Below are 57,526 nucleotides of genomic sequence, written 5' to 3' on the forward strand. Positions count from 1 at the left end.
GCCCGCGACGCGCTGCGTGGCTCGGATGCCAAGGTGTCCGAAGTGGCGTTTCGCGTGGGGTATGAAAGCTCCGCCCAGTTTTCGCGCGAATATGCACGGAAGTTCGGTCGGTCGCCGCGTCAGGACCGGGCCGCGCTGGCTGCGGAGTGACCACCGCGATGCACGGTGCGCCGGTCAGCCTCCGGTTGGATAAATGCGTTGCACCCTTTGGGTCCAAGCTGCGCCATAGTCGAACAGACCCCGGGCATCGGCGGGCGCGTGCCGTTCGGTCAGGTGAACCTGCCGGGCGGGGGCCTGCGCGCACAGCAAGGCCGCGCCCATGCTGGTGCCGGTGGCCGTGTTCGAGACAAGAACCTGTCGACCGGTTTGCACCGCCAGCATGTCGAGGAACAGGTCGTTTCGGGCAAAGGGCCCTTCGACGATGATTGGCCCCTGCGCGCCGATCAGATGCAGGCAGGTACCTGTCATCAGGGCGAGGTAAAATGACAGGGCCGCGCCCTTTTCGCCTTGGCTCATCGACGCATCGCTCCAGCCGCCATGCGCGGTGGGGAACGGCCCAGACCCCTGTTCGACTGCCGGATACAGGGCTTTGTGTGAGGTCAGGACATGGGCGATGTCGTCGCGTGTGGGCGTCGATGTCTCTGGCGTCATCCGGTTGTATTCGCGGCCACCCATGAACCGGGCAGAGGGCACGGGATGGCCCATTGCGTTGACGTTCATCAAGGTGTCGCGCGCCGGGTCCAGCGTGACCGGATCGCCATCCACGCTCATGCAGATGACCCATGTTCCGGTCGAAACCACCGAAAAGGCGCCCTCCATCCCGTGCAGATAGGGCAGAAGCGAGGCATTGCTGTCATGGATGCCGGACCGGACCCGCGTGTCGGCGGGCAAGCCGGTGACACGCGCCACCTCTGTCGTGATCTCGCCCGCCACATCGCCAGCCGCAGCGAGCGGGGCCATGGTCAGACCCAGCCGGTCCGGCAGATCGGAAAACCGCCCTTCTTGCGGCAGCCACAGGTCTGTGTGACAGCCCAGCGATGTCGGCTCGGTGGCGAAGCATCCCGTCAGCCGCCCGGACCAGTATTGCGGATAGCTGGCAACCTGCGCGGTCCGCGACCGCAGATCGGGGAAGGTTTCCACCAGCCAATGCAGCTGCGCCCCGGCGTTCAGCCCCGCAGGCAGACGGGGCGCGCCGGTTTCGTCGAAAGCCCCCCGGATCGCGGCATAGTCCCGCGCCAAGCTGTCCGGACCGTCATGTTCGTAGTCCAGTACCGGGCAGGCCAAGCCCCCCGTCTGATCGAGCAGAACGAAACAGGCGCCATGGGTGGTCACGCTGATCTCGTCCACGCCGTGTTCCGCCTGCATCCGCCGGAGCCCGTCGAGAACGAAGGCCCAGATCCCGTCGATGTCGAAATGCGGATAGGGCGGCCCCGCCACGACCCGGTTCGGGCGCGTCACGACGGCGATCTCGGTCATGCTGTCCATGTCGACCAGAGCCAGCTTGACGTTGGTCTTGCCGATATCGAGGACGGCCACCCTCATGGCATGTGGAACATGGGCAGGAGCGGATTGGTCACTGGCGCGTTGTCGGGATGGGTGTCCATGATGTCGGCCATATGCGCCCACCACCGCTGCATGATCTCGGTTCCCGGCAGGTCATCCATGCGGTGGTCGTCCGTGCGCCACAGCACCCCGAATAGGGTATGCGTGTCCGGATCGAGATGGATCGAGTAGTCCGAGACACCCGCCTCTTTCAGAAGCGCGACCAGTTCGGGCCAGATGTCGTCATGGCGGCGCTTGTATTCCTCGGCCTGACCGGGGGCGAGCCGCATGGTAAAGGCGTGTTTCTGCATCACTTCCTCCACATCTTCCACAGGCGTGGCAGGGCGATCACGCCGATCAGCATCAGGCCGATGAAGATCGACATGACGATCCCCGGCACGTTCAGCAAACCAAGGCCGAAGGTCACCAGCCCCATGACGAAGGCGGCGATGACCACGCCGGGGATGCTGCCCGCGCCGCCTAGGATCGACACGCCGCCCAGCACCACCATGGTGACCACCTCCAGTTCCCAGCCCATGCCGATGGACGGGCGCGTCGATCCCAGCCGCGAGGTCAGGCAGATCGCCGCCACGCCGGACATGAGGCCTGTCAGCAGGAACAGGATGAACTTCACCCGTGCCACGCGGATGCCAGAGAACTGCGCCGCCGTGGCGTTGTTGCCGATGGCATAGACGGTGCGGCCAAAATTGGTGCGGTGCAGCAGGACATAGTAGATGACGGCCAGCACGGCGAAGAGCACGAACTCGAATGAGATCACCCAAAACACGTAGCCTTGTCCGAAATAGGCGAAATCCGACGGGTAGTCGCGATAGGCCCCATCCCCCAACACGATGAACGAGATGCCCCGGAACAGGCTCATCGTGCCGATGGTGACGACGATGGATGGCAGGCCCAGACGGGTTACCAGCGCACCGTTGAAGGCACCGCACGCAAGGCCGGTGGCAAGACCGACCACGATCAGCCCCGGCGTGCCGACGCCCACCGATGCCGCAGCCCCCATCGCGGTCGAGGCCAGCGCGATGATCGACGCGACGCTCAGGTCGATCTCGCCCGCGATGATCAAAAGCGCCATGGCAAAGGCGATCATGGCCTTTTCGGTGAAGTTGAAGGTCGCGTCGCTGAGGTTCCAGGCGTTCAGGAAATAGGGCGAGGCCAGCGAATTGGCGATGAAGATCGCCACCGCCACGACCAGCAGGAGCAGTTCCCACGACCCCAGCAGGCGCGCGGCCGGGCTGTGCAGGCGGTCGGGGATGCGGCGCGGTGTGAGGCTTGCGTCGCTCATGCGGTGGCTCCTTCGGTCTGCTCCTGCGCGCGGCGCAGGATGATGCGGCCCTTGCGCTTGGTGTTGCGGGTGTTCAAAGTGACCGCGACGATGATCGCCGTGCCCGAAATGGCCATCTGCCAAAACGGCGAGATGTCCACGACCGGCAGGGCGTTCTTGACGATGCCAAGGAACAACGCCCCGAGAATGGTGCCAAGGATCGTGCCCGCCCCTCCGGCGATGGAGATGCCCCCGATCACGCAGGCGGCGACGACTTCCAGTTCGAAGCCCCCGGCGATGTCCACATAGGCCACCGCGTAGCGCGCCACCCAGAGATAGCCGCACAGCCCGGCCAGAGCCCCCGACAGGGTAAAGGCCCAGAATTGCGTGCGCCCGACGGAAATGCCGGTATAGACGGCGGCGTGCGGGTTGCCGCCCACCGCGTAGAAGGCGCGCCCCAGCGGCGTGCTGCGGATCATCACGATCATGACGACCGCCGCGAGGATGCCGAACCAAGCCAGCATCGGCAGCCCCAGCACCGTCGCGCGTGGAAAGCCGGTGAAGGCGGCGGACATCTCGTGCGCATTGACCCACGCCCCGTCCGAGATCAGGAAGATGGTGCCGCGATAGATCGTCATGGTGCCCAGCGTCACCACGATCGACGGGATCGCCAGCTTCCACACCAGAAGGCCGTTCACCATCCCCATCACTGCGCCCAGCGTCACGGCGATCAGCAGGATCACCACGACCGGCACTCCGGGCATGGCGGCGTTCAGCATGGCGCAGACCATACCGGTCAGCGCAAGGTTGGCCGCCACGGACAGGTCAATGCAGCGCGTCAGGATCACCACCGTCTGCCCCAATGCGAGGATCAGCAACGGTGACGTGTCCGTGAAGACCCGCGCAAGGTTGTCGGGCGCGATGAAGGCGGGAAAGCGGCTGGCGATCAGGGCGAGCAGCACCAAGATGGCCCCGGCCAGCAAGGCTTCGCGTGATTTGAACAGGCTCATGCGCTCTCTCCGATCCCCGCCGCAAAGCGGACCAGTGTTTCCGGGGTCAGGTCATCGCCCTCCAGTTCGGCGGCGATCAGCCCTTCGCGCATGACGATGACGCGGTCGGACATGCCCAGAACCTCGGGGATTTCCGAGCTGACCATGATGACCGAAAGCCCCTGCGCGGCCAGTTCGGCCATGAAGGCGTGAACGGCGGCCTTGGACCCGATATCGATGCCTTTTGTCGGCTCGTCGAGGATGATCACGCGCGGCTTGGTTGCCAGCCACTTGGCAATGACCACCTTTTGTTGGTTGCCCCCCGACAGGTTGCCGACATCCTGATCCAGCGCCGCCGCCCTCAGGTCGAGCCGTTCGGTATATTCACGCGCCAAGGCGAATTCCTCGGACAGGCGCAGGAAGCCGCTGCGCGAGGTCTGCGTCAGCGAGGGCAACGTCACGTTCTGGAAGATCGGCAGACCGATCACCGCGCCCTGCTTGCCGCGATCTTCGGGGACGTAGACGATGCCCGCCTCGACCGCCTCGGCGGGGGAGCGGATCACCTTGATCTGGCCGTCGATCTGCGTGACGCCCTTGGACGGTTTCGTGATCCCGAAAAGCGCCTGCATGACCTCGGACCGCCCTGCCCCGACAAGACCGTAAAAGCCAAGGATCTCGCCCCGCCGCAGGGTGAAATTGATGTTCTCGAACTCGGTCGGGTGGGCGTAGCCGACCACCTTCAGCACATCGTCCCCCGGCGCTTTCCGGCGCTCGGGGAAAATCTGGTTTACGTCGCGGCCGACCATCAGGCGCACAAGGTCGCCTTCGGTCACGTCAGCCATCAGCCCGGCACCGACATGGGTGCCATCGCGGAACACGGTGTAGCGGTCGGCGATGCGAAAGACCTCGTCGAACTTGTGGCTGATGAACAGGATCGCGCGGCCCTCGGCCTTAAGCCGGTCGACCAGATCGTAGAGCTCTTCGATTTCCTTGTGTGACAGCGCGGCGGTGGGTTCGTCCATCACCACGACACGCGCATCGACCGACAGCGCGCGGGCGATGGCGACCAGATGTTTCGACGCGATGCCCAGATCGCGCAGCGGCGTGTCCGGGTCCAGATCGGCATCGATCCGGGCAAGGATGTATGCGGCGCGGCTCCGCATCGCCTTCCAGTCGATCAGGCCGAACCGGCCGCGCGGCGCATGGCCGATAAAGATGTTCTCCGCCACGGTCAGTTCGTCGAACAGGACGGTTTCCTGATGGATCGCGGTGATGCCCGCAACCGATGCATCCTGCGCCGTGGCGAAAGTGACCGGCGCACCCGCCACATGTATCGTGCCGCTATCGGGCTGGTAAATTCCCGTGAGCGTCTTGACCAGCGTCGATTTGCCTGCACCGTTTTCCCCGATCAGGGCGGTGACCTGGCCCGGGAACAGCTCCAACGAGACGCCATCCAGCGCCTTCACGCCGGGGAATGTCTTTGTGATGTCCCTGAGGGCGAGAACCGGCGTGTCAGAGATGTCTGACCGCGGGCTGTCGAACTGCCGGGACTCGACGCTGAGTTGCATCGTGGCCTCCGCTGGATGTGGGAATGTCTAGGCCCCCGGCGCAAGCGGCACCGGGGGCGGCCCCGGAACACCCTGCGCCGGGACGGGAGGAAATCAGAAGATATCCTTGAAATCGTTGATGTTGCTTGCATCATAGACGAAGGGATCGGCCATCGCGCCCTCGGTGTTCTCGTCCAGCGTCAGCGTGCCCATGCGGCCCATCGGGATTTCCGCACCCGGCGCGGCCTCTGCCGCATCGGTGGCCAGTTGGTAGGCCAGCATCGTCGCCGAATAGCCAAGGTCGATCGGGTTCCAGATCGCAAAGGACTTGGACGCGCCACTTTCGATCGCGCCCGCCATTTCCGAAGGCAGGCCAAGGCCGGTCACGTTCACCTGCCCCACCTTGCCCGCATCCTCCACGGCGCGCGCCGCAGCCACGATGCCCACCGACGTCGGCGCGATGATCGCGTCGAGGTCCGGATAGGTCTGCATCAGGCCGGTGGCCTCGCGATAGGATTTGTCGGCAAGATCGTCGCCATAGACGGTGCCGACCACTTCGATCCCCTCGTAATTGCCCATCACCTTGTTCATCTCGGCTATCCAGGTGTTCTGGTTCGTCGAGGTGGTGGTGGCCGACAGCACAGCAACCTTGCCGCCCTCGGGCAGTTCGTCGGCGGCGAGCTTGATGATCATGTTGCCGATCAACGGGTTGGACGACGGGTTGAGGTGAAGCTCACGGCCCTCGGCGGCAACGCCCGAGTCCCACGAAATCACGGTGATGCCGCGCTGCATCGCCTTTTTCAGAACCGGTACCAGCGCGTCGGTGTCATTGGCAGAGACCGCGATCGCGTCGACCTGCTGCGCGATCAGCGCGTTGATGACCTCGATCTGGCCTTCGGCGGTGGTATCGGTCGGGCCGGTGTAGATCACCTCGACATTGCCCAGTTCGGCAGCCGCCTCTTCGGCGCCTTTGGCTGCGGCCTCGAAGAAGCCGATGCCCAGCGCCTTGACCACCAACGCGATGCGCACCGTGTCCTCCTGCGCCGTTGCGACGGACCCGGCCATCAAAGCGGCGGCCATGGCCGCGCCACCAAACAGTCTGCGTGTGAGTTTCATGTCTTTCCTCCCAAAAGTGAGCGCCTCAACCGGCGTTCGTTTCACGCGCGGCGCTTCCCTGCGCCACGATCACCCGGATGTCGGCCGCTTCCAGCATGGAGGCGGCGCGATCCGGTATGCCCTCGTCAGTGATGACGACGTCGATGCGGTCGAGCGGGCAAAGCACGAGGCTCGACCGGTTCTCGAATTTCGAACTGTCGGCCAGAACGATCAGCTCATCGGCCTGCCCGATCAGCTTTTCTTCGGCTTGGATCAGCAGCGGGTCGCCTTCCATCAGGCCGATGGGGCCAAGGCCATGGGCGCCCATGAACATGCGCCGGGCGTAGAAGTGCCGCGTCATGTCGTTGTCGAAGGGCGACAGGATGATGTTCTGCTCGCGATAGATCGCGCCGCCGGGCACCATCACCGTGTTCTTGGAGTGGCGCAGCAAGTGTTCGGCAATGGGAAAGCTGTTGGTCAGCACCTGCATGCGGCGATTGACCAGCGGATGCACCATCTGGAACGTCGTCGTGCCACCGTTGATGATGATCGGTTCACCATCGTTGCACAGGTTGACCGCCTCCCGGGCAATCGCCGTCTTGGCCTCGACGTTGATCGCCTGATTGACGCTGAACGGACGGCCCGCAAGCCCCGGAAACGCGGGCGGCGTCAGCGCCTCGGCCCCGCCCCGCACGCGACGAAGGCGCTTTTGCCCGTCAAGCGTGGCGATGTCGCGGCGAATGGTGGCCTCGGATGTTTCCGTCAGCGTCACCAGCTCGGCCACCGTCACGATGGGCCGCTCTTGGACTGCGGATAGAATGATCCTGTGGCGTTCCGTCTCGTGCATTGTGTCCTCCCGTATACCAAGAATGCCTGATTCACCGTCTCGGTCAATCATTTTCTTTCATTTTCGATCATACTGCGGTGCAGCATGATTGTTTATGATCGGTTTTGCTTGACTTGCCGCACGGTTGCGCTCACGCTGTTCCCGACGCAAGAGGCCGCATCCTGCGGCGTTCCAGGGAGGATGACCATGCTGACCCGCGCCGAAAATCGGCTTCAAAACCTGTGGGATGACGCCCGTGCAAAGGACATGAGCGAACCCGAGAAGCTGCTGTACCGATCCAACCTTCTGGGCTCCGACAAGCGAATCACGAACTACGGCGGCGGCAACACCTCGGCCAAGGTGATGGAGAGCGATCCGCTCACCGGCGATCAGGTCGAGGTGCTGTGGGTCAAAGGATCGGGCGGCGATGTCGGCTCGATCAAGATGGACGGCTTTGCCACGCTCTACATGGACAAGCTGCGCGCCCTGAAGGGCAAGTATCGCGGCGTCGACCACGAAGACGAGATGGTCGGCTACCTGCCGCATTGCACCTTCAACCTGAACGCCCGCGCGGCCTCCATCGACACGCCGCTGCACGCCTATGTGCCGAAAAAGCACGTCGACCACATGCATCCGGACGCGATCATCGCCATCGCGGCATCAAAGAATTCGCGCGAATTGACCGCCGAGATCTTTGGCGACGAGATCGGTTGGCTGCCGTGGAAGAAGCCCGGCTACGAACTGGGTCTGTGGCTGGAGAAATTCGCGCTCGAAAACCCTCAGGCCAAGGGGGTCGTGCTCGAAAGCCACGGCCTGTTCACATGGGATGACGACGCGAAGGCCTGCTACGAACTGACCTTGGAGATCATCCAGAAGGCGATGGACTGGTTCGAGGAAAAGACCGCCGGGGTCGCGGCCTTTGGCGGCGCGGAGCATACGTCGCTGGCACCGGAGGCGCGCCGCGCGGTTGCGGCGCGGTTGATGCCCGCGATCCGCGGCTTCGTCTCGGGCAACCAGCACATGGTCGGTCATTTCGAGGACAGCGCCACGGTTCTGGAATTCGTGAACGCCAAGGACATGCGGGCCCTCGCGGCCCTTGGCACCTCCTGCCCGGACCACTTCCTGCGCACCAAGATCCGCCCGCTGGTGATCGACTTCGACCCGGCGCAGAACGATATCGACGGCGTGCTGGCTGGCTTGGCGGACCAGATCGCCGCCTATCGCGACGATTACGCCGCCTATTACGACCGCTGCAAACATGCGGACAGCCCCGCGCTGCGCGATCCCAATGCAGTGGTCTACCTCGTGCCCGGTGTCGGCATGATCACCTTTGCCAAGGACAAGGCGACGGCGCGCATTTCGGGCGAATTCTACGTCAACGCCATCAACGTGATGCGTGGCGCCTCGTCGGTGTCGGAATATGTCGGTCTGCCCGAGCAGGAGGCCTTCGATATCGAATACTGGCTCCTCGAAGAGGCCAAGCTGCAACGCATGCCCAAGCCCAAGTCCATGGCGGGCCGCGTGGCCTTGGTCACCGGCGGCGCGGGCGGGATCGGCATGGCGACGGCGGACAGATACCTGTCCGAAGGGGCCTGCGTGATGCTGGCGGACATCGATCCTGAGACACTTGATACGGCGCTCGACAGCCTGACCCAGCGCTACGGGCGCGATGTCGTGCGCGCTGTCCAGATGAACGTGACGGATGAGACCGCCGTTTCTGCGGCCTATGCCGATCTCGCGGTGGAATACGGCGGCATCGACATCCTTGTGTCGAATGCGGGCATCGCCTCCTCGGCCCCGATCGAAGACACCACCCTCGACCTGTGGCAGAAGAACATGGACATCCTCTCGACCGGGTATTTCCTTGTCTCCCGCGAGGCGTTCAAGATGCTGCGGGTGCAGGGCTTGGGTGGCTCGGTCGTGTTCGTGGCGTCCAAGAACGGCCTCGCGGCCTCCCCCAATGCCTCGGCCTATTGCACCGCCAAAGCGTCGGAAATCCATCTGGCCCGCTGCCTCGCGCTGGAAGGGGCCGAGGCGGGCATTCGCGTCAATGTCGTGAACCCCGATGCGGTGCTGCGCGGGTCCAAGATCTGGGAGGGCGAGTGGCTGGAACAGCGCGCATCCACCTATGGCACCGACAAGGGCGGCCTCGAAGAGATGTATCGCCAGCGCTCCTTGCTGAAACGGTCGGTCCTGCCGGAGGACATCGCCGAGGCGGCCTATTTCCTCGCCTCGGACCGGTCGGCCAAGTCCACGGGCAACATCATCAATGTCGACGCCGGCAACAAGGAAGCCTTCACGCGCTGAACGGACGGTGGATCGAAAGCCGGCCTTGCCGTTGGCGGCAAAGGCGGCCTGTGATCCGCGATAGGGAGGATTTTGAATGACCTACGAACAGGCCCGCGCGGCCTTTGCCGACTGGGGCATCGACACCGAGGCCGCGCTTGCGACGCTCGCGACGATCCCGATCTCGATGCATTGCTGGCAAGGGGACGACGTGCGCGGTTTCGAGCAGGCGACGGGCACCTCGGGCGGCGGTATTCAGGCCACGGGCAACCATCCCGGCCGCGCCCGCACGCCGGATGAGTTGCGCGCCGATCTGGAATTCGCCTATTCCCTGATCCCCGGCAAGCACCGGCTGAACCTGCACGCCTTCTACCTCGATACGGACGAGAGCCCGGACCGCGACGAGATCGAGTTCCGGCACTTCACGCCGTGGCTCGAATGGGCCGCGGAACAGGGCATCAAGCTCGACTTCAACCCGACCTTCTTTGCCCATGCCAAGGCCGACGACAACCTGACCCTGTCGCACCCGGATCAGGGCATCCGGGATTTCTGGATCGAGCATGGCAGGCGATGCCGCGAGATCGCGGCGCAGATGGGCGCGGCACAGGGTGGCGAAGTCGTCAACAACATCTGGGTGCCGGACGGGTCCAAGGACAATCCGGTCGACCGAATGGGCGCGCGTCGGCGACTGGAGACATCGCTCGACGCGATGCTCGCCCCGAAGCACGACAGGGCGCATCTGCTCGACGCGGTGGAATGCAAGCTGTTTGGCATCGGCGTAGAGGCCATGACCGTGGGCAGCCACGAATTCTACTTGGGCTATGCGATCCGGAACCAGACGGCGCTCTGCCTCGATATGGGCCATTTCCACCCGACCGAGAACGTGGCCGACAAGCTGACCGCCGTGGCGCTTTCGGTGCAGGACATCCTGTTGCACGTCTCGCGTCCGATGCGCTGGGACAGCGACCACGTCATCCTGCTCGACGACAGTATTCGGGCGATGGCGCAGGAAATCGTCTTCTCCGACCTGCTGGCGCGGACGCGGATCGGTCTCGACTTCTTCGATGCCACGATCAGCCGCACGGCGGCTTGGGTCATTGGCGTGCGCAACATGCAAAAGGCGCTGCTCGAAGCGTTGCTTGCACCGCAGGACCGATTGCGCGCCGCCGAAACCGCGCTCGACTTCACCACCCGGTTCATCCTGACCGAAGAACTCAAGAGCCTGCCCTATGGTGCCATCTGGACCGAGTTCTGCGCCCGCACCGAGCGACCGACAGGCCCCGGTTTGATCGACGCGTTGAACGCCTACCAGAAAGCCGTGGCCGCGCGGGGGTGAGCGACATCCATCCGATCCGCGCGCCGTTTCAAGGCCAGGTGCCCGACCCCTCGGTCGGTAGCGTCACGCTGGCCTGAAAACCGGTTTCGGAACCGGGTCGGGGCGAGGCAAGGACAAGCGGGTGACCAAACCGGTCCGCGATGGCGGCCACGATGGCAAGGCCCAGCCCGCTGCCATCGGTGCTCGACCCCGCCCGTTCAAACCGGGTTGTCAGCCGGTCCAAGGCGTCGCGCGGCAGCACGGGGCCCTCGTTTGAGACGATGAACTGCCCGTCGGGCGTCAATGTCACCTCGACCGGCGACGTTTGTGCGCCGTGGCGCAGGGCGTTCTCGACCAGATTGCGGCACAGGATACCGAACGCGTCGGGGTCGAGGTCCGACAGGACCGGCGCATCGGGCAAGCTCAGCACGATACGATCCGGCGCGCTCATGCGCTGGATATCCTGCACCACGAGTTGCGCGACAGCGCGCAGGTCGGTGCTTTGCTCCATGCGAAGCCGCCCCCCCTCGGCCCGTGCAAGCTGCATCAGGCGTTCCGACAGGCGGGTCAGCCGTTTGAGCGTTGTCTCGATCTCTCCGGCGCGGGCCTTGGCAGCGGGGTCGGCGGTTTCGGATTGCAGGCGCTGCGCCTGCGCGATGGCCCCGGCGAGCGGCGTGCGCAATTCATGCGCGGCATTGGCGGCAAAGCTGCGCTCTGCCTCGAAGGCGGAATGCAGCCGCGCCAGAAGGCTGTTGAGCGTGGTGGCCACCGGGTCGATCTCGGCGGGCAGATCGTTCGCGGGCACCGGGGACAGATCCCGCGCATTGCGGGTCTCCAGTCTGGCGCGAAAATGGCGCAGCGGGGCGAGGTTCCTGCGCACGGCCAAGACGATGGCCGCAAGCGCGATGGGCAGGACGACCATGAGCGGCAGGCCAAGCCCCATCTGGATGCTTTGCGCCACCTCCTTGCGATGGTCCAGCGGCTCCGCGACGGTGATGCGGATCGTGTCCTGAAGCACCGCGGCGCTATAAAGCCGGTGGCTCGCGGTGTCGTGGAACCCCGGCCTGTCATAAGGCGGAAACACCGACGGGTCGGCGGCATGGGATTGCAGCAGGATGCGGCCCTGAGGATCACGCACGACATAGGTGAAGTACTCGTCATGGGCGCGGATGGCGGCGAGCCGTTGCGTCAGACCCTGCTCTTCGCGACCGACGATTTCGGTCACGGCCAAAGGCAGGATGCGTTCCGCCGTCTCGCGCAGCGCGGCGTCGAACACCTCGTCCATCTCGTGGCGCACCAGAACGGCCGTCGCCGTCGCGGCGAGAATCCAGCAGACCGCAAGGACCAGACCGACCGACAGCCCGAGCCGCGCCTGCAGGCTGCGCGGCAGCCTCATGGTTTGCCCAGCCGGTAGCCCATGCCGCGCTCGGTTTCGATCAGTTTGGACCCGAGCTTTTTGCGCAGACGGCTGACATGGACTTCGATGGTGTTGCTGTCGATCTCGGTATCGAAGGCATACAGCTTTTCTTCAAGCTGCGCCTTGGACAGAAGCTGGCCGGGCCGCGACAGGAAGGCCTCGAACAGCGCCCATTCGCGGGCGGTCAGTTGCACCGGCTTGCCATCGCGGTGGATGCTGCGGGCGGCAAGGTCGATGTCCAACGCCCCGTGGCAGATGATCGGGTTCGGATTGCCGCTGTAGCGCCGCCCGACAGACCCGATCCGTGCGGACAGTTCGGCCAGATCGAAGGGTTTGACCAGATAATCGTCCGCCCCCGCATTCAGCCCCTCGATCCGGTCCGACACCTGATCCAGCGCGGTCAGGATGATGACCGGGGTCACATCGCCCTGTTTGCGCAAGGTCTTGAGGAACGCGATCCCGCGCCCATCGGGCAGCATGAGATCCAGCAGGATCAGGTCGTAGGACGCCCCGCGCACCGCCTCGCCCGCCGCATCCAGCCGCGTCACCCAATCGACCGACTGGCCATCGGCGGCGATCTGGTCCCGCACGGCGGGGCCCAAGACGGTGTCATCCTCGATCAGCAGGATACGCATGGCGGCTCTGCTCCTATTCATACTCGCACCCCAGACATGGCCTGCCTGCCTGACGCAAAGCTGACGCCGCCGGACATTGCGCTTCAGGCTGCCGTCAGCTTGGCCCTCTATAAACTGAATATCGCTGCCCGGAACAAGGAGCTTGGCCCATGCGAAAGACATCCCTGATACTTGCCTGCCTCGCCGTTTACGCGGCCAGCCCGGCGCTGGCAGATGATGATTGCTTTGTCCCGATGGAAAACTGGCAGCCCCGGGACGCGGTTGCAGGGCTGGCCAAGGAGAAGGGCTGGACCGTGCGCCGGATCAAGATCGACGACGGCTGTTATGAAATCGATGGCCGGGATGCGGAGGGGCGGCAGATCGAGGTCACGATCCATCCCGCCACGCTCGATGTGATCGAGTTCGAATACGAGGACGAAGACGACGACCATGACGACGACAAACGAAAGGGCCGTGACGATGACTGATCGCGAAGCAGACGCCGCCCCGCAGGGGCCAAGCGACACAGCCGGTCTGGTGCGCATCTGGGACCCGCTGGTGCGCGTCTTTCACTAGAGCCTCGTCGCGGCCTTCGCGGTGGCGTGGCTAAGCGCCGAAGAACTCGATACCGTGCACGAGATCGCGGGCTACGTCGTCGCGGGGCTTGTGGCCTTCCGTCTTGTCTGGGGGCTGATCGGCCCCCGCCATGCGCGCTTTGCCCACTTCGTGAAGGGGCCGAGGGCGGTGCTTGCCTATCTCAAGGACATGACCGGCGGCAGGGAACGGCGCTATCTTGGACACAACCCGGCGGGCGGCGCGATGGTGATCGCGCTTCTGCTCACCTTGTCGGGCACGGCCTTCACCGGCTGGCTGCTGGAGGAACCCGACCGCATGGCGATGCTGCCAGAACTGCCGCAGATCGTGGCACCCGCATGGGCCGATGATGATGACGGGTACGAGGGCTACGGCCAGAACGGATATTCCGCAGAGATGCTCGGAGACGTCCACGAGACCCTTGCCAATCTGATGCTGTTGCTTGTGGCCCTGCATGTCGGTGGCGTGATCCTTGCCTCCGTCCGCCACAAAGAGAACCTCGCCCGCGCCATGGTCACCGGTGACAAGCGCGCCCCGGCACCGTCGGATATGCCATAAACCCAAGGCCGTTCGTCCCTTCGGCCTGCCTCGGCCCCGCCCAGACCGGCGGGGCCTTTTTCGTTCCTGACGACAAGCTGAAGCAGAAAGCGCCGTCGTGTCAGGAAGCCCTCAGATCGGCTCCCCAGATTGGGTTCATCAGAAAACAGGAGATGATCCCATGAAAAAGACCCTGACCATGCTGACGATTGCTGCCCTGCTGCCCGCCGGTGTCGTGCTTGCCGACGATGACGGCTGCTCTGTGCCGCGCGACCAGTGGCAGCCCCGCGAAGCCGCGCTTCAGGTGGCGCAAGACAATGGCTGGACCGTTGCGGACTTCGAAATCGACGATGGCTGCTACGAGATCGAGGGCCGCGATGCGGATGGCCGCGAGATCGAGGTCAAGCTCGACCCCGCGACGCTTCAGGTCGTCGAAATGGACTACGAGGATGACGATGACGACTACGGCACGGCTGCCGACAACCCGGCCCCGGCTGGCACCGTCGCGCCGCCGCAAAACGGGCTGTTCGGCACCGGCACGCCGCCGAAGGTCAAGGTGAACTGAGCGCCTGTGACCCCTGACCTTCCAACCAAAGGATAGACCCGATGAAATCCCTTCTCTCGACCCTCGTGCTGACCACGGCGCTGACGATGCCCGGCCTTGCCATGGCGCGGCAGGTCACCCTGACCACCAACCTCAAGACTTACGGCGGCGATGGTGCCTATCTTGCGCTCTATGTGACGGACGCCTCCGACACCTATGTCGGCAGTCTCTGGATGGCTGGCGGAAAGTCGAAATATTACAAACACCTGACCGGATGGTATCGCGCCACGGGGGGCGATACCGCGCAGGTCAACGGGATCACCGGCGCCAGCGTCGGCGCGGGCCGGTCGCTTGAGATCACGCTCGATCTGGCCGATGCCCTGTTCGATGCGGGCTACACGCTGCATATCGACGCCGCTGTCGAGGATATGCGCGACAGCCCGAACGAAGTGTCCGTGCCGCTGACCACCGACGGGGTGGGAACGCCCGTGACGGGGCGTCGCTACATCGCCGATTTTACCTACGACATGTAAGGGGATCGGGCCATGATCCGTGCACTCCATCGCTGGCCGGGTCTTCTGGCCCTTGCCCTTGTCTCGGCGCTCGCGCTCAGCGGCGCGGCGCTGTCCGTCTTTCCTGCGGCGGATCGTCTGACCGCGCCGCAGGCCGAGGCGGGCCTGACCGTCGCGCAATTGTCCGAGCGTATTCAGGCGGTCTATCCTACGGTCGAACAGATCCGGCGCGCGCCCTCGGGCCGGATCACCGCCTATTGGTTCGACAACGACACCCCCGGTGCGGCGATCATCGACCCCGCCACGGGGCAAGGCGCAGGATCGGCCGATCCCAACCCGGTCGAGCGTTGGCTGACCAATTTCCACCGCGCGCTCTTGCTGGGCGACGGGGGGCGTCTCGTGATGGCGGCGGGGGCCTTGGCGATGTTGGTCCTGTCGGTCAGCGGCGCGGCGCTGGTGGCGCGGCGGATGGGCGGCTGGCGGCATTGGTTTGCGCCGCTGCGTGGGACCGTGCCGGGCCGCCTGCATGTGGAACTTGCACGGGTCGCGGTGGTCGGTCTGGTGCTGTCCTCCGTGACCGCCCTTTGGATGGTCGCCGTCACCTTTGAAGTGATCCCGGAAAACGCCGCCATGCCGGAGTTTCCGGCAGAGGTCAGCGGCGAGACAGGCATCGCCCTTGCGGATATGGCGGTGATCGGCACCACGCCGGTGGCCGCGCTGCGCGAGTTGAGCTTTCCCTATCCCAACGATCCGACCGATGTCTTCACGCTTCGGACAGATCAGGGCACCGGGTATCTCGATCAGGGCAGCGGGGCGCTCTTGGCGTGGGCCGATCTGTCCCTGTGGGAACGGATTTCGGAAACCATCTACATGCTGCATACCGGCCAAGGGGCGGCAGCACTTGGGCTTGTGCTAGGCGTCATGGCGCTAGGCGTGCCAGCGATGGGGGCCACGGGCTTTCTCATCTGGCTGTCCGGGCGGCGCGGACGCCCCCGCATCCGGGGCAACGTGGCCGCAGGCCGGGCCGAGACCATCGTGCTGGTCGGCAGCGAAGGCGGCAGCACGTGGGGGTTTGCCGCGACGCTGCACGCCGCGCTGACGCAGGCCGGGCAAAGCGTACATGTCGCGCCGATGTCATCCTTCGATCCCGCCCGCTATGGCCACGCCGAGCGGATGATCGTGCTGGCCGCGACCTATGGCGACGGCGATGCGCCCGCCTCGGCCAAGGGGTTTCTGGATCGGCTGGACGCGCTTGACCGAGCACCGGACATCCCGCTCGCCGTGCTTGGGTTCGGGGATCGCAGCTTTCCGGCCTACTGCGCCTTTGCCAAGGCCGTCGCGGCGGCAGCACAGGCCAAAGGCTGGCCCGGCCTCATGGGCATGGACATGATCGACCGCCAATCGCCGCAGGACTTCGCGCGCTGGGGGCGTGACCTCGGGCAGGCCATGGGAATCGCGCTCGACCTGATCCATCACCCCGTCTTGCCCAAGACCGAGGCGCTGACCCTGATCGCGCGCCGCGACTATGGCGCAGAGGTGCAGGCCCCGACGGCGATCCTGCGCTTTGCGCTGCCGCGTGTTTCGCTGTGGCAACGGCTGACCGGCCAAGGCTTTGCCCGGTTCGACGCAGGCGATCTGATCGGCATCCTGCCCGAGGGCAGCCCGGTGCCGCGCCTCTATTCGCTCGCATCCGGCCGCCGCGATGGGTTTGTCGAAATCGTGGTCAAGAAGCACCCCGGCGGCCTGTGTTCGGGGCAGCTTGCGGCGCTGGAACCCGGCGACACCGTCACCGCCTATCTGCGCCGCAATCCCGGGTTTCGACCGCGCCGCGACGCCACCCCGTTGATCCTGATCGGGGCGGGCACCGGGATCGGGCCGCTGGCGGGTTTCGTGCGCGGCAACGCGCGGCAGCGGCCCATTCACCTGTTTTTCGGGATGCGCCATCCAAGCAGCGATTTCCTCTATGGCGAGGCGCTGCGCGACTGGCAGGACAAGGGTCTGCTGACCCGGCTGGTCACGGCGGTCTCGCGCGAGGCGAAGCCGCAATATGTGCAGGACGCGCTGCGCGGCGACGCCGCCCAAGTGGCCCAGCTGATCCGGGACGGGGCCCGCGTGATGGTCTGCGGCGGGCGGGACATGGCCGCTGGCGTCACCGATGCCTTGGCCGAGATACTCGCGCCCTCCGGGCTGACCCCGGCGACCCTGAAAGCAGAAGGACGGTATGTCGAAGATGTCTACTGAACGCACGCGCCACGCGCTGAACGGGGCGACCATGGGCACGCGTTGGTCTGCGCTGTATTTTGCGGCCCCGGGCCACGACCCGGAGCCGGTTCGCGCCGCGCTTCAGGCCGCCGTGGACGCGGTCGACGCCCAGATGTCGACTTGGACCGCGACCAGCAACCTGATGCGCCTGAACGCAGCCCCAGTCGGCACATGGGTCGCGGTGCCCGAACAGCTTCGCGATGTCTTGCGCCTTGGGCTGGAGATCGGGCGCGCCTCTGGCGGTGCCTTCGATGTCGGCATGGGGGACGCGGTGACTGCTTGGGGCTTTGGGCCGCAAGACGCCGCGCCGGACCGCATCCGTGAGGCAATGTCCACCGACCGTCAGCCCGCGCACACGGTGTTGGAGATCGGTGAGACCGATGTCCGCAAATCCGCGCCGCTTGCGCTTGATCTGAACGGCATCGCAAAGGGATACGGCGTGGATCGGCTGGCCGACACCCTGCGCGACCATGGGATCGAGAATGCGCTGGCGGGGATCGACGGCGAAATGCGCGCGCTCGGGCTTCGGCCCGACGGGCAAGCCTGGACCATCGCGATCGAGGCACCGGACCCGGATCGGCGCGCGGCGCAGGCCATGCTCGCGCTGGAGCAGGCCGCCGTGGCGACCTCGGGCGACTATCGCCACTGGGTCGAGGTGCAGGGCCGCCGCCTGTCGCATACGATGGACCCGAAGCGCAGGGCCCCTTTGCTTGCCTCGCCCGCCTCGGTCACCGTGGTGGCGCGTAGCTGCGCGGAGGCCGACGCATGGGCAACGGCGCTGATGGTGCTGGGGGTCGAACAGGGATCAGCGCTTGCACAGGCGCGCGGTCTGGATGCGCTGTTCCAGATGCGGGACGCCCGTGGAGAAATCCAAAGCAGGGGTGTTGGACGCCTGTTCGGTTGAAAGGCTGAAAGGGTCGGTCGGTTCACGCGTCGCCCGCAGCGCCGACCAAGGCCATTTCGGAACCGAGCCGACGCACCTCGTGGACCAAGATGTCGATATCTTCGTCCTTGGTGCGGTGGTTGCATAGTGCGACGCGCAGGCAGTGTCGGCCACGGATCGTGGTGTCAGAGAGGATGGCGATACCGCTTTCTTGAATACGCAGCATGATTTCGGTGTTGTGGGCGCGCAGATCGGCTTCACGCATGCCATCGGGCGCGTGGCGAAAACAGACGACGCTGGTTGCAGTCGGCGCCATCCGTTCCAGATCGGGCGCGGCATCGATCAGCGCCGTCAGGCGAGCGGCCTGCGCGATGTTGCGGTCGAGTATGCGTCCAAAGCGTTCGACCCCGTGATGGCGCAGCATCATCCAGACTTTGAGCGCCCGGAAACCACGCGTCGTTTCAAGACCGTAATCGTGCAGGAACTCGGTCGCCGCCAGACCGCGCGTCGCCACCTGCAGGTACTCGGCGCTTTCGGCAAAGGTCGCGCGATGGACATTGCGGTCGCGCAGCAGGGCACATCCCACGTCGAAAGGCGCGTTCAGCCCCTTGTGCAGATCGAGGGCGAGCGAGTCCGCCCGTTCGATCCCCGCCACCAGATGCCGACTGGATGGCGCGATGGAGAACAGAGCCCCGATACAGCCATCCACATGAAGCCAGAGCCCCTCGTCCCGGCACAGGTCCGCGATCTGGGGCAAGGGGTCTATCGCGCCCGTGTTGGTTGTGCCTGCGGTGGCGATCACGCAGGCGGGGCGCGCGCCGCGTTGGCGGTCGGCCTCGATCGCGCTGCGCAGCGCAGCAAGGTCCATGCGAAACGCGTTATCCGTGGCGACGCGCGTCAGCGCGCTGCCGCCAAGGCCCAACAGGTTCATCGCTTTCATGTGACAGGAATGCACCTGATCCGAGGCATAGAACCGCAGCGGCGCGGTGATGTCGGCGACGCTGCGGGTATGCAGGTCCACCCCCGCCATCGTGTTTCGCGCCGCCATCAACCCCACGATATTGGCCATCGATCCACCGTTGACCAGCGTCCCGCTGCCGCCCTCGGGAAAGCCCATCATCTGGCGCAGCCAGTCCGTGACCTGACGGTCCACTTGGTTTGCGCCGGTATCGCCCCCGCCAAGGTTTGAGCCGTCGATGGCCGCGAGAAAATCCGCCAGCGCGCCGGTCAGGCAGCCTGCCCCCATGTACCAAGCCCAGAACCGCGGATGGATATTGCCCATGGCGTGGGGGTAGAGTTTGTGCTTCACGTCGGCATAGACCGCCTCCAGCGGGGCCGGGCCTGTAGGCGGCGGGCCACGAAACCCTGCCTTCATCGCATCCGGCATCGGTTGCCAGACCGGCGCGTCGCGCAGCCCTTGCAGGCGCGAGATGGCATCGTCCACCATGACATGCGCCAATCTGCGCATGTCCTCCCAATCGCCGGGATCAAGGCTGTCTTCCGTATCGATCTGCGTATCGTGCGCCATGGTTTGCCGTCCGTTTCATTGCGCAGCGGGCCCGCCTGTTGCCGGGCGGTCCAGTTGCGACGGGTTTCAGTCAGGGGAAAGCCGTATGACCACGGTTGCGCCGAGCGGCAGGATCATCACCCCGCATGCACTTCATGCAGAGGTCGTTACGGCTTCTCCCTGTCTTGCTTCGATATTTACTCGGCGGCCATCCGGTATCCGGGCGTCGAGTCGGACAGGGCGCGTTCGTCGTCATCCATGTCCTCCGGGATATCCGCGAATAGCGGGGTCGACAGATAACGCTCGCCGGTATCGGGCAGCATGGCGAGGATCACAGCGCCCCGTTCCGCCCGTTCCGCCACCTGCATGGCAATGGCGAAACTGGACCCGCCAGAGATTCCGGTCAGGATCCCTTCTTGCGCGGCGAGCTTCTTGGCCCATGCGATCCCGTCCGCCCCGGCCACCGGGATCAACGCGTCATAGCCCCCCTTGTCCAAAGCCTCCTGCAGGACAAGCGGGATGAAGTCAGGCGTCCACCCTTGGATCGGATGCGGCTCGAACGCAGGGTGGCTGCCTGCGGGCGAGCCGTCAGCGCCACGGTCCTGCGCGACGCCGCTGGCGATCAACGCGGCATTTGCCGGTTCACTCAGAATGATCTTCGTCTCCGGACGTTCCTTGCGCAGCACACGCGACAGCCCTGCGACCGTGCCACCCGTACCGAAGCCGGTGACGACGTAATCCAGCCTGTCGTCCTTGAAGTCGTTGATGATCTCGCGCGCCGTGGTCGTTTCGTGGATGTCGGCATTGGCAGCGGTCTCGAACTGGCGGGCGAGGAACCAACCGTGCTTTTCCGCCAGTTCGGCCGCCTTGCGATACATGCCGGTGCCTTTCTCGGCGCGCGGCGTCAGCACCACCTTTGCGCCCAGCATCCGCATCAACCGCCGCCGCTCGACCGAGAAACTGTCGGCCATGGTCACGACGAGCGGATAGCCCTTCTGCGCACAGACCATGGCCAGACCGATGCCGGTATTGCCGCTGGTCGCCTCGACCACGGTTTGGCCCGGTTTCAGCGTGCCGTCGCGCTCTGCCGCCTCGATGATGTTCAGCGCCAACCGGTCCTTGATCGACGCCGCCGGGTTGAAGAACTCGGCCTTGACGTAAAGCCTGACACCCTCCGGCGCGAGGTTGTTGATGCGGATCACGGGGGTGTCGCCGACAGTGTCGAGCACGGACCCGAACAGGCGGCCCCTCCCTTGGGTCCTGCGGATGGTCTTGGCGGTCATGGCAATCTCCCTTTGTTCGGTCATTCGCTTCGCATTTCGCCATCTTGGACCCGTTTGGCGGTGAAACGCTTGATGCCGATCTGAAGATTTCATGCAGAAATGCCCAAAACTGGGCTATGCTGGATCATGGCTTGGCTTTTCGGTGATCACCGGCTCGACCCGGACCTGTTCGAACTCACCTGCAAAGGGGACGTTGTGCATGCCGAGCCACAGGTCTTGGCACTGATCATCCACCTTGTCCGAAATCGCGCCCGAATGGTCAGCAAGGACGAGATCGCCAGCACCGTCTGGCCCGACCGTGCCGTATCGGATGCCAGCATCGCCAGCCGGATCCGGTCGGCGCGGCAGGCGCTTGGCGATGATGGCTGCGCGCAGGCCGTCATCCGCACGATCCACGGCAAGGGCTTTCGGTTCGTGGCCGAGGTCAAAGAGGCCAGCCCAGCCCTGCCCCACCAAACCCGGCCTTCGGACGCCGACACCGGCGCCGACCTGTCCCGCCCCTCGGTTGCGGTCCTGCCCTTCCGACCGCTCGGCGCATCACCCGAAGTCACGATCCTCGCAGAAGCCATTCCGCACGAGATCATTCAGGGGCTTTCGCGCCTGCGCTGGATTTCGGTGATCGCACGCGGTTCGTCGTTTCGCTTCCGCGAAGGACGGGGCGATCTGGATCTGGTCGGCACGGCGCTGGGCGCAGGCTATGTCATGACCGGAGTGATCGAAAGTCTGGCCGGCACGGTCGCCGTGGTTCTCGAACTGGCCGATGCCAGCCGCGGCGAGGTGATCTGGGCCGACCGGCTGACCGCCCCCATGGACGGGATCGAGGACTTGCGGCAGCGGGTCGTCGCGCAGGTCGTGACCGCGCTCGACATGCACGTGCCGCAAAACGAGGTGCGCCTTGCATCGCAGACCGGCTCGGACCGGCTGGATGCATGGAAGACCTTTCACCTCGGATTGACCCAGCTTTACCGGTTTACACCCGACGCAAATCAGGTCGCAAAGGGGCATTTCGAGCGCGCGATCGCGCTCGACCCGCGATTTGCACGCGCGCATGCGGGCCTGTCGTTCACACGGTTCATCGACGCGTTCCTGCATCTGGGGCCCAGTGACGCGGAGGCCGCCAGTGCCGCCAGACGCCATGCCGAGCGTGGCATAGAACTGGACCCGATCGACCCGTTCACGCATTATACGATGGGCCGGTCCTACTGGCTGACCGACCAGCCCGAGATCGCCAAGGGGTGGTTCGATCGCGCCATCGAGCTGAACCCCAACTATGCCCAAGGCTTTTACGCCAGCGCCTTCACCGCGCTGATGACCGGCGACATCAAGACGGTGGATGCGGGGCTTGATGCAGCGCTATTACTCAGCCCGCTGGACCCGCTGCTCTACGGAATCCACGGCGTGCGGGCGCAGGCGATGATTCAGGTCGGAGACTTGCAGGCCGCTGCCCGGCTGGGCGACCGCGCGGCCTCCACCCCCGGCGCGCACTACCTCATCTCTATGGTGGCCGCGGTGGCCAACGGGCTGGACGGGCGCTACGAACAGGCCCATCGCTGGCGACAGGACGCGCGTCGGCGCAAACCGGATGCCTCCGCCGCCCAGTATTTTGCGGCCTTCCCGATCCGCAACGAAAAGGCCCGGCACCAGATCGCGGAAGAGCTGAAACGGCAGGGATTCTGATCGGTGATTTTGAGAGCGGTGTTGTTGAACAAGAGGACCTATCTGCGGATGACCGAAGGGGCACCAAATGCGGCAGCATCCGGTCCCATGCGATCATAGCGATGGCCGGATCGGCGTTTCATGGCGATGCCGGAGTTGCATCAGGTGGCGTCCGGCTCGCGTTCGGTATCCGACGATATCCCGTATCGGCGCATCTTGTCGTTCAGCGTGCGTCGCGGCAGCCCGAGCGTTTGCGCCGCGCGCAGCGTATTGCCCGCATGCGCATCGAGAACGGCTGAAATCTCCCGCGCCTCGAAGTCGGCGACGCGGTCCGCCAGTGTCATCGGAACCGCCTTGGGTGGGCCGCTGCCTTCGAATTCCACCAGCCCGAGGGCAAAGGCCTCTGCGCTCGATTTCAGCTCGCGGACATTGCCGCTCCAGGCTTGCCGCTTCAGTTTCTGCGCTAGCGCCCATGGCAGTTTGGGGGCCTCGCGGCCATAGCGGCGGGCGGCCAGTTGCGCGTAGTGGGCGAAGATCAGGGGGATATCCTCGCCCGCTTCGCGCAGGGTCGGAGTCGTCAGTTCCGCCGTCGCCAGCCGATAGAACAGGTCCGGGCGGAAGCCGTCGAGCAGGCGCAGGTTCGTCTTTGTCGTCGCGATCACCCGCACGTCGAGGCTCCGGGTCACGGTGTCACCCAGACGTTCGAAGCTGCGCTCCTGCAAGACCCGCAACAGCTTGGCCTGAATGGCGATTGGCATGGTTTCGACCTCGTCGAGCATCAGGGTCCCGCCCTGCGCTGCCTCCAGCTTGCCGACGCGGCCCGCCGCATCATGCGCCAGCACCCCCTCGGCATGGCCAAACAGGATCGTCTCTGCCATGGATTCCGGCACCGCCGCGCAATTCAGCGCCACGAACGGCGCCTCGGCGCGGTTGCTTGCGGCGTGGATGCCGCGGGCGGCCAGTTCCTTGCCGGTTCCCGTCTCGCCGGTGATGAGCACGTCGATATCGACCGAGGCCAGCACCGAGATGCGCTTGCGGAATTGCTGCATCGCGCGGGATCGGCCAAGGATGCTGTCCTCGGCGCGCTCGGCCAGAACCTGTTGCAGGCGCGCGACCTCGTTCCGCGTGGCCTGCGCCTCCAGCGTACGGCGGATCACGGCGAGCAGATGCGCGGAGTCATACGGTTTTTCGAGAAAGTCCTCGGCACCGGCGCGAATGGCCTCGACGGCATGGCCGACATCGCCGTGGCCGGTCAGCATAACGACCGGCACGCCCAACTTGCGCAGCCTAAGCTGCCTGAGGAAGGCCATGCCGTCCATGCCGGGCATGCGAAGATCGCTGATCACGAGATCAGGCTGGTCCGCCATCGCGTCGAGTGCATCCTGCGCCGCGCCGAACGTCTGCACATCATATCCGGAGGCGTCGATCAGATCGGCAAGGGCCGACAGGTGATCTGCATCATCGTCGACGATGAAGATGCGGGCGGTCATGCGGCTTCTGCTCCGTTCGGCGTCGCCAAGGGCACGAGGACAGTGACCTGTGTGCCCTGGCCGGGTGTGGACTCGATCGACAGCGAGCCCTGGAAATCGGACAGGATCGCCTTGCAGATCGCAAGCCCCAGCCCAAGGCTTTCGCCGCTGACCTTGGTCGAAAAGAACGGTTCGGTGACATTGGGCAGGTCGGCCTCTGAAATGCCCTTGCCCGTATCCGTGACGCAGAGCCGCGCGATCCCGTTCTCGGTGGTCAATGTGACGGTGATCTGCGCATCAGGCACACCGGCAACCGCGTCCAGCGCGTTCAACAGCAGGTTGGCCACCACCTGTTCGATCCGGACAACCCCCGCCACGACCTCGATCTTGTCCTCCGGCGGATGGAAGACCGGGATCACGCCGACGGCACGCGCCCGAGGTGCGACCAGTTCCAGCGCCGAGACAACCGGCGCGCCAAGATCGATCAGTGAGCGTTCCGCCACGTCCTTGCGGGCAAAACTCTTCAGGTGCTTGGTCGTGCGCTGCATGCGGCGGATCAATCCGCGCGCCTTGGCCAACCGGCTTGCGGTGGCGGCATCGGAGGCGTCCAGACCCAGTTCCGCCGCCGAAAGCGTCGCCTCCATCGCGGCAAGAGGTTGGCTGATCTCATGGACGATCGCCGTGGACATGCGGCCAAGCGCGGCCATCTTCTCGGTATGCACCAAGGCATCCTGCGTGGCGCGCAGGTCGATTTCCACTTGGGTCCGGGCCTCCACTTCGCGCGCCAGATCGGCGGTCCGGGCGCGAACCATGGATTCCAGCGCCTCGGCTTGCGACAGGCGCAGCGCGACGATCTGCCGGCGCTGGTCGCGGGCCTTGACCATGCCGATCAGGGCCAGCGTCGCCAGCATGGCCAGCACCGCCGCCCCGAAGGCCATGAGTTGCAACCCGCTTGTGTTCCTCGCCGCGATCACCTGCCATCCGGTCGAGGGCATCGTGGCGATGCGACCGATCCAGCCGTCGCCCGTTGCATCGCCGCCATCGGGCGGTCCGGGCAGCAGCGGCACGGCGGCGGCCAGATCCTCGCCCGCGAAGGCCCGTGTCGTGGCCAGTTGTTCCAGCACGTCGGGGCTCAAACCCGTGAGCGGACGGTATTCCCAATCGGGCCGGGCCGACAGGAACACGACGCCATGCGGATCGGCAAGGGCGACATCCGCATCCGCCGTCCGCCAGACGGTCTGCAAGGGGCGCAGGTCCATCTTGACGACCAGCACGCCGCGCGCGCCCTCCGCCTCGATCCGCGTGGCGAGGAAGTAGCCCGGCACACCGGTGGTGACACCGATGCCGTAGAATTGCCCCTTGCCTAGGGTCATGGCCTCCTTGAAATATGGGCGGAACCCGTAGTTCTGGCCGACGAAGCTGCTCGGTCGGTTCCAGTTCGACGCCGCGATCGTGTCGCCCTGCGCGTCGATCAGGAACAGGTCACCCGCCTGCGCATGGGCGGCGACCGTTTCCAGATAGATGTTGGCCTCCTGCAAGGCGCCGGTTCCGGCAAGCGCCCGGCGCACACGCGCGTCTTCGGCGGCAACAGAGGGGAGCGAGCGCAGCCGCTCCACCTCTGCCTCGACCGCGCGTTCGGTCAAAAGCAGCCTCTGGTCCAGTTGCGTGCGCGCCGCGCCAAGGACGAGATTCTGCATGAGCAGCCAAACCAGACCGCCGACAAGCCCCGCGATGAAGAAAGGCCGCACGAGGGTCATGCGCTCAGCCGCCCGCAGCGCCCTGTGCCCCGGTCAAGGCTCTGTCCCGTCGCGCCTGCACCCAGTTCATCCCCAGCAGGCCCACGACCAGCGCAAAGCCTACGCCCTCGACGATCAGGTCGGGCCAGAACAGGGCAACGACCCCCGGCAGCAGAAGCACACGCATCCAGACCGGCATCGGACCCCACAGGAAACCTTCGAGCACCGCAGCGAAAGCCACGAGCCCAAGGATCGCAAGAGCGCCACCCCACAGGACGAAAAGCACCGGCCCGCCAATGATGATCTGTTCGTTGAAAACCATGAAAAGCGGGATGAGGTAGAGACCCTTGGCGTATTTCCATGCCTGAATGCTCGTCTCCATGGGCTTCGATCCGGCGATGGCGGCACCGGCAAACCCCGCAAGTGCCACGGGCGGGGTCACGTTACTGTCCTGAGAATACCAGAACACCACCAGATGCGCGATCAAAAGCGGAATGCCGAACTGTTCGGTCAGCGCGGGACCGACAAGGATGATGAGCACGATATAGGCCGCCGTCACCGGCAGACCCATGCCCAGAACGAGGCTCGCCAGCAGGACGAGGATCAGCGCGAGGACGATGTTGCCCCCGGAAAAGGCGATCATCATGGCCGAGAACTTCAGCCCGAGACCGGTAAGACCGACGACCCCCACGATGATGCCCGCGACAGCGCAGGCCACGGAGACCGCCACCGCGTTGCGCGCACCGAGGTCGAGCGCCTCAAGCGTCAGGGCGAGACCGCGTTTGCACAGCGCGACGAACCCCGACACCGTCGGATCGGACTTGGCGAAGGTCCAGAGCGCCCGCGCCGAGGCTGCCGCGATGATCGAAAGGATCGCGTAGAACCCCACCCGCATCGGCGAATAGCCCGCGACCAGCAGCGCCACCAGCGCGACCAGCGGCAACAGGAAGTGCCAGCCTTCGGCCAGCACCTTGCGAGTGTCGGGCAGGTCCTCGGCGGCAAGGCCCGTCATCCCCTGCTTGACCGCCGCGATATGCACCAGCAGGTAGACCGTGCCGAAATACAGCACCGCCGGAAAGATCGAGATCAGGACGATATCGACGTAAGGCACGCTGGTATATTCGCTCATCAAGAAGGCACCGGCCCCCATCAAAGGCGGCATGATTTGCCCACCGGTGGAGGCCGCCGCCTCGATCCCGCCCGCCTGCGCAGGGCGATAGCCGAGCTTCTTCATCAGGGGGATGGTAAAGGCGCCGGTCGTTACGACATTGGCGATGGCCGAGCCGGAAATCGACCCCATGCCCGCGCTGGCGATCACCGCCGCCTTGGCCGGGCCACCGCGCTGCTTGCCCGCAGCGGCATAGGCGAGGTCGATGAAGAACTTGCCCGCGCCGGTCACTTCGAGAAACGCGCCGAACAGCACGAAGACAAAGACGAAGGTCGCCGCGACGCCCAGCGGAATGCCGAAGATGCCTTCGGCCCCCAGCGTCATCTGGCTGGCCAGACGCTCGATGGAATAGCCGCGATGATTGAGGATGCCGGGCATCCAATCGGCGAGAAAGGGCAGCTCTCCGCGGTTGCCCGCAAAGGCATAGACGATGAAGAACGCCCCGATCAGCGTCATGCCGAGGCCCACGGCACGGCGCGCGGCCTCCAGCACGACAAGCATGGTCACGACCCCCATGACGACGTCCTCTGTCCGGGGGAAGACCTGATTGGCGATGGTGTCGATGTTCAGCGGCACCCACGCACCCGCGCCAATGCTCAGCACGATCAGGGTGCCGTCGATGATCCATCCCGTCACGCCGCGCGCGCGATCCTTGCCGAAGGCGGGATAGATCAGGAAGCACAGCACAAGGACAAAGCCAAGGTGAATGGGTCGTTGGAAGAACAGGCCAAGCGGCTGCAAGCCTGCCGTATAGAGTTGAAACAGCGACAGCGCGATGCCGATCACCGTGATGGCACGCGCAACCGTTGTGGGTTGCACGCGCGGGACAAGGGGGTCGTCAGAGGTCGAAGTCATCGGTTCTGAATCCTTTCAAGCGCGATCCGCACCCTTTCGTGCGGCGCGACCGCCGACAGGGAGACGATGCTGTCTCCGACCTGAAGGCGGTGGTTCACGGGACCGGCACCGGGGCGCAGAATATAGGCGTTCCCCGGGACCGGCTCATCGATGTCCAGAATGAAGTAGCCGCCTTGCCCGTCCGTCACCTGTCGTCCGCGACCGGGAATATGGTCGAGGCCGGCGGCGAAATCGGGAAGATGCGCGTGGACAAGGACCATTCGGCCCGCCCGGTTCTGGTAGCAGTCGGACACCGGAAAGCCCTTGACCGAATGGTTCCACAGAACGCACCACTCGGCCCCTTCGGGGACATCCAGCCGGGCAAGTTCGGTTCCGTCTTCAAGCGTGGCCGTCAGCGCATCCGCCCCTGCCGGGACCGGCAGCAGCAGCGTCAAAAGGAGAAAAGGGAGCCGTCCGACTCCCCTTCCCCATATCGCACCGGTCATGGGCGCAGCTTGTCCGGGATGCTGGCGCCGATCTCTTCATAATAGCGGATCGCGCCGGGATGCAGCGGCACGGGGGTTGCCGACAGCGAGAACTCCACAGTCGTCTCGCGTGCAGCCGGATGGACCGCTTGCAGCTCTGCAATGTTCTCGAACATCGCCTTGGTGATGCTGTAGGCCATGTCATCCGACATCTCGGACGAGACCGTCAGCACGTTGGGAATGCCCAGCACGGTGATGTCTGCGTCGACGCCGGTATAGCTGCCGCCGGGCAGGGTTGTCCGGGCAAAGGTGCCGTCTTCGGCCACTGCCGCGTCCAGCTGTTCTTCGGTCAGAGCGATGATCACGATATCCTGCGTGGTCGCGAGGTTCATGATCGACGAGGTCGGCGCGCCCACGGACCAGAACCCCGCATCGATATCGCCGTTCGACAGCGCGTCGGCGGTTTCGTTGAAATTCAGACGCTGTTCGTCGATGTCATCATAGCTGATGCCGTTCGCCGCAAGGATCGCGTTGGTGTTCACCTCGGTGCCGGACCCTGGCGCGCCGATCGACACGCGCTTGCCGCGCAGATCGTCGAGCGAGGTGATGCCCGAGCTTTCCAGCGCCACGATGTGCACCATGTTGGCGTAAAGCGACGCGAGGCCCCGGATCATCGGCAGTTGCTGCCCGTCGAAACGGCCGGTGCCGGAATAGGCCTGCGCCACCGTATCGGCCAGCCCGATGGCAAGGTCCGCGTCGCCCGTGGCGATCAGGCCCATGTTCTCGACCGACGCGCCGGTGACTTCGGCGGTCGCGGAATAGCCGTCGATATGCGTGTTGATGATTTCGGCCAAGCCACCGCCCATCGGGTAATACACGCCGCCGGTCCCGCCGGTCGCGATGGACAGTTGCTGTTGCGACAGTGCGGGCGCCGCAAGGCCGATGGACAAGGCAACGGCTGCGCCCAGCAGGCCAAAGCTTGGGTGTTTTACGGATTTCGTCATGGTCTTCCTCCCTTATCGGGCCGATGGCCCAAGAACTCTCCCGACTCCTTTTCGAGATGGGGGAAAGCTACGGGGTCTCGCGGGGCAGATCGGCCAATTTCCGGGGCGGTCAGCGCATCTCGTCGCAACAGACCGCCAAGCCCGGGGCAGAAATTCGCCAGACCTTGCACCGTCGGTGCATGACATCGGTGGCCCGGGGCCATGGACAGAGTCATGCTTGGGCACCGAACGGGCCAATCTTTGGCGCCGCGTGACACGTCGAAGAACGGCTCGCCACGCCGCAGACCACGCGGTCGGTCATGCCAGCCCCCCAGAACAGCGCGTGATGCGGCGTCGTCTCACTGCACAGGGATACAAGATGTGCTTGTCACAACGGGCAATTGACCGCAGACATTAGGACATGACTCCCACGCCCTTAAGCCACACACCTCTCAAACAACCGGGACGTCGGTTCGCTGTTGGCGTGGCTGGCGTCGTCGGGGCGCTGTTCACAGCGTTTGCCCTTTTGTTTCCGCTTCTGGAGCGCGTTTACCTCGCGCAGCTTGCCGAAAAGGAAGCGTCGACGCTGACCTTGGCCGTCGAAGGTTTGAACGGGTCTTTGCAGAGGTTCGAAGCCCTTCCCGGGCTGATCGCCGAACGGCCTGAGGTGAACGCCGCCTTGCAGAACCAGTCGGATGACGTGCTGTTGTCTGAGGTCAACACCGAGCTGCAACGCATCGCCGACGAAGTCGGATTGTCGGATATCTTCCTGATCAATGCCGCTGGAACGACCATAGCGGCCAGCAACCATTGGAAAGAAAGGTCTTTCGTCGGGCGGAATTTTCAGTTCCGGCCCTATTTCGTTCAGGCATTGGCGGGTGAAAGAGGCCAGTTCTTTGCGCTTGGGACGACATCGGGCGAACGCGGATACTTCTTCGCCGAGGCGGTGCGGGACGGTGCCGACGTAATCGGCGTGTTGGCGGTCAAGTTCACCTTCGATGCGTTCGAAGACGCATGGCGCGCGGGCGATAACGTGGTCGCCGTCAAGGACGATGACGGCGTGGTGTTCATTTCCAACCGAAGCGAGTGGCATTTCGGGAGCTTTGCCCCCCTCACCGATCTCGCCCGCGACCGGATCGAAGCCACGCGAAGATACCCTTTGGATGCGCTGCAAGTGCTGGAAAACACGCAAACACCGTTCAATGGCGATTTGATCCGCGTGACGATCACCGGCGAAGACGGCCAGACCGACGACTTTGTCGCGCAATCCCAAGCGATCGCAGATGCGGGTTGGGTGGTTTGGCTGTTCACCCCGGCCGGACCCGCTTGGAACAGGGCCATGGGCACGATTGCGACAATTGCCCTGCTGATGACGTTGATCGGGTTGGTGGTGATCGTCGTCCTCCAGCGTCGTCTGCAATTGCAGGAACGCATCGCTGCCGCCCTGTCCATGCAACAGGAACTCGAACAGCGGGTCGCGCAGCGGACCGCAGAGTTGCAGGCCGCCAACCGCAACATCATGCAAGAGATCGAGGAACGCCGCAGTGCGGAATTGCGCCTGCGCCAAACACAAACTGAACTGGTTCAGGCGGGCAAGCTCGCCGCACTCGGGCAGATGTCTGCGGCCCTGAGCCACGAATTCAACCAGCCGCTTGCCGCCGTGAAGTCCTTTGCACGCAATTCGCTCGCATACCTTGATCGGGACGAGGCCGACAAGGCACGCCAGAATATCGGCATGATCGACACTATGGTGGATCGGCTCGTCGCGATCTCGACCCACTTGCGCAACTTTGCCCGCCGCCCGGGCGAGCGCACGGAACCCGTGCTGCTGAACGAAGCCATTTCGAGCGCCCTGGCCATCGCGGAACCCAAATTGCGCGCGGCCAATTGCGCCGTGAACTGGACCGCGCCCGACGAACAGGTTTGGGTGTTGGGCGGGCAGGTCCGCTTGCAGCAGGTCTTTGTGAACCTGCTCAGCAATGCCGTGGATGCCATGGCGGACGTGCCCGAGCCAGAGATCGAAATGTCGCTCGAACAGGAGGCGGGGCAGGTTCATGTCAGAGTGCGGGACCACGGGGCAGGCATGACCGAGGCCAACATCGCGCAGCTGTTCGATCCGTTCTACACGACCAAGGAACCCGGACAGGGCATGGGGCTTGGCCTGTCGATTTCCTACAATATCGTGCGTGACTTTGGCGGCAGTCTGTCGGGCAAGAACCATCCCGATGGCGGGGCCGTGTTTTCCGTCTCTTTGACGCAGTCCGACGCGCCCATGGCCCGAAAGGCGGCGGAATGAGTGAAACCGGCACGGTCCTTTTCATCGACGACGAAGAGCCACTGCGCATTGCAGGTCAGCAAACGCTGGAATTGGCGGATATCGAATGCCGCCCTTTTGATCGCGCGGAACCTGCGTTGGAACGGATTGATCGGGACTTTGCCGGTGTAATCGTCACGGATCTGCGGATGCCGGGGATGGGCGGCGCGGCGTTGCTGCACGCTGTCTTGCAAAAGGATGCGGAGCTTCCGATCATCCTGATCACCGGACATGGCGATGTAGAGCTTGCGGTGTCGATGATGCGCGACGGCGCATATGATTTCATCCAGAAACCGTTCGAGCCGGAACGCTTGGTCGACGCGGTTCGGCGGGCGCTCGCCATGCGCAGCCTGACGCTTGAAAACCGGCGCTTGCGGTCGCAGATGCAATCGCAGCTTACGACGCAGGACCGGTTTCGGGGCGCAAGCGAAGCCACGAAACGGTTGCGCAAGCAAATCAGCGACATTGCCGTGACGGATGCCAATGTGCTGATCGTAGGGGAAACGGGCACGGGCAAAAGCCTTGCGGCGCAGGCCCTGCACAGCGACAGCGCGCGGGCCGACAAGCCGTTCATCACCGTCAACTGCGCCGCTTTGCCGGAAGGCGGGATCGAAAGCGAATTGTTCGGCCATGAAGTCGGCGCCTTTGCCGGTGCAACGCGGGCGCGGATCGGCAAATTTGAACATGCGCGGCGCGGCACTCTGTTCCTCGATGAAATCGACAGTCTCCCCATGGCAACGCAGGGCAAATTGCTGGAAGCCGTGGAAACCGGGATAATCCATCGACTGGGGTCACATGATCCGATCCATCTGGATGTGCGGTGCGTCGCAGCCACAAAGACCGATTTGGAAAGCGCCGTCGCAGACGGCAGGTTTCGCGGTGATCTGTTGTACCGGCTGAACGTCGTCACCTTGCGCATGCCCTCTCTTGCCGCACGCCGCGAAGACGTCCCCGTGCTGTTCCTGACCTTCGTCGGGCAAATCGCGGACAGGTACGATGTGCCCGTGCCCCACGTGCCCGGGGCCACGCTGGATGCCATCGCCGCACGGGACTGGCCCGGCAATGTCCGCGAGTTGCGCAACGCCGCAGAGCGCTTCGTGCTGGGGTTGCCCGATCAGAGCGACCTTGCCGCCCCTACCTCTGGTACCTTGGCCGAACGGTTGGCAGAGCACGAACGCGCCTTGATTGCGGCCAGCCTGACGGCCCATGGCGGTCGCCTCAAGGACACGTACGAGGCTTTGGGAATCTCTCGCAAAGCGCTGTACGAAAAGATGGTGCGCTACGGTTTGGACCGCGACAGCTTCGCCAACCAGCAGGTTTGACGGACGACGACATGCGCACATGGGTCGTCAGCGACCCATGAATTCGGCGCAATGTTCCCTTGGCGACCCATCGCACGTGTGAACTTGAAAAAATCCGGAAAATCCACGCCCGACGGCGTTGGAGCAATCATGATTCCCGATCAGACCTCTGTGGACCCGTCTTCTTTGCATGGCGGGGATGCACAGGAGACATACCTTTTTGGGAGGAAAGTTCATGACTAAAGTATCCGGAATTACGTTGGCCGTTGCCGTGGCCATTGCAGGCGCGGCGCAAGCCGAAAGCCACGTCGACCGCTCCGGTTGGCCGGACAGCTTCACCGTGGGCACCGCGTCCCAGGGCGGCACGTACTTCGCATACGGCTCGGGCTGGGCGAACCTGGTTGCAGAAGAGCTGGGCATTTCCGGCGGTGGCGAAGTCACCGGTGGCCCGATGCAGAACATGGCGCTGGTCCACACCGGCGACGCCCAGTTCGGCATGACCACGATGGGCCCCGCCGCTGAATCGCTGGCCGGTACGAACCCGATCGCACCCGGCCTGCAGATGACCAACGCCTGCGCCATGTTCCCGATGTACCAGACACCGTTCTCCGTGACGGCGCTGTCCTCGTCGGGCATCACATCCATCGCGGACATCCCGGCGGGCGCCCGCATCGGGTTCGGCCCGGCTGGCTCCACCTCGGACACCTACTTCCCGCGCATGATGGAAGAGCTGGGCGTCGAGTTCGACCGTCGCAATGGCGGCTGGTCCGACCTTGGTGGTCAGCTTCAGGATGGCCTGCTGGACGTGATCGCATTCGCAGCCGGTGTTCCGGTTCCCGCCGTGTCCCAGCTCGAAGTCCAGACCGAAGTGAACATCATCGAGTTCACCGAAGACGAGCAGGCCAAGATCATGGCAGCCTTCCCGGTGTCCCAGTTCGACATCGCAGCAGAGACCTACACCACGCTTGAGGCCCCTGCCCGGTCCGTGTCGATGTGGAACTTCGCCATCGCCAACTGCGACCTGCCCGAAAGCTTCGTGAAGGCCGTGGTCGACGTCGTCATGTCCGACAACGAGCGCATGCAGGGCATCCACCGTGCGGCCCGCTCCACCCTGCCGGAGCATTGGGACAAGAACACCGTCATGAAGTGGCACCCCGGTGCGGCGGCTTGGTTCACCGAGAACGCGGGCGCCGAGATCCCGGCCGAAATGATCTACGGCAACTGATCCACGACCGGCGGCGCGCTGATATCGGCGCGCCGCCACCCATTCAGACCTGTCGGCGGCGCTCATGGAGCGCCCGATTGGTTGAAAACTCACACATTCAGCAATGTGCCACCGTCCTGTGCGGGTCGTTGTGGCAGGGAGGGGACAATGGTTCACGAGGCTACGAAAGCCGATGATGACCTGATCGCCGAGGGCGTCGACGAAGAGCCGATTGAGCCAAATCGGCGCTTGTTCGATGGCTGGCGGCTTCAGCTGATCGCGGGCATTGGCGCACTTTATGCGCTGTTTCACATGGCAGCACTCAACGGTGTCTCGATTTCGTCCTACACGGGCGTGACCATTCCGCTGCTTCCACAGTTTCCGATGGAGACGTGGAATTTCCGCATCTTCCACATCGCGGGCGCCCTCGCCTTGGGCTTCCTGATGTACAACGCGATGGTGTTCTCGGACAAGGAAGAGACCGGCACCAAGGGACCTTGGGACAAGATCTCTTATCTGCTGATGATCCCCGCCATCGCCTCGCTTGGAGTGGCCTTCTATTTCGCCTCCGTCATCGCGGGCGGCGATCTGCCCCAGATGGGTGGCCTGACGACATGGCCCGCCTTTGCGGGCACGCCGATCTACAATCAGGAGGTCTGGTATTACGGCACGCCCCTGCTTATCGCCACGTTCGGCGGCATCGTCATGGGCTGGCTGGAACGCGCCCCGCGCAACAGGTTCCGCGCCTCCGACATCCTGCTGGCAATCTGCGGCTTCGCTGTCGCGGTCTACCTGATCGCGATCTACGGCACCGCCGCCCGCAATTCCGTCGGCACGCAATTCGTGCCGATCGGTGTCGCCTTTGCCGCCACGGCAGGGTCGGCGCTGATCCTCGAATTGACCCGTCGCGTCGCGGGCCTCGCCCTCGTGATCATCACGGGCGTCTTCCTCGTCTATACCTTCACCGCGCACTTGCTGCCCGGCATTCTGGCGGTTCAGAAGGCCTATGACTGGCAGCGGTTCTTCGGCTTCGTCTACACGGATGCGGGTATCCTTGGACCGACCACGGCGGTGTCGTCGACCTATATCATCCTGTTCATCATATTCGCGGCCTTCCTTCAGGCCTCCAAAGTGGGTGACTATTTCATCAACTTCGCCTTCGCGGCGGCAGGCCGTGCGCGGGGTGGCCCGGCGAAAGTGGCGATCTTCGCCTCGGGCCTCATGGGCATGATCAACGGCACCTCGGCGGGTAACGTCGTGGCCACGGGCTCGCTTACGATCCCACTGATGAAAAAGGTCGGCTACAGGCCGCAGACCGCAGGCGCGATCGAGGCCGCCGCCTCCACCGGTGGGCAAATCATGCCGCCGATCATGGGCGCGGGTGCCTTCATCATGGCCGAAATCACAGGCATCCCCTATCAGGAAATCGCCATCGCGGCGATCATCCCCGCGATCCTGTATTTTGTTTCCGTCTACTTCATGGTCGACCTCGAAGCTGCGAAGCTGGGCATGCGCGGCATGCGCGAGGAAGAGCTGCCAAAGCTCGGCAAACTGGCCCGTCAGGTCTATCTGTTTCTGCCGATTATCATCCTCATCGTCGCTCTCTTTGCAGGGTATTCGGTCATTCGGGCCGGCACTCTGGCCACCATCGCGGCGGCCGTGATCAGCTGGATGCCGGTGCTCATGGTGCGGTTCTTCCCGGGTAGCCTGCCCGAGGCAGCCGTCTCTGGCATGGGTCCGCGTCAAATCTGGCGCGCGTTCGAACTGGCCGGTGTCATGTCGATCCAGATCATCGCGGTCTGTGCCTGTGCTGGTATCATCGTGGGCGTGATCTCGTTGACGGGTGTGGGCGCCCGCTTCTCGGCGGTGCTGCTTGATCTCGCAGGTGTCAGCCAGCTTCTGGCGATGTTCTTCGCCATGTGCATCGCCATCCTGCTGGGCATGGGGATGCCAACGACCGCCGCCTACGCGGTTGCGGCTTCCGTGGTGGCTCCGGGTCTGGTGCAGCTGGGCATCCCGCAACTGACCGCGCATTTCTTCGTGTTCTACTTTGCGGTCGTCTCGGCGATCACACCCCCTGTTGCCTTGGCCAGTTACGCAGCGGCAGGCATCTCGGGCTCGAACCCCATGTCCACCTCCGTGGCCAGCTTCAAGATCGGGATTGCGGCGTTCATCGTGCCTTTCATGTTCTTCTACAACTCGGCCTTGTTGATGGACGGCACGTGGTACGAAGTGGCCCGCGCCGGTGCGACGGCAGTCTTCGGAGTGTTCTTGTTGTCGGGCGGTGTCCAAGGCTGGTTCATGGGCCAACGTTCGGCATGGTTCATCCGTCTGGCGCTGATCGTCGCTGCGTTGTTCATGATCGAAGGTGGCCTGATCACCGACGTGATCGGCATCGGCGCCGTGGTCTCGGCCTATCTGGTGCAAAAGCTGTTCCGCCCCGATCCAAATGCGCCCATCCCGGTGCGGGGAGCAGATTAAACCAACCCAAGGGCCGCCCATTCGAGGCGGCCCTTTTTTGTGCCCGGTCTATGCATTTTTCACGCGCATAAGGCCAATCGTGAGCGGTGTGCCGGTCACATCTTGGCGTCTGACGGCAGCGATGTCGCTTTGCATGTGCCCTCCAGCGATGGCCTCCGGGGGTCTTGTCATCCATGCGTGCGGATCGATCGGCGTGTCGTGGAGTTCAGTCCTGACATCGGTCATGAACAGCACCTGAAATCTGGCGCAGCCCCAAGCCATTGATACGAATAAATCTTTTCTCTTTGCGTATCCCGAGCCTTGCTCGAATTTTATGCATTTGATGCGCCGTGGCGCCCTGAGGCGTTAGAGGAAATTTAAGTGGAAGGACCCAGACTTCACAAGCTCACAGAATGTAACTGTCAGGCTTGATATGCTCAGCTCCATCCCAATCAGAAAGAAGATTTTGTTGCCCGGACTGGCCGGGGCATTTCTGCTTATCTTGAGCCTGACGGTATTTTGGTCGGTTCGATATTCGGACAGTCTAGATGCGGCACGAAAATCAGAATTGCATTTGTTGGAAAAGTTTATCGCAACGCCACTTTCCAACGCGCTGTGGAATTTCGACACAACACTTACCGAGTCCACGTTGGACAGCCTGAACGAGTTCAGCGCCTATAATTTTGCTGTCGTATTCTCGGAAGGACAGGAGTTTTCCAGAGTGTCGCGCGACGGGAGCTGGCAGCCCGAATGGGACGAATTGGTGGAATCCGTTCATTCCGATGAAACGATCAGAAATAGCAGTCTCGGCGTCTACGAAGCGCACGAAGTTTTCTTGACACAAGGTGACGAGGTGATTGGTTCGATTGTCATCGGCACTTCGAATGAGCACATCACTCAGGCAATCCAGAGCGCCAACCTCGTCGCGGCTGCAATTGGCGGAGTCGCGATGGTTCTCTTCTCGGCGCTGTTTCTGGCCATCACTTCAACAGTCGCCCGTCCAATTGGAACCGTTGTCGACAAGATTTCCCAACTTCAGGCGGGAAACTATCAAATTGATTTGCCGGAGGCCAAGCGGAAGGACGAAATCGGGTCACTCGGACGTGCTTTGGAAAAATTCCGCGAAAGCTTGGTGACGACTGAAAAAATGCGGGCTGAAAATGAACGGCGCGCCGATGAGCAAACCAAGATGGTCGAGGCGCTGAGCACAGGCCTGTCAGCATTGTCCAAGAACGACCTGACCTTCACGCTGGAGGCCGAATTTCCGCCCAAATACGAACAATTGCGCCAAGACTTCAACGCTGCCGTCGAAACCTTGCAGGCCACTGTGACCGTTTGTATCGAGCGCTGCGGCGATATTCTGGCCGAAGTCGAAGCCGTCATGAGCGCGGCAACCGACGTTGCAAAGCGCGCGGAAACGCAGGCAGCAACGGTCATTCAAATCAACAGCTTCGTGGCAACCGTTTCCAAGGCACTCAAGGAAACCGCGGGGCTGACCAAGTTGTCCCAAGTTTTGGTTCAGGACTCTGCCGACGAATGCCGAAAGGGCAACGGCGTTGCGACGCAGGCAATCGGCTCTATGGCGGTCATTGAAAGCTCGGCAAAAGAAATCGGATCGATCACTCAGATCATTGAAGATATCGCCTACCAGACGAACCTGCTTGCCTTGAATGCCGGCGTCGAAGCGGCCAGGGCCGGTGAAGCTGGCCGTGGATTTGCCGTTGTCGCTCATGAGGTCCGTGGCCTCGCTCAACGATCGAAAGACGCCGTGGGTGACATCCAGGGCATGGTGACTGCAAGCAGCGCAGCTGTGGATGAGGGGTCTCGCCTCGTGACCGGCGCCGGCGCTGCACTGGAAACAATGGTGGAGGCTTTCGATCAACTCACCAAGAACATCGAGTCGATCACCGAAATGTCACATGAGCAGGCCTCCAGCATTTCCGATGTATCAGGTTCTTTGAACGAACTAGACGACGCAAGCCAAAGAAGCGCCGCAACATTCGAAGAAATCAACGCTTCTATCGGATCTCTGACCAGTTCGACACGGTCGCTGCTGTCAAGCCTCCAAAAGCTGCGCGTGCATAACGGAATATCCGCTCAGCGGCCAAACGAAGACGTCGAATTTCGTGTCGCGTGAGCAACCTCCCTCCATCCACCTCTGAATAGGAAGAAAAATGAAGGCCACCCTCTCGAAAATCGCTTGTGGAGCAGCACTCTCTCTTGGCTTGATGTCCGCCGCATCAGCCGAATCGATCGTTGCCTATACCGCAGTGCTTCCACCCTATACATTGGGTGCAGATCGTGAAAAGCCGGGCATATCGCATGAGTTGCTGGTCGAAATGGCCGACCGCGCCGGGATCGATATCCAGATTGAATACCTGCCTTGGGGACGGGCTCAGGAAACGGTGAAATCCACACCTGGTACGCTGCTCTTTACCGCCACTCGCAATGCGACCCGAGAAGATCAGTATGGTTGGGTTGCGCTCATGATCCAAGTGGAAGAAGTCTTTGTCACTGTTGGACCGCGCATCGAAAACATGACGGAAGCCTCTGCCTTGGCAAACGTTTTGGTCCTTGCCAACACACCCAGATCGCGCCGACTGGCGGATGCAGGTCTCAGCAACGTAAGAGATGTTACGGACGTAGAGCAGGCTGCGAAAATGCTGAACGGTGGCAGGGTGGATGCTTGGTATACGCTCAACCAACGCGCAGCCGCAGCTTTTGTCGAAGCTGGTCTTGATCCGTCGCGATTGGTGTTTGGCGCTCCGGTCAAACAGTCGAAGAATTGGCTCGCTTCAAATCCGGAATTTGATCAAGAGGTGGCAGCCAAGCTGGCACAAGCGCTGGAAGCGATGCGGTCAGACGGTACATATGATGCGATCTTGAAACGCTATTTGGGCTGACCTACCCTTGACCTGCCCCCTTCCGGTCCCGCATTCAGTACGTGAGTCTGCAGGTTGGATTTTGGTGTTCTGGTCGCCTGTCTGGCGCAAGCGCGCCGGACGCGGAGCCCTCATATGGCTCAAGCGCCCGGAGTTCTTGTCGTCGTATCTGGTGGGCGAAGGACGAGTTCGGTCGTACCGTGTCGTAGGGTCTGGACTGTCTGTGAACCGCCCAGGGTTTACTGGAGAGTTTCTGGTTCAATGATTAGACTGCCTTTTCGGCAGCGTTCAAGCGTGCGTAGAATGCCTCCTCTGCCTCGTGCGGCGTGATGTATCCGATGGCGTTGTGCAGGCGGGTGTTGTTGGACCAGTCGCCCCATTTCAGGGTTTCCCATTCGACCTGACCAACGGACTTCCAGGGGCAGAGGAACTTGATGTCCTCGATCTTGAACAGGCCGATGATGCTTTCTGCCAGGGCGTTGTCGTAGGAATCGCCGACGGGCGCCGAGGAACGCCATCGGTACCTGAGACGATGGCGGCGACCGCGGGGACGATGCCTGCCTCGGCAAGCCGCTCGGTGTATCGGATCGACAGGTATTGGCTGCCGCGCTCGCTGTGGTTGATCAGCATGCCAGTCTCCGAGGGCGCCCGCTGCCAGATGGCCTGGTTCAGGGCATCGAGGACGAATCCAGTCGTCATCGAATTCGAAACACGTCCCCCCACGATCTTGCGAGCAAAGATATCGGTGACGAAAGCCACGTAGACCATCCTCTGCCAGCCTAACACTTAGGTGAAATCGTCGCCCACTGGGCTTGAACCAATAGCGCCTGCGTGGACGACCCCACAGCTTCTCAGGCATCTGTGCCACGAACGCTCGGTTTACCTTGGCATCCGGGCACGGCTAAGCAGCATCGGGCTTGGTGGTGACTGACGTCTTTTCGCGCACAACGCATTGTATTTGCAGGACCCGCATCAGCCATTCAACCATGCAGCGGGCGATGGCTGCCATTGGAGCGCCATTGATCGGGTGGATGGCGGAAAATGTTCTCACCCGTCATTAGGATATCGTTGGCCTGACACAGTTCACGGACCTCGCGCTCCAACTCCTAAGTCCGGTCCTTCTCCGCGCTCGTTGGACCGACGCTCTGACCTGCATCACGTTCGGCCTGCTGGCACCAGACCCGCAGACTGTCGGGCGAGCAGCCAAGCTTTGGCGCAATTGCATGGTATGCCGCACTGTCGCTGGTGCAATCAGCGCGGTTGTTTCGAAACAGCCAAACAGAGCGTATGCGAAGCTCCCCCCGGATAGGCGGGGGTGAATCGTATCGTCGTCATAGGGCTCATCCTTTAAGTGTTTTACTCTCCGGGAAACCCGGGGCGGTTCAGGTTCGCACCGCGTCCGACATCGACCCTAAACAAAGAAACGGAGCAGTTGCCCTTCGCACGCGCCTCATGCCCCAAGCGCGGCCAGAGAACTGGACATTTCCTGCACAACTTTGCCGGTTGCCTCTCCTAGGTTGTTGCCGCGACAGATCGAGATGCTAAGCGTTTCGGTCAGCCTACGGTTGGCCAGTGGCCTGAAGCATAACCGCCCGGCTTCGACATCGTCACAAATATCGGGCCAGGTCAGAAAGCCTACGCCCGAGCCTTGTCGTAGGAACGTCAATAGCGCGGTGATGGAATTCGAACTGATCCTGACCTGAGGGTTGACCCGCTCGCTGAGGATTTCCGCCAGAAGGCGCGTGTGCATCGACAGGGCTGAGGATGGCAGGCACAGCGGATATTGCAGGGCCTGATCCAGCGGCAGCGGCCCGTCACCTGACAGTGGAAGGCTTGGGGCAAAGACCGCGCCCAAGTGGTATTCTTTCGTTTCGACGACGATCAGCCGCGACAGCCGCGGCATGTTGAAGGCGACGATCATGTCCAGCTCAAGCGCTTCGGCCCGGCTGATGATGTCGCCCGTCGTGCCGACCGCCAGTTCCAGTTCGACCTCTCCGAAAATCGCCTGCAAGCGTTCGGTCAGCTTTGGCACCAGCGTGCCGACCAACCCTTCCATGATGCCGATCCGCAGGCGCAGATCGGTTGCGTTCTTGGCTTGGTGCAAACGCTTGGACAAGGCCGCATCCGCTGCCATCCAACGCATCGCCTCATCACGAAGCGCTTCACCCTCGGCCGTCAAGGCGACACCGCCCGCGCTGCGCACCAGCAGTTGCGTGCCATAGCTGCGTTCCAGCATTTGCAACTGACGAGAGAGCGCCGGGGCCGAAATATTGAGGCGTTCCGCAGCAGCCCGGATCGAATCCGACTGCGACACGACGAGGAATGATCTGATTTCACGAGAAAATGCGGACATAGCCGGAGTGTAAATTTTTATGCAACACCATGTGAAGTTCTTTCTTCTTTTTGAAACACCCAAGCACTGTCTACCCTTGCTGCAACGCAGAACAGGAATCAGACCGTGCCCGACGACATCGCCCTTCTCAAAGAGTCCATCCGCATCGGAGAGGCCGCCCGCGCAGCCGGAAACCATCCCTTTGGCGCGGTTCTGGCAGATGCCCATGGCAATGTCCTGATGACCATGGGCAACGCCTACACCACAGACAAAGGCCCCGGCCACGCCGAGACCAACCTCGCGCGCAAGGCCGCCGTGACCTATGACGAGGCATTCCTGAACACCTGCACGCTCTATTCCGCCTTCGAACCCTGTTCGATGTGCGCGGGCACGATCTACTGGGCCGGGATCGGCCGCGTCGTCTTTGGCGTGACCGAAGCCCGTCTGCTCCAACTAACCGGCGACAATCCCGAAAACCTGACCATGGCGCTGTCGTGCCGCGAAGTGCTGGCCGCAGGCCAACGCGAGGTTGTGGTCGAAGGCCCGTTTCCCGATCTGGAAGAAGAAATCATCCGCTCTCATGACGGGTTCTGGTGATCGTTCTCACCCGCCCGTTTTCCCACCGAAAGGACACCCGATGACCTCAAGCCCCCTGTCTTTCCTCGCCTCTACAGCCCTGCTTGCCGCGACTGCCCTGCCAGCATACGCGCAGGACAAGGTCACCTACCAGCTGGACTGGCTGCCCGGCGGTGACAAGGCGCCGATCTACGTCTGCATCCAAGAAGGGTTCTGCGCCGATGCGGGCCTTGAGGTTTCGATCGAGCCGGGGCGCGGATCGTCCGAGGCAATCACCAAGATCGCCACGGGCACCTCGGATATCGGCAGCGCCGGGATCGGCGCCCTGATGGCGGCGGTGGCCACCGAGGACGTGCCGGTCACGGCGGTCATGTCGATCTTCAACATGGGGCCGCACGCATTCTACACCACGACCGAAAGCGGCATTGCCTCGCTGGCCGATGTGAAGGGCAAATCCATCGCCACGTCGCCCTTCACCTCGTCGAATGTCTTCCTGCCGCTGGTGCTGGCCGACAACGGGCTGAGCGAGGCGGACATCACCCTGACGAAATCCGATCCCGGTGCCTTGGGTCCTTTGCTGATGACCGGGCAAAGCGATGCGATCATCGCATGGCTGACCGATGTGTCGCGCTACCAGGGGCAGGCCGCCGAGGCCGGCAAAGAGCTGGTGATCCTTCCTTGGGCCGATGCCGGGCTTGAGCTGTATTCCGCCGCGCTTGTGGCCAACGACACCTTCCTTGCCGAACGTCCGGACGTGGCCAAACGCTTTGTCATGGCGTTCAAGCAATCGCTGGAGTTTGCCATGGAAAATCCCGATGCCGCCGCAGCGGCGGTGGCCGCACAGGTGCCGGAATTGTCGGCAGAAGACGTCAAGGGCAGCTGGCTGGATGCCTCCAAGCTGGCCTTCAACGACGTGACCGAACAGTTCGGCCTCGGCACCTTTGATACCGACCGGCTTGCGGCGACCTGGGAACGGGTCTCGGCGGCGCAGGGGCTGGATCCGGCCGCGCTCGCGCCGGAAAGCGTCGTCGACCGTTCGTTCCTGCCGTCGGAATGATCTGATGGCTCTGGTGCCCGAAGCCATTCGGTTCAAAGCTGTGGGTCAGACCTTCGCCACCGAGAGCGGTCCGCTGACCGCTCTCAGCGGGGTCGATCTGTCGATTGCGCAGCATGAATTCGTCGCCGTCCTTGGCCCGTCCGGCTGTGGCAAGTCGACCCTGCTTCGGCTGACCGCCGGTCTGATGACCCCCACCAAAGGCCACGTTTCGGTCTTTGGTCATGCGGTCGATACGCCGCGTGACGACGTGGGCATCGTCTTTCAGCAGGCGACCCTGCTGCCTTGGGCCAATGTGCTGGACAATGTGACCTTCCCGGCCAAGCACAAGCGTGGCCGGGTCGATGACATGGACCGCGCGCGCGCCGCCGAGGTCATCGAGGCGGTCGGCCTCAAAGGGTTCGAGACCCGGTTGCCCGCCGAGCTGTCGGGCGGCATGCAGCAACGTGTCGGGATCGCGCGAGCCCTGTTCCTGAACCCCGATATCCTGCTGATGGACGAGCCGTTCTCGGCGCTCGACGCGCTGACCCGCGATGCGATGGGGTTCGAGTTGCTCAAGCTGTGGCAATCCAGCCCCAAGACCGTGATGTTCATCACCCATTCCATTCCCGAAGCCGTGCTGCTGGCCGACCGCATCGTGGTCATGAGCGCGCGGCCCGGGCGCATCATCGCCGATCTGCGGGTTCCGCTGGGCCGTCCCCGCGACGAACGCGCCCTGCGCGCACCCGAGGTGCAGGATTTCGCAGCCCATCTGCGCGAGTTGCTGATCGCTAAGGAGGCTATGATTTGACCGCAGATGCCGATATCGCCCCGGCGCATGACGCCGAAGAAAAAGCGCCCGGCCTGTCGCTGACCGAGCGCTTGATCTCGGCGCCCGCCGCCTTGCCACTTTTGACCTTCGCGGCGCTGCTGATCGTCTGGGAGGCCTCGGCGCGGATCTTCGCGATCCCATCCTACATCCTGCCTGCCCCAACCCGGGTGATTCAGGGCTTTGGCGCGGTCGATGCGGGGCGCTGGGTCGCACATGTCTGGGCCACGTTGCGCGTGGCGCTGATCGGCTTTGCCGTTGCCATTGCCGTGTCGCTGCCCATCGCGGTGGGGCTCGCCAAATCCCGATTGCTGAGCCGCGCGCTCTACCCGATCCTTGTGGTGATCCAGTCGGTCCCTGTTGTTGCCGTGGCCCCGATCATCATCGTCGTGCTGGGCACAGATGACGCGCCGCGCGTGGTGATCACGTTCATGATCTCATTCTTTCCGCTGGTCGTGTCGATGACCACCGGGCTGATGGCGACACCGCCAGAACTGATCGAACTGTCCCGCAGCCTGCGCGCGCCGCAGCATCGCGAGATCACCCAGATCCGGTTGCCCTATGCGATCCCCTACATCTTCTCGGGTCTCAAGATCTCGATCACACTCGCCGTCATTGGCGCGGTCGTCGCCGAGTTCGTCGCCGCCGACGTGGGCATCGGCTATTTCATCCAGTTCTCGACCTCGATGTTCAAGCTGCCCCAGGCTTGGGCGGGGCTGGTAATCTTGGTGGCCATGTCGCTGACACTGTTTCAAGCGGTCAGCACCGCGCAGCGCGTGTTCTTTCCTTGGTCCTTGCCCAAGGAGCGACGCTGATGCTGATCACCGGAATTGGCCACGGCTGGACGGGCGACGCCGCAGGCACGCGGCTGTCGGGCGCCATCCGGATCGAAGGTAGCCTGATCGCCGAGATCGGTGACCTGACGCCACGCCCCGGTGAAGAGGTGCTGGATGCCAAGGGCTGCGTGGTCACGCCGGGTCTGGTCAACACGCATCACCACCTGTTTCAATCGGCGCTGAAAGGGCTCGCCATCGACCGCGCGCTGGATGACTGGCTGGCTATGGTGCCCTATACCTATTGGCCACGCCTGACCGAGGAAGCCTTGCGCATCTCCGCCCGCATTGGGCTGGCCGAACTGGCTTTGACTGGTGCGACAACGGTCTGCGATCATCACTACGTCTTTTCCGACCGCTATGATTACGACCCCGCCGAGGTGCTGTTCGAAGAGGCCGCACGCTTTGGCCTGCGCTTTGTTCTGGCCCGTGGTGGAATGGCCAAGGGTCGCGCGTTTGGCGGTGACGTGCCCCCGCCCCCGGTCGAGAGCGTTTCGGACTTTCTCGACGGGATCGGCAAGGTCGCGGCGCGCTGGCACGATCCCTCGCCCGCCGCCATGACCCGTGTCGCCTGCGCGCCGACCACGCCCAATTTCAACTTCGCGCCCGAGGCCTTGCCCGAGATCGCGCAAGAGGCCCGCCGTCAGGGGCTGCGGCTGCACGCGCATCTGTCGGAAAACACGGCCTATGCAGCCCATACGTTGACGGCGTTCGGTCAGCGCCCGGTGCCTTGGCTCGCTGGCCGCGACTGGTTGGGCGAAGATGTCTGGTTCGCGCATCTGGTGGACATCACGCCCGAGGAGATCGCGCTGCTCGCGGAAACCGGCACCGCCATGGCCCATTGCCCGCAGGCCAATGCGCGGCTTGGGTCCGGTATCGCGCCCGCCCCCGCGCTGCACCGCGCGGGCGGGACGGTCTCGCTGGCTGTCGACGGCGCCGGGGCGAATGAGGCTGCCGATATGGGGGCCGCGCTCTATGCGGGTTTCGCCTATCACCGCGCGACCGGTGGCGTGTGTGAAAGCGCGCCCGGAACTGTCCTACACTGGGCCACCATGGGCGGCGCAAAGGCGCTTGGCCTGCCGCAGATCGGCGGGCTGCGCCCCGGCATGGCCGCAGACATCGCAATCTTTGATCTGAGCGCCCCACGCAATTTTGGCCTGCATGACCCGGCGCTGGCGCCGATGATCACCGGGGCCGCAACCGTCCGGCACAGCCTTGTCGGCGGTCGCGTTGTGGTGCGCGACGGGCGTCTGCCGCATCTCGACCTCGCGGATCTGGCAGAGGATGCCGCCCGCGTGACCGCATGGCTTACCACCCAAAAGGAGGCCGTGCCCGCCTGACTTCCACCCGGAGTAGAAGCTGTCAGCGCCACCCCGGCGCAGGTCATTGCTCCCCTTTCCCCCAAAGGAGACCGAACCATGACAAAGCAAGACTATGGCCTCGCCGAACTGAACAAAGAGGCCGGCATCGGCGCCTACGGCGAAGAGATCGACCGCGACGTGCCGCAGATCGACCTGTCGGATTACTTCAACCGCAAGCAAGAGATCAGCGACGCCCTGTGGGAGGCCGCCACCGGCATCGGGTTCTTCCAGCTGACCGGGCATGGCATCCCGCAGACTCTGATCGACGATGCCTTTGCCCTGTCGGCGGGCTTTTTCGACCTGCCGACCGAAACCAAAGCGAAATACCCGCTCAAGCCCGGCACCAATGCCGGCTGGGAATATATGGCGCAGGTGCGCCCCTCGACCGGGACGGCGGATCGCAAGGAAAGCTACCAGATCACGCTGCCCCGGATGCGCGAGCTTTGGCCCACGGGCGAAGAGATCTTCGGCTTCAAGGAAACCATGCTGGCCTTCGAGCGGCACAATTGGGCCGTCGCCATGAAGGTGCTCGATTGCTTTGCCGAACGCCTCAGCTTTCCGCCGGGTTTCTTCACCGAAGGCCATGACCCCGACACGCCGGAATACCAATCGACCCTGCGGCTGATCCACTATCTGGGCATGGAGGACGCCAAGCCCGAGGATTTCAAGTTCTGGCGCGCGGGCGCGCATACGGATTTCGACTGTCTGACATTGCTGCACCAAAAGGACGGACAAGGCGGGCTTCAGCTGTGTCCCGGCAAGGACGAAAAGGGCCGCGCCACGCAATGGACTGACGTGCCGCCCATCGGCGGGGTAATCACCTGCAACATCGGCGACATGCTGATGCGCTGGTCCGATGACAAGCTGCTGTCCAACCTGCACCGGGTGCGCATGCCCAAGCCACAGGAATACCTCGGTCCGCGCTATTCGATCGCTTATTTCGCGCAGGCCAATATGGACACGCTGCTGAAAGGCCCCGAAGGCAAATACGAGCCGATGACAGGCCATGACTACATCCAGATGCGTCTGGGTGCCAATTTTGGGAAAAAGTGATGGGACGGCCGGTCATCGATATTCTCGGGGCTGGCGGCATCAGATCCTGCCGCGCACCGCGCGGTGGGGTGCGCGCTGTGTGAGGCCTGTCTGGAGCATGGGCTTTTCTAATGCAACGGCTGCAGGGTGTTAGATGCACTGGTCGCGGTCGGAGAACGCAACATTGCCATTCGGCACTCTGGAGCCCGATCTTCACAAAGTCGGTTCCAGCGCCTCCCTCAGTGCCCTTGCCAAAGCCTCGCGCCTGAACGGTTTGTTGAGAAGCACACTGTCCGAACCAATAAAGCCGTTCCGCCGCGCCGCCTCTGCAGGGTAGCCGGACATGAAGATGATCCGGGCATCTGGTTTCTCGGCTCTGACCTCTTCTGCGAAGTCTGGTCCACTGGTGCCGCCGGGCAGGATCACGTCGGACAAGATGACGTCGAAATGCTGCCCACCCACAAGCAAGGTTCGAGCAGCCGCGGCGTGCTCGGCCGTGACCGCTACATAGCCAAGCTCGGAGATAATGCGCTCCGCCAGCAATCGCACGACAGGATCGTCTTCGATGACCAAGACCGTCTCACCATGCCCCTTTTGAATGGGGGCGCCGGGTTGCACCGCAACAATCCGGCCCGAATTGTCGCCTCTCGGAAGGTAGAGTTTAACCGTCGTGCCTTTACCTTGTTCACTGTAGATCGACACATGTCCCCCGGTCTGCTTGGCAAACCCGTAGATCATCGAAAGGCCGAGGCCCGAACCTTGGCCTATCTCCTTGGTTGTGTAGAACGGCTCGAACGCCTTCGCCTTGACCTCCTCGGTCATGCCCGTTCCGTTATCGCTGACCGCGAGCATGACATACTCGCCAACGGATGCTTCGGGGTTCTTGGCGGCATAGTCGCTGTCGAGGCCGACATTGGCACATTCGATTGTCAGCTTGCCACCGTCGGGCATCGCGTCACGGGCATTGATCGCCGGATTCAAGAGCGCGTCCTCGACTTGGCTGGGGTCGGCCCGACACACCCACAGCCCGTCCTGAACTAGAACCGAAATGGCAACGGTCTCTCCCAGCGTGCGCGCCAGAAGACCTTCCATTTCGGAAACCAAGGCGTCCAGTTTGAAAAGCTTGGGCGTCAACGACTGCTTGCGTGCGTAGGCGAGCAAACGTTGGGTCAAGGATGCGCCCCTGTTTGTGGCCTTGAGGATTTCGCCGACAAGCTTCTGGTCCTGGTTCGGCACATCCTGAAGAAACTCGGCGTTTCCCATGATCACAGCCAACAGGTTGTTGAAGTCATGCGCAATGCCGCCGGTCAATTGGCCGATCGCCTCCATGCGCTGCGCGTGACGAAGACGCTCTTCGCTTTCCCTTTTGTCGGAAATGTCTTCGACAATGGAAATGAAGCCGCCGCCCGTTGCGGGGTGTTCGGTCATCGTGACCCATCGGCCAGTGGACTGCTTGTAGGTCCAGATCCGACCGGGACCGCGCAGTTCCGAAAGCCTGTCGGCGAGGTAGTCCGCTTCGTTGTCATAGCCCATCTTGGGGGCAACGAGCGCCGCCGAGTTGCGTATCAGAGCTTCGAACGTCACGCCGGGCGCGATCAAATGCCGGCTTGTGGTCAGCAGCGCGGGGTATCTTTCATTGCATCGCACCAGAACATCGTCAGCGCCGTAATACGCAAACCCAAGCGGCAGAGCCTGAATGCCGTCTTCGAGCAGCCTTTCGTTTTCACGTAGCGACTCTTCGGTCCGGCTCCGGGCGGACAGCTTAAAGTCGATCTTGGCCGCCAATTCGTTGAACGACTGTGCGAGCTTCCCGATTTCGTCGTTGCTTTGCATCTTTATTCGGGTCGAAAAATCACCGCCTGCAAGGCTGTGTGCAGCGCTAGACAGGCGCTCTACCCGGGTGACGACACGATTGGAAATGATCTGTCGAAGCAATAACGGCGTGGCGAGCGAGAAAACCAGCAAAACGACAACACCAAGAAAGCTCTGCATTCTTTTCGCAATCGCGCCCCAGAGTTGGTGCTCTGCAACCAACTGTAATCTGAATCGGCCGAAGGCAATCGGTTCAACGCTGATAAAAGCTAGATCGTCAGAAAGGCCGGGACGTAGGCCGGAATTTCCGTCGATCCCCGCAATCGAACCTGAAAATACCGTTCCGCGCAGAGCGACGCTGGGATTTTGGTGGGCGATGACCTGCTGCCCGGGACCAAGAAGATACAAAACCGTGTCCGGAACCGCCGGGACCTCGCTCAGTATTGTTGAAAGCGGTCGCAGATGATGCTGCGATACAAGCAAATACTCCAGCCGCACGCGAGTCGGATCCATAAATGGCGTCGCGACGAGCATCATGGGCTCGCCAGTTTCGTCCACCCGGAACAGACGAATAACCTTAGGATCGCCCGATTTGGCAAGGTCCACCGCGAGCTGCGGAACATCCTCTGGCATGTCTGGACTTTCGGAAACCAGAAGATCGCGGTCGATGCGCAGCAATTCTCGACCCCGAGGATCAAACAGCGCCAGCACCTCGACATTCGGGTGGCGAAGAATGAATGTTTGCATGACAGGCCGCCAATCTTCTGGCCCCTCAATTCGCAATGCGGTGGATTCGATGACGCGTTTGGCGTTGTAAAGCTCCGCCTCCATTGTGTTTTTCAGCAACTGCGCGACAGTCACCGCACGCTGACGCTGCTGGGCTTGGATATCCCTCACCACGTTGCCATATGTCAGCCACGATAACACTGCCCCAACAACCAAAAGCGGCACAGTCCCGAAAAAAAGAACTTACGATAGATATCCGTGCGGATACTTTTTCCTTCGGTCATAGGCCCCTCTCTCATCGCAGGCCAATTCAGGGCAGCAGCATTATTGCCTGCGACAAAAGCGCGGGAGACAGGTCCAGACCGATTGCCCGAGCTGTGTCAGTATTAATAAACAGGTGGCTTTCGGCGATTTCGACAGGAATTATGGCAGGGTCGGTGCCGGAGAGCGCATCGCGCGCCAATCGGGCGGCCATTTGCCCCACCGTTTCCAGCATGACTCCGTAAGAAAACAGCGCGCCTTTCTCTACACCTTCGTGACTCGATGCGGAAAGCGGAAGCTTGCGCGCGATTGCGGCTTGGCTGATCTGAGCGATCGCCGCGCTGATCATGGAGTCCCGCGGCAAGAAAATCGCGTCGATGTCCTAGGGCAAATCCGCAAAGAGCGCGAGAACCTCGTCCGGGGTACTTACAGCCTCTGCCACTATAACCAGACCAAGCGCGGTGGCATGCGCCTCGAGGTGGGCAAGCGATGTTGTTGCGCTATTGTCATTGGGGTTGAAGGGAACAAGAATGCGCTGCACATCCGGGCTGAATTGGGCGAACCAAGCCAAGCGCTTTGCGGTAGACGGTGCAAGCGTTACACCGGTTGCTTGCCCGCCGGGCGTTCTCAAATTGTCGACAAACCCCGCGTCAACCGGGGTGTTCACCGGGCCGAAAATGACGATTGTGTCGGTGCCTTGGGCGGCATTCAGGGCCGCCTTGGTCGCTGGCGTGGTGGCGGAGTAGATCAACGTGGCACCGCTGGCGATAAGCTCCTGCGCGCGTTCGCGTAAATTCGCTCCGGCAGGGCCATCATAAAGATACGTTACGGTTTCTCCCTCTTCGTAGCCATATTCGCGCATTTGCTCTACAAACCCGGTAGCGGCGGAGGACTGCGCGGCGCTGGGATGCAATATCCCTATGATCGGAACGCCGACACGCGTCTGCAAAAAGTACCAGCCTAATGCGCTCGACAGGACGGCGAGTAAGGCGAAGCCAATTGCCTAGCGTGTCTTCATCATTTCTCTCAAATATTGAATGGCGAAAATAGGCGGATGTTTTTCGGGGACGATTCTGCTCCGCACTGAAATGTGTATCACGGTTGGGTGTCGCGATGGGTCGAAAACTTCCGCAGCAGCATTTCTCAGCTTGGGCGGCCCCGGCATCGCAAGTGGTTTTGTGGTATTGGTCGTTTCTCAGTTCAGTCCTGCTTGCCCGTTGTCGGCAGGCGACATTCAAAGCAAACCTGCGGTGAGGGGCCTGTTGCTTGGCATGGCCACTGACCTTGACGATGTCCGCAAGCAAGGTTCAGCTTGGCCTCAACGCCCGGCGTGCCGGGGGGCGAAAAAGCTTCTTGAACGCCTTAAGCCATTGGACAGCATGGTTTGCACGCCTGAGTTTCTTCCACTCGACAGTCGGCACAAACATGACGATTTGGTCAGAGGATAAGGCTGTATGCTGCCGCAACTCTGCTTTGAGTTGGCGAACGGCGCCCGTGCGCCGCTCGCGATGGTCCGTCCGTCAGGCGGCGGTGCGTCCCAAGCGGATCAATTCCAAGGGGTTACGAGGTACTTCTCTCCGGTGCTCATGGTGCGATAGTCCATCACCGCGTCCTTCGTCAGCATTTCCTCCAGCGTCACGCGCGCCTTGTAATGGCTCGCGAACGTCGTGGTCAGGCTGTCGCGCACGCGTTGACGCATGCGCCCCACGGTTTCCTGCCCGACCGACTGAAGGAAGGGGAACAGCAACCAGCCCGACAGAGTCCAGCCGAAACCGTAGCTCGGCGTCAGCACGGTCGCGCCGGTGTCGAGACGACCATAGATGAACATGCGCTTGTGCTGGTTCGAGCCGTAGCGCGAGTATTCGGTCATCCGTTCGACCGCGACCCGCTCCATCGCCTTGAAGGCGGTATCCACGAGTTTCCCGCCGCCCACAGGGTCGAACCCGTAGAACGCGCCAGTCTCGCGGATGCCAGCGGTCAGCTGGTCGATGAAATCCTCGTCAGAGGAATTGGCCACGTGCTGCGCGCCGAGGTCTTTGAGCAAATCGACTTGCTCCGCCTTGCGCACGATATTGACCAGCCCGATCCCGTCCTCTTGGCAGATGCGTGTCAGCATCTGTCTAAGGTTTGACGCACCGACAGTGTGCAGGATGGCATCTTGCCCGTCTGCCTTGGCGTTCTCGACGAAGCCCAATGCGGTCATCGGGTTGACGAAGGCGCTGGCCCCCTGCTCGGCGGAATGCTCTCCAAGCGGCAGGCACATGCGGGCATCAGCGATGCAATACTGACTGAACGCATTGCCCGGCACGCAAGAGACGCGCTGACCAATCAGCGCCTGCGCCGCGTCGCTATCGCCCGCGGCGATGACTGTTCCCGCGCCCTCGTTGCCGGCGGGCAGCTTCAGACCATGACGGGCCTTCGACGCCGCGTTCACGTTCTCCGGCATCTTGGCGACGAACTTGCCGGGCGTGAATTCGGCATTTTCCATGTCCGCGCCACCGATGAGGATCGCGAGGTCGGAGGGGTTGATCGGGGCGGCTTCCATGCGCACCAAGACTTGGTCGCCGGTAGGGTCGTCAAAGGTGACGTCCTCCAAAGCGACAGTCAGCGTGCCATCCGCCGCCAGGGTGGTGAAGAGTTGCTTGCCCGTTGTGGTCATGTCGCGGTCCTTTCCTGAGTACGTTGCCACTATAACTAAACCATTCGGTTCAGATGTCATCCGCCGCATGGTGCCCGACGTTGCGGAAGAATGACGCTTCCGTGATCCCCGCCGTTCCATACCAGACCGACCGGAACCCGATGCGGCGCGGCGGGTTGTTCGTTGCATGGGCCAACGAAGGGGCCTCCCTGCACACCATGCCGACAAGGACCGGTCAGGACATGATCACCCTACACGCTTTGCAATACTCGCGCGCGACTCGCGTGCTCTGGCTGCTCTCTGATCTTGGTCAGCCTTGCACCCGCATCGACTATGTCCGGACCGAGAGCTTTCGCGCGCCAGAGGCGCTGAAGCAGGTCCATCCTCTGGGCAAGTCCCCAATCATCTAGGACGAGGGCCAGATGATCGCGGAATCTGCCACCATCTTGCGCTACCTCACTGCGAAGTACGGCGATGACAGCCATGTACCGCCGCATGGCACAGCCGCCTACTGGCAGCATGAGGCGCTGTTCGACTACGTGGAATCCTCGCTCGCCGGGGTTGCTCTGCCGGTCATCCTGCCAGCCTTCCGGGGCAAACCGATCCCGGACGAGGCCCGCGCCGCCTTGCACCAGAATCTCGACTATCTGTCGGAGGCCATCGGCAAAGGTCCCCTGCTGTTTGGCGATCGCGCGACGCTGGCGGACATCCAGCTGTCCTACATCGTGGCGCTGTTTTCGCGGCTGGGCCTGCTCTCCGATCACCGCGCCATCGAAGCCTACTGGGAGGCCTTGCAACAGCAGCCCGGATACATCGCCGCCACGGAGGCCTCGGGCCCCATGGCCCCGCCTGCCTGAACACCGAAAGGAATTCCAAATGACCAAGACCATCCTCCTCGCCGGAGCCACTGGCAAGACCGGCCGCCTTCTCGCACAAGATTTGGTGGACCAAGGCCACAGCGTGACGGCGCTGGTGCGTGACAGCTCCGACACAAGCGTCCTGCCGGAGGCCGTGACCCTGAAACAGGCGGACTTGACCGACCTGCCGCCCGATACCTGCAAGGGCGCGGACGTTGTGATCTTTGCCGCAGGCTCCGGCGGGTCCACCGGTCCCGAGATGACCGAAAAGGTCGACCGGGAGGGGGCGTCGCGTCTGATCGATCTGGCGCGAGACGCCAAGGTCGAACGGTTCGTGATGCTCAGCTCGATCGGCGCCGACCAGTCCGACCCGTCCGGCGATCTCGCGCATTACCTGAAGGCCAAGCACGACGCAGACGCGCATCTCAAGGCTTCCGGGCTGACTTACGCGATCCTGAGGCCCGTGGCCCTGACCGACGGCGGACGCAGCGGGAACATCCGTCTCGGCGATGATGTCGACACGGCAGCAGAGGCCAGCCGCGCCGATGTGGCCTACGTCCTTGCCGAAGCCGTGACCGGCAAATACGACGGACGGGCGCTCAACATGCAATCCGCCTGACGCCTTCTCCGGGTCTGGCTCACGTCGCCTCGCCGGCCCACCACTGGTGGGTCGGCTGGGTCTACGTGGTCAGGCTGGACGCGGTGCGGTGGGCCTTCAGGTACGTCGCATCGATCATGACCGTCCCCTTATCGCTGCCTCGATCAGCCAGCTTGATCAGGATCCTCGCGAAGACGCCCATCTCGCTCCACCGGCGCCAGCGGTTGTAAAGCGTCTTGCGCGGGCCGTATTCCTTGGGCGCATCCCGCCAGCGCAAGCCATTGCGATTGATAAAAATAATCCCGCTCAAAACGCGTCTGTCATCGACTCTCGGAACCCCACGGCTCTTCGGAAAGAACGGTCGAAGGCGCTCCATCTGCGCCTCCGTCAGCCAGAACAGATCGCTCATAATGCAGGTCTCCAAGGCGCCCCACATGCAGCTTGTCTCTCAAACCTTAGTGAGGCCTGAGCCTAGTGTGCCAGACACCAAGCTGCCATGAGCAATGCGGCAACATCAAATCTAAGCTAGGTTTTCCGCACAAAGGGCGTCATTTCTTCCTTGACACACCTTGCGCAGGCTTTTGCTTTCGTTTGCGCACTCATTTGCTTTCTCTGGCTGTCGGCGCAGCCAATAGATGTCCTTCCACGGCAGCCAACATATTGATTTTATTGGTGTGATTTGCAGACTGCGCGATGCAGATGTCGATTGTGCAAGCAATACCTGTCCATTTTTCGGAAACGATAGGCCGTAAGGCAATGGCTCAGTCGAAATATGAAAAAGCCCCGACGATGAGTCGGCAGGGCTACTTGTCGTTGCGGAGGCCAAGGACTTCATTCAAGCGGTGACATACCGACAGAAAGCCATTCGGCGAATTCAGCTTCGGTCACATCGCCCGATGCCAAGCCTTCCATCATACGAACACCCTCGACCGGGTCTGGCCTGAACGAGAAGCCGTTGAGCCTCAGGAATGTCACAGCGGTGACGAAGGCTGTCCGCTTGTTGCCATCGACGAATGCATCGGCCTTCGCGATACCGAATGCGGAGGCGGCGGCGACATCGGCAAGACTGGCGTCAGCGCAGCCCGCAAGGTTCATCGCCCGCGCGCAGCCCATTTCCAAGAGTGCTCGGTCGCGCAGACCTGACGCGCCACCGTGACGCGCGATCTGCCGATCATGAATGGCGGTCACGGCAGCGATCGGAACCCAAACGAAATTCGTCATGCCAATGCTTGCAGCATGTCCCGATTTTCATCCATGACAATTTCAGCCGCTGCGAGAGCCTTAGCAATCGAGGGGTCATGCGCCATCAGTTTCAGGCTGCCATCATCGCCGCGGACAACGAAAAGCGTGTCGCCCTCTTTTGCGTCGAGGATGGTCAGCATCTCGGTCGTCAGAGTCATGACGGCAGAGTTGCCGACCTTGCGGATTTTCGTTTCGATCATTGCGGCGTCTCCGTATTCACAACGGTATATACAATAAGACATCACCGCAGGCAAGTCACAGCCGAGGACCGATAGGGCCCATTATGTTACATGCCGAGAACTCGATGTGTATCAGCGCGACGGTAGAGGTCTGCACCGATTTCGGCATGGGAAAATGCGGGGCGGATGCGAGCGTGGCGCATGCGGCGGGACAAGCTCTCCGCCCCCATCCCGAAGAGCTCGAGTGACCGGGAAGCACTGATCAAATCCGCCGCGACCCTGGCCACCGCATCGGCTTCGAAACGGTGAACGAGGTGTGTCCCCTTCTCCGGCGGGATGATCCGCGACGACAGGACGCCCCGATCAACCAGTGCCCAGCCCGCCTCGTTCGGCACGCGTAGGGTTTCGAACGCCTTTTGGGACGAGAGGCCCGTCAGCAGGTCACGGACAAGCACCTTGACTGCCGCCGGATCGACGCGCAGCGCGGCCAGCCCTTCGCCTTCCACGCGCACGGCGTCATGCAGATGACCGCCGAACAGCAGGTGCAGGACGTCGACGCCACGGCACTTGGCCTTTTCCGCGGCCTTCGCGATGGGCACGAAGTCTGCCGGAGCGGTGGTGACCAAAGGCGCTGCCTGCGCGACCCGCGCACGAACTCCGTCGATTTCATCCTGGGCTACCGCTTTGCGGGTGCGACCCGAAGCGTCCGGCCGGTCACCCGCCAGAGGGGTTAGCAGGCGATCGTCCATGAGCTGATCCGCCAGCGGGCGGCTGCACCCCAGCGCCTTCGGCAAGGAGATGACCGTCACCATGCGCTGCATTTGCGCCGCGACCGTTCGGCCTGCCTGTGCGTCAAACGCATGGTGCACCTGCTCGTCGGACGGGACGAGGCCGCGCGCGATCAGCAGTTTGCGCAGAGTGCGCGGGTCAAGCCTTTGCTCGGAGGCCAGCGACGCAACCGTGTGCAAGCGACGTTCCGGGAGCGTCTTGCCCAGAACTTCCGTCCCGGCCTCCAGCGCGAAACGCTCGAAGATAACCTCTCCCAGGATATCCGTCAGCGCGCCGTGTTTGCCCAACGAACGTGCGCCACTCATGGCGGTGTAGAGGCGACCAAAGATCTTCTGCGGGCCGGGCTTGCTGCTGCCGTGCTCGAAGGCATCGAACATCCTGTTCAGGTAAGCACGGACGCCCACCTCTCCCTGCGCTATGATGGAAAAGCCCACGCGCCCCGCTTCGTCGCGCTGCTCGTCCGTGAGTTCGGCCAGATTGACCGACGTGCCAAAGGCGACCACCGCGCCGAGCAATTCGGCGGCGCGAACCACGCAATCCAGCGTCTGAGCATCGAGCCATGCCGGGCCCGACTGCCCCTCGAGACGCGAGACGACGTAGGTTTGCAGCGGCGAAACCGGGCGTGCAGGCTGTGCCGCGATCTCTGCCATCAGCGGCGCACCCGGAGCCGGGGCACGGTAACCCAGTTCGAGCAACTCGCCATCGTGGAAGTCCTTGTCGAGCCGGACCAGAGCAATGCCGTGCTCTGGACAGGTCCGGACAACGTCGAGCGCCCAGAACCAGCGGTGACGACGCGCCTTGGCGGGGTGTCCGTCAATGGCCTGATCGTCTGCGTGCAAGCAGGCCGGGCAATATGCCGTCTTCGGCCGCGCAAAGAGTTCCGCAGGAAGAACCTGTCCGC

The 57,526-nt window shown here is 63.0% G+C and carries 48 protein-coding genes and 4 pseudogenes (1 of these 52 cut by a window edge); 25 read left to right on the forward strand and 27 right to left on the reverse strand.

Features of this window, described 5'->3' with window-relative positions:
• Positions 1-12 precede the first annotated feature (12 nt).
• A complete protein-coding gene (locus D8Z78_RS25085; RefSeq protein WP_255446368.1) occupies positions 13-150 on the forward strand; it encodes a helix-turn-helix domain-containing protein in 138 nt (45 codons plus the stop codon).
• Between the two features lie 24 nt (positions 151-174).
• On the opposite strand, the gene D8Z78_RS20530 is transcribed toward D8Z78_RS25085, so the two are convergent.
• The 7 genes from D8Z78_RS20530 to D8Z78_RS20560 all read right to left on the reverse strand — a co-directional run bounded on the left by D8Z78_RS20530 (position 175) and on the right by D8Z78_RS20560 (position 7,302).
• A complete protein-coding gene (locus D8Z78_RS20530; protein WP_121632474.1) occupies positions 175-1,542 on the reverse strand; it encodes an FGGY-family carbohydrate kinase in 1,368 nt (455 codons plus the stop codon).
• Positions 1,539-1,853, reverse strand: coding sequence for an L-rhamnose mutarotase (gene rhaM, locus D8Z78_RS20535; protein WP_121632476.1), 315 nt, complete (start codon positions 1,851-1,853; stop codon positions 1,539-1,541). Before rhaM ends, D8Z78_RS20530 begins: the two co-directional genes overlap by 4 nt.
• Complete coding sequence (locus D8Z78_RS20540) at positions 1,853-2,845, reverse strand: ABC transporter permease (protein WP_121632477.1); 993 nt, start codon at positions 2,843-2,845, stop codon at positions 1,853-1,855. Before D8Z78_RS20540 ends, rhaM begins: the two co-directional genes overlap by 1 nt.
• Positions 2,842-3,834, reverse strand: a complete 993-nt coding sequence (locus tag D8Z78_RS20545; RefSeq protein ID WP_121632479.1) for an ABC transporter permease — start codon at positions 3,832-3,834, stop codon at positions 2,842-2,844. Before D8Z78_RS20545 ends, D8Z78_RS20540 begins: the two co-directional genes overlap by 4 nt.
• Positions 3,831-5,381 carry a sugar ABC transporter ATP-binding protein gene (locus D8Z78_RS20550; RefSeq protein ID WP_121632481.1) on the reverse strand — a complete coding sequence of 517 codons (1,551 nt, stop codon included), beginning with the start codon at positions 5,379-5,381 and terminating at the stop codon, positions 3,831-3,833. The genes D8Z78_RS20545 and D8Z78_RS20550 overlap by 4 nt, the downstream gene beginning before the upstream one ends.
• Positions 5,382-5,474: 93 nt before the next feature.
• Positions 5,475-6,476: a rhamnose ABC transporter substrate-binding protein gene (gene rhaS, locus D8Z78_RS20555; RefSeq protein WP_121632483.1), complete on the reverse strand. Its 1,002-nt coding sequence runs from the start codon at positions 6,474-6,476 to the stop codon at positions 5,475-5,477.
• A gap of 25 nt (positions 6,477-6,501) precedes the next feature.
• Positions 6,502-7,302, reverse strand: coding sequence for a DeoR/GlpR family DNA-binding transcription regulator (locus D8Z78_RS20560; RefSeq protein ID WP_121632484.1), 801 nt, complete (start codon positions 7,300-7,302; stop codon positions 6,502-6,504).
• Positions 7,303-7,488: 186 nt separating this feature from the next.
• Here D8Z78_RS20560 and D8Z78_RS20565 point away from each other — a divergent pair, with 186 nt between their 5' ends.
• Entirely contained in the window at positions 7,489-9,588 is a 2,100-nt protein-coding gene (locus D8Z78_RS20565) for a bifunctional rhamnulose-1-phosphate aldolase/short-chain dehydrogenase (protein ID WP_121632555.1), read from the forward strand.
• Positions 9,589-9,664: 76 nt separating this feature from the next.
• The gene (locus tag D8Z78_RS20570; protein WP_121632486.1) at positions 9,665-10,903 is read left to right on the forward strand and encodes an L-rhamnose isomerase; all 1,239 of its coding nucleotides are present in this window, start codon (positions 9,665-9,667) and stop codon (positions 10,901-10,903) included.
• 28 nt (positions 10,904-10,931) lie between these two features.
• On the opposite strand, the gene D8Z78_RS20575 is transcribed toward D8Z78_RS20570, so the two are convergent.
• Both D8Z78_RS20575 and D8Z78_RS20580 read right to left on the reverse strand, forming a co-directional pair.
• Positions 10,932-12,278, reverse strand: coding sequence for an ATP-binding protein (locus tag D8Z78_RS20575; RefSeq protein WP_121632487.1), 1,347 nt, complete (start codon positions 12,276-12,278; stop codon positions 10,932-10,934).
• Positions 12,275-12,934, reverse strand: coding sequence for a response regulator transcription factor (locus tag D8Z78_RS20580; protein WP_121632489.1), 660 nt, complete (start codon positions 12,932-12,934; stop codon positions 12,275-12,277). Before D8Z78_RS20580 ends, D8Z78_RS20575 begins: the two co-directional genes overlap by 4 nt.
• Before the next feature lie 149 nt (positions 12,935-13,083).
• Here D8Z78_RS20580 and D8Z78_RS20585 point away from each other — a divergent pair, with 149 nt between their 5' ends.
• The 6 genes from D8Z78_RS20585 (at position 13,084) to D8Z78_RS20610 (ending at position 18,266) form a co-directional block, all read left to right on the forward strand.
• Complete coding sequence (locus D8Z78_RS20585) at positions 13,084-13,401, forward strand: PepSY domain-containing protein (RefSeq protein WP_121632491.1); 318 nt, start codon at positions 13,084-13,086, stop codon at positions 13,399-13,401.
• Between the two features lie 109 nt (positions 13,402-13,510).
• Positions 13,511-14,065 carry a cytochrome b/b6 domain-containing protein gene (locus tag D8Z78_RS20590; protein ID WP_240672202.1) on the forward strand — a complete coding sequence of 185 codons (555 nt, stop codon included), beginning with the start codon at positions 13,511-13,513 and terminating at the stop codon, positions 14,063-14,065.
• 160 nt (positions 14,066-14,225) lie between these two features.
• Positions 14,226-14,609 carry a PepSY domain-containing protein gene (locus D8Z78_RS20595; protein WP_121632493.1) on the forward strand — a complete coding sequence of 128 codons (384 nt, stop codon included), beginning with the start codon at positions 14,226-14,228 and terminating at the stop codon, positions 14,607-14,609.
• A gap of 41 nt (positions 14,610-14,650) precedes the next feature.
• Positions 14,651-15,121 (forward strand): DUF2271 domain-containing protein, encoded by a 471-nt coding sequence (locus tag D8Z78_RS20600; RefSeq protein WP_121632494.1) that lies wholly within the window; start codon positions 14,651-14,653, stop codon positions 15,119-15,121.
• A gap of 12 nt (positions 15,122-15,133) precedes the next feature.
• A complete protein-coding gene (locus D8Z78_RS20605; RefSeq protein WP_121632496.1) occupies positions 15,134-17,341 on the forward strand; it encodes a PepSY domain-containing protein in 2,208 nt (735 codons plus the stop codon).
• A complete protein-coding gene (locus D8Z78_RS20610; protein ID WP_121632498.1) occupies positions 17,322-18,266 on the forward strand; it encodes an FAD:protein FMN transferase in 945 nt (314 codons plus the stop codon). Before D8Z78_RS20605 ends, D8Z78_RS20610 begins: the two co-directional genes overlap by 20 nt.
• Positions 18,267-18,288: 22 nt before the next feature.
• Here the strand turns inward: D8Z78_RS20610 and D8Z78_RS20615 are convergent, their stop codons facing one another.
• Both D8Z78_RS20615 and D8Z78_RS20620 read right to left on the reverse strand, forming a co-directional pair.
• Positions 18,289-19,773, reverse strand: a complete 1,485-nt coding sequence (locus D8Z78_RS20615) for a pyridoxal phosphate-dependent decarboxylase family protein (protein WP_240672203.1) — start codon at positions 19,771-19,773, stop codon at positions 18,289-18,291.
• A 176-nt stretch (positions 19,774-19,949) separates the two neighbouring features.
• Positions 19,950-21,035, reverse strand: coding sequence for a PLP-dependent cysteine synthase family protein (locus D8Z78_RS20620; protein WP_121632558.1), 1,086 nt, complete (start codon positions 21,033-21,035; stop codon positions 19,950-19,952).
• A gap of 126 nt (positions 21,036-21,161) precedes the next feature.
• On the opposite strand from D8Z78_RS20620, the gene D8Z78_RS20625 reads away from it, so the two are divergent.
• On the forward strand, positions 21,162-22,712 hold the full coding sequence (locus tag D8Z78_RS20625; RefSeq protein WP_164933040.1) for a winged helix-turn-helix domain-containing tetratricopeptide repeat protein: 1,551 nt from the start codon (positions 21,162-21,164) through the stop codon (positions 22,710-22,712).
• 140 nt (positions 22,713-22,852) lie between these two features.
• Here the strand turns inward: D8Z78_RS20625 and D8Z78_RS20630 are convergent, their stop codons facing one another.
• Genes D8Z78_RS20630 through D8Z78_RS20650 form a run of 5 tightly spaced genes read right to left on the reverse strand, consistent with a single transcriptional unit; the run spans position 22,853 to position 29,387 of the window.
• Positions 22,853-24,181: a sigma-54-dependent transcriptional regulator gene (locus D8Z78_RS20630; protein ID WP_121632502.1), complete on the reverse strand. Its 1,329-nt coding sequence runs from the start codon at positions 24,179-24,181 to the stop codon at positions 22,853-22,855.
• Positions 24,178-25,917: a sensor histidine kinase gene (locus D8Z78_RS20635; protein WP_121632504.1), complete on the reverse strand. Its 1,740-nt coding sequence runs from the start codon at positions 25,915-25,917 to the stop codon at positions 24,178-24,180. The genes D8Z78_RS20630 and D8Z78_RS20635 overlap by 4 nt, the downstream gene beginning before the upstream one ends.
• Positions 25,918-25,921: 4 nt before the next feature.
• Positions 25,922-27,919, reverse strand: coding sequence for a TRAP transporter permease (locus D8Z78_RS20640; RefSeq protein WP_121632506.1), 1,998 nt, complete (start codon positions 27,917-27,919; stop codon positions 25,922-25,924).
• Complete coding sequence (locus tag D8Z78_RS20645) at positions 27,916-28,353, reverse strand: DUF1850 domain-containing protein (RefSeq protein ID WP_240672204.1); 438 nt, start codon at positions 28,351-28,353, stop codon at positions 27,916-27,918. Before D8Z78_RS20645 ends, D8Z78_RS20640 begins: the two co-directional genes overlap by 4 nt.
• Before the next feature lie 47 nt (positions 28,354-28,400).
• Positions 28,401-29,387: a TAXI family TRAP transporter solute-binding subunit gene (locus tag D8Z78_RS20650; protein ID WP_121632509.1), complete on the reverse strand. Its 987-nt coding sequence runs from the start codon at positions 29,385-29,387 to the stop codon at positions 28,401-28,403.
• Positions 29,388-29,850: 463 nt separating this feature from the next.
• Here D8Z78_RS20650 and D8Z78_RS20655 point away from each other — a divergent pair, with 463 nt between their 5' ends.
• The 4 genes from D8Z78_RS20655 to D8Z78_RS20670 all read left to right on the forward strand — a co-directional run bounded on the left by D8Z78_RS20655 (position 29,851) and on the right by D8Z78_RS20670 (position 36,666).
• Positions 29,851-31,662, forward strand: coding sequence for a sensor histidine kinase (locus tag D8Z78_RS20655; RefSeq protein ID WP_164933041.1), 1,812 nt, complete (start codon positions 29,851-29,853; stop codon positions 31,660-31,662).
• Positions 31,659-33,002 (forward strand): sigma-54-dependent transcriptional regulator, encoded by a 1,344-nt coding sequence (locus D8Z78_RS20660; RefSeq protein ID WP_121632513.1) that lies wholly within the window; start codon positions 31,659-31,661, stop codon positions 33,000-33,002. Before D8Z78_RS20655 ends, D8Z78_RS20660 begins: the two co-directional genes overlap by 4 nt.
• Before the next feature lie 214 nt (positions 33,003-33,216).
• Positions 33,217-34,206 carry a TAXI family TRAP transporter solute-binding subunit gene (locus tag D8Z78_RS20665; protein WP_121632514.1) on the forward strand — a complete coding sequence of 330 codons (990 nt, stop codon included), beginning with the start codon at positions 33,217-33,219 and terminating at the stop codon, positions 34,204-34,206.
• A gap of 147 nt (positions 34,207-34,353) precedes the next feature.
• The gene (locus D8Z78_RS20670) at positions 34,354-36,666 is read left to right on the forward strand and encodes a TRAP transporter permease (RefSeq protein ID WP_121632517.1); all 2,313 of its coding nucleotides are present in this window, start codon (positions 34,354-34,356) and stop codon (positions 36,664-36,666) included.
• 48 nt (positions 36,667-36,714) lie between these two features.
• Here D8Z78_RS20670 and D8Z78_RS24745 read toward each other — a convergent pair whose 3' ends face one another.
• The gene (locus D8Z78_RS24745; protein ID WP_164933042.1) at positions 36,715-36,891 is read right to left on the reverse strand and encodes a hypothetical protein; all 177 of its coding nucleotides are present in this window, start codon (positions 36,889-36,891) and stop codon (positions 36,715-36,717) included.
• Between the two features lie 187 nt (positions 36,892-37,078).
• On the opposite strand from D8Z78_RS24745, the gene D8Z78_RS20675 reads away from it, so the two are divergent.
• Complete coding sequence (locus tag D8Z78_RS20675) at positions 37,079-38,782, forward strand: methyl-accepting chemotaxis protein (RefSeq protein ID WP_121632520.1); 1,704 nt, start codon at positions 37,079-37,081, stop codon at positions 38,780-38,782.
• Positions 38,783-38,819: 37 nt separating this feature from the next.
• Positions 38,820-39,548, forward strand: a complete 729-nt coding sequence (locus tag D8Z78_RS20680) for a substrate-binding periplasmic protein (protein ID WP_121632521.1) — start codon at positions 38,820-38,822, stop codon at positions 39,546-39,548.
• A 34-nt stretch (positions 39,549-39,582) separates the two neighbouring features.
• On the opposite strand, the pseudogene D8Z78_RS25090 reads toward D8Z78_RS20680, so the two are convergent.
• The 3 genes and pseudogenes from D8Z78_RS25090 to D8Z78_RS20690 all read right to left on the reverse strand — a co-directional run.
• Positions 39,583-39,735 (reverse strand): annotated as a pseudogene (locus D8Z78_RS25090) (IS3 family transposase); the annotation flags it as partial.
• Positions 39,736-39,792: 57 nt separating this feature from the next.
• Positions 39,793-40,834 (reverse strand): annotated as a pseudogene (locus D8Z78_RS20685) (IS3 family transposase).
• 143 nt (positions 40,835-40,977) lie between these two features.
• Complete coding sequence (locus D8Z78_RS20690) at positions 40,978-42,087, reverse strand: LysR family transcriptional regulator (protein WP_121632523.1); 1,110 nt, start codon at positions 42,085-42,087, stop codon at positions 40,978-40,980.
• Here D8Z78_RS20690 and D8Z78_RS20695 point away from each other — a divergent pair.
• From D8Z78_RS20695 to D8Z78_RS20720, 6 genes are all read left to right on the forward strand, one after another.
• Entirely contained in the window at positions 41,986-42,456 is a 471-nt protein-coding gene (locus D8Z78_RS20695; RefSeq protein WP_121632525.1) for a nucleoside deaminase, read from the forward strand. The genes D8Z78_RS20690 and D8Z78_RS20695 overlap by 102 nt on opposite strands.
• A gap of 40 nt (positions 42,457-42,496) precedes the next feature.
• Complete coding sequence (locus D8Z78_RS20700; RefSeq protein ID WP_121632527.1) at positions 42,497-43,492, forward strand: ABC transporter substrate-binding protein; 996 nt, start codon at positions 42,497-42,499, stop codon at positions 43,490-43,492.
• A gap of 4 nt (positions 43,493-43,496) precedes the next feature.
• On the forward strand, positions 43,497-44,279 hold the full coding sequence (locus D8Z78_RS20705) for an ABC transporter ATP-binding protein (RefSeq protein ID WP_121632528.1): 783 nt from the start codon (positions 43,497-43,499) through the stop codon (positions 44,277-44,279).
• Complete coding sequence (locus D8Z78_RS20710; protein ID WP_206169718.1) at positions 44,276-45,112, forward strand: ABC transporter permease; 837 nt, start codon at positions 44,276-44,278, stop codon at positions 45,110-45,112. Before D8Z78_RS20705 ends, D8Z78_RS20710 begins: the two co-directional genes overlap by 4 nt.
• Positions 45,112-46,470, forward strand: a complete 1,359-nt coding sequence (locus D8Z78_RS20715; protein ID WP_121632530.1) for an amidohydrolase family protein — start codon at positions 45,112-45,114, stop codon at positions 46,468-46,470. Before D8Z78_RS20710 ends, D8Z78_RS20715 begins: the two co-directional genes overlap by 1 nt.
• A gap of 78 nt (positions 46,471-46,548) precedes the next feature.
• A complete protein-coding gene (locus tag D8Z78_RS20720; protein ID WP_121632532.1) occupies positions 46,549-47,544 on the forward strand; it encodes an isopenicillin N synthase family dioxygenase in 996 nt (331 codons plus the stop codon).
• Positions 47,545-47,736: 192 nt separating this feature from the next.
• On the opposite strand, the gene D8Z78_RS20725 is transcribed toward D8Z78_RS20720, so the two are convergent.
• The 3 genes and pseudogenes from D8Z78_RS20725 to D8Z78_RS20740 form a co-directional block, all read right to left on the reverse strand.
• Complete coding sequence (locus tag D8Z78_RS20725; RefSeq protein ID WP_206169719.1) at positions 47,737-50,232, reverse strand: ATP-binding protein; 2,496 nt, start codon at positions 50,230-50,232, stop codon at positions 47,737-47,739.
• A gap of 139 nt (positions 50,233-50,371) precedes the next feature.
• Positions 50,372-51,271 (reverse strand): annotated as a pseudogene (locus D8Z78_RS25095) (ABC transporter substrate-binding protein).
• A gap of 597 nt (positions 51,272-51,868) precedes the next feature.
• Positions 51,869-52,981 carry a zinc-binding dehydrogenase gene (locus D8Z78_RS20740; protein ID WP_121632538.1) on the reverse strand — a complete coding sequence of 371 codons (1,113 nt, stop codon included), beginning with the start codon at positions 52,979-52,981 and terminating at the stop codon, positions 51,869-51,871.
• A gap of 101 nt (positions 52,982-53,082) precedes the next feature.
• On the opposite strand from D8Z78_RS20740, the gene D8Z78_RS25100 reads away from it, so the two are divergent.
• From D8Z78_RS25100 to D8Z78_RS20750, 3 genes are read left to right on the forward strand one after another with little or no spacing between them, the layout of a single operon-like run.
• The gene (locus D8Z78_RS25100) at positions 53,083-53,370 is read left to right on the forward strand and encodes a thioredoxin domain-containing protein (RefSeq protein ID WP_240672205.1); all 288 of its coding nucleotides are present in this window, start codon (positions 53,083-53,085) and stop codon (positions 53,368-53,370) included.
• Positions 53,371-53,382: 12 nt separating this feature from the next.
• Entirely contained in the window at positions 53,383-53,817 is a 435-nt protein-coding gene (locus D8Z78_RS20745; protein ID WP_240672206.1) for a glutathione S-transferase family protein, read from the forward strand.
• Positions 53,818-53,836: 19 nt separating this feature from the next.
• Positions 53,837-54,436, forward strand: coding sequence for an SDR family oxidoreductase (locus D8Z78_RS20750; RefSeq protein WP_121632540.1), 600 nt, complete (start codon positions 53,837-53,839; stop codon positions 54,434-54,436).
• A gap of 70 nt (positions 54,437-54,506) precedes the next feature.
• On the opposite strand, the pseudogene D8Z78_RS20755 reads toward D8Z78_RS20750, so the two are convergent.
• From D8Z78_RS20755 to D8Z78_RS20770, 4 genes and pseudogenes are all read right to left on the reverse strand, one after another.
• Positions 54,507-54,824, reverse strand: a pseudogene (locus D8Z78_RS20755) (transposase); the annotation flags it as partial.
• A 422-nt stretch (positions 54,825-55,246) separates the two neighbouring features.
• Positions 55,247-55,636 carry a type II toxin-antitoxin system death-on-curing family toxin gene (locus tag D8Z78_RS20760; RefSeq protein ID WP_121632542.1) on the reverse strand — a complete coding sequence of 130 codons (390 nt, stop codon included), beginning with the start codon at positions 55,634-55,636 and terminating at the stop codon, positions 55,247-55,249.
• On the reverse strand, positions 55,633-55,857 hold the full coding sequence (locus tag D8Z78_RS20765) for an AbrB/MazE/SpoVT family DNA-binding domain-containing protein (RefSeq protein ID WP_121632543.1): 225 nt from the start codon (positions 55,855-55,857) through the stop codon (positions 55,633-55,635). Before D8Z78_RS20765 ends, D8Z78_RS20760 begins: the two co-directional genes overlap by 4 nt.
• A gap of 86 nt (positions 55,858-55,943) precedes the next feature.
• Positions 55,944-57,526, reverse strand: the 3' portion of a protein-coding gene (locus D8Z78_RS20770) for a TniQ family protein (protein ID WP_164933044.1). It continues 250 nt past the right edge of the window; only the last 1,583 of its 1,833 coding nucleotides appear in the window; its start codon lies off the right edge, out of view; it ends in the stop codon at positions 55,944-55,946.

This window comes from Tropicibacter alexandrii (assembly GCF_003667315.2).
GTDB lineage: Bacteria > Pseudomonadota > Alphaproteobacteria > Rhodobacterales > Rhodobacteraceae > Tropicibacter > Tropicibacter alexandrii.

Excerpts from the sequence above, each read along its gene's own strand:
- D8Z78_RS20530 (WP_121632474.1), bottom strand. The coding sequence starts at position 1,542 with ATGAGGGTGGCCGTCCTCGATATCGGCAAGACCAACGTCAAGCTGGCT.
- rhaM (WP_121632476.1), bottom strand. The coding sequence starts at position 1,853 with ATGCAGAAACACGCCTTTACCATGCGGCTCGCCCCCGGTCAGGCCGAG.
- D8Z78_RS20540 (WP_121632477.1), bottom strand. The coding sequence starts at position 2,845 with ATGAGCGACGCAAGCCTCACACCGCGCCGCATCCCCGACCGCCTGCAC.
- D8Z78_RS20545 (WP_121632479.1), bottom strand. The coding sequence starts at position 3,834 with ATGAGCCTGTTCAAATCACGCGAAGCCTTGCTGGCCGGGGCCATCTTG.
- D8Z78_RS20550 (WP_121632481.1), bottom strand. The coding sequence starts at position 5,381 with ATGCAACTCAGCGTCGAGTCCCGGCAGTTCGACAGCCCGCGGTCAGAC.
- rhaS (WP_121632483.1), bottom strand. The coding sequence starts at position 6,476 with ATGAAACTCACACGCAGACTGTTTGGTGGCGCGGCCATGGCCGCCGCT.
- D8Z78_RS20560 (WP_121632484.1), bottom strand. The coding sequence starts at position 7,302 with ATGCACGAGACGGAACGCCACAGGATCATTCTATCCGCAGTCCAAGAG.
- D8Z78_RS20565 (WP_121632555.1), top strand. The coding sequence starts at position 7,489 with ATGCTGACCCGCGCCGAAAATCGGCTTCAAAACCTGTGGGATGACGCC.
- D8Z78_RS20570 (WP_121632486.1), top strand. The coding sequence starts at position 9,665 with ATGACCTACGAACAGGCCCGCGCGGCCTTTGCCGACTGGGGCATCGAC.
- D8Z78_RS20575 (WP_121632487.1), bottom strand. The coding sequence starts at position 12,278 with ATGAGGCTGCCGCGCAGCCTGCAGGCGCGGCTCGGGCTGTCGGTCGGT.
- D8Z78_RS20580 (WP_121632489.1), bottom strand. The coding sequence starts at position 12,934 with ATGCGTATCCTGCTGATCGAGGATGACACCGTCTTGGGCCCCGCCGTG.
- D8Z78_RS20585 (WP_121632491.1), top strand. The coding sequence starts at position 13,084 with ATGCGAAAGACATCCCTGATACTTGCCTGCCTCGCCGTTTACGCGGCC.
- D8Z78_RS20595 (WP_121632493.1), top strand. The coding sequence starts at position 14,226 with ATGAAAAAGACCCTGACCATGCTGACGATTGCTGCCCTGCTGCCCGCC.
- D8Z78_RS20600 (WP_121632494.1), top strand. The coding sequence starts at position 14,651 with ATGAAATCCCTTCTCTCGACCCTCGTGCTGACCACGGCGCTGACGATG.
- D8Z78_RS20605 (WP_121632496.1), top strand. The coding sequence starts at position 15,134 with ATGATCCGTGCACTCCATCGCTGGCCGGGTCTTCTGGCCCTTGCCCTT.
- D8Z78_RS20610 (WP_121632498.1), top strand. The coding sequence starts at position 17,322 with ATGTCGAAGATGTCTACTGAACGCACGCGCCACGCGCTGAACGGGGCG.
- D8Z78_RS20615 (WP_240672203.1), bottom strand. The coding sequence starts at position 19,773 with ATGGCGCACGATACGCAGATCGATACGGAAGACAGCCTTGATCCCGGC.
- D8Z78_RS20620 (WP_121632558.1), bottom strand. The coding sequence starts at position 21,035 with ATGACCGCCAAGACCATCCGCAGGACCCAAGGGAGGGGCCGCCTGTTC.
- D8Z78_RS20625 (WP_164933040.1), top strand. The coding sequence starts at position 21,162 with ATGGCTTGGCTTTTCGGTGATCACCGGCTCGACCCGGACCTGTTCGAA.
- D8Z78_RS20630 (WP_121632502.1), bottom strand. The coding sequence starts at position 24,181 with ATGACCGCCCGCATCTTCATCGTCGACGATGATGCAGATCACCTGTCG.
- D8Z78_RS20635 (WP_121632504.1), bottom strand. The coding sequence starts at position 25,917 with ATGACCCTCGTGCGGCCTTTCTTCATCGCGGGGCTTGTCGGCGGTCTG.
- D8Z78_RS20640 (WP_121632506.1), bottom strand. The coding sequence starts at position 27,919 with ATGACTTCGACCTCTGACGACCCCCTTGTCCCGCGCGTGCAACCCACA.
- D8Z78_RS20650 (WP_121632509.1), bottom strand. The coding sequence starts at position 29,387 with ATGACGAAATCCGTAAAACACCCAAGCTTTGGCCTGCTGGGCGCAGCC.
- D8Z78_RS20660 (WP_121632513.1), top strand. The coding sequence starts at position 31,659 with ATGAGTGAAACCGGCACGGTCCTTTTCATCGACGACGAAGAGCCACTG.
- D8Z78_RS20665 (WP_121632514.1), top strand. The coding sequence starts at position 33,217 with ATGACTAAAGTATCCGGAATTACGTTGGCCGTTGCCGTGGCCATTGCA.
- D8Z78_RS20670 (WP_121632517.1), top strand. The coding sequence starts at position 34,354 with ATGGTTCACGAGGCTACGAAAGCCGATGATGACCTGATCGCCGAGGGC.
- D8Z78_RS24745 (WP_164933042.1), bottom strand. The coding sequence starts at position 36,891 with ATGACCGATGTCAGGACTGAACTCCACGACACGCCGATCGATCCGCAC.
- D8Z78_RS20675 (WP_121632520.1), top strand. The coding sequence starts at position 37,079 with ATGCTCAGCTCCATCCCAATCAGAAAGAAGATTTTGTTGCCCGGACTG.
- D8Z78_RS20680 (WP_121632521.1), top strand. The coding sequence starts at position 38,820 with ATGAAGGCCACCCTCTCGAAAATCGCTTGTGGAGCAGCACTCTCTCTT.
- D8Z78_RS20690 (WP_121632523.1), bottom strand. The coding sequence starts at position 42,087 with ATGGGCATCTGCCAGAACCGCGCCAAAGGGATGGTTTCCGGCTGCGCG.
- D8Z78_RS20700 (WP_121632527.1), top strand. The coding sequence starts at position 42,497 with ATGACCTCAAGCCCCCTGTCTTTCCTCGCCTCTACAGCCCTGCTTGCC.
- D8Z78_RS20705 (WP_121632528.1), top strand. The coding sequence starts at position 43,497 with ATGGCTCTGGTGCCCGAAGCCATTCGGTTCAAAGCTGTGGGTCAGACC.
- D8Z78_RS20715 (WP_121632530.1), top strand. The coding sequence starts at position 45,112 with ATGCTGATCACCGGAATTGGCCACGGCTGGACGGGCGACGCCGCAGGC.
- D8Z78_RS20720 (WP_121632532.1), top strand. The coding sequence starts at position 46,549 with ATGACAAAGCAAGACTATGGCCTCGCCGAACTGAACAAAGAGGCCGGC.
- D8Z78_RS20740 (WP_121632538.1), bottom strand. The coding sequence starts at position 52,981 with ATGACCACAACGGGCAAGCAACTCTTCACCACCCTGGCGGCGGATGGC.
- D8Z78_RS20745 (WP_240672206.1), top strand. The coding sequence starts at position 53,383 with ATGATCGCGGAATCTGCCACCATCTTGCGCTACCTCACTGCGAAGTAC.
- D8Z78_RS20750 (WP_121632540.1), top strand. The coding sequence starts at position 53,837 with ATGACCAAGACCATCCTCCTCGCCGGAGCCACTGGCAAGACCGGCCGC.
- D8Z78_RS20760 (WP_121632542.1), bottom strand. The coding sequence starts at position 55,636 with ATGACGAATTTCGTTTGGGTTCCGATCGCTGCCGTGACCGCCATTCAT.
- D8Z78_RS20765 (WP_121632543.1), bottom strand. The coding sequence starts at position 55,857 with ATGATCGAAACGAAAATCCGCAAGGTCGGCAACTCTGCCGTCATGACT.